General features: G+C 37.7%; 44 protein-coding genes. 23 read left to right on the forward strand and 21 right to left on the reverse strand.

Going from position 1 to position 57,671, the window contains the following annotated elements; genetic code table 11:
- Window positions 1–123: 123 nt before the first annotated feature.
- From metE to H9N25_RS20140, 3 genes are all read left to right on the forward strand, one after another.
- Window positions 124–2,457, forward strand: coding sequence for a 5-methyltetrahydropteroyltriglutamate--homocysteine S-methyltransferase (gene metE / locus H9N25_RS20130; protein ID WP_190327022.1), 2,334 nt, complete (start codon window positions 124–126; stop codon window positions 2,455–2,457).
- A 284-nt stretch (window positions 2,458–2,741) separates the two neighbouring features.
- Window positions 2,742–3,128 carry an acyl-CoA thioesterase gene (locus tag H9N25_RS20135; RefSeq protein ID WP_167295895.1) on the forward strand — a complete coding sequence of 129 codons (387 nt, stop codon included), beginning with the start codon at window positions 2,742–2,744 and terminating at the stop codon, window positions 3,126–3,128.
- A 61-nt stretch (window positions 3,129–3,189) separates the two neighbouring features.
- Window positions 3,190–3,855: a class I SAM-dependent methyltransferase gene (locus tag H9N25_RS20140; RefSeq protein ID WP_190327023.1), complete on the forward strand. Its 666-nt coding sequence runs from the start codon at window positions 3,190–3,192 to the stop codon at window positions 3,853–3,855.
- Between the two features lie 124 nt (window positions 3,856–3,979).
- Here the strand turns inward: H9N25_RS20140 and H9N25_RS20145 are convergent, their stop codons facing one another.
- The 3 genes from H9N25_RS20145 to H9N25_RS20155 are packed head-to-tail and all read right to left on the reverse strand — an operon-like array spanning window position 3,980 to window position 5,946.
- The gene (locus H9N25_RS20145; protein WP_190327024.1) at window positions 3,980–4,789 is read right to left on the reverse strand and encodes a phosphatidate cytidylyltransferase; all 810 of its coding nucleotides are present in this window, start codon (window positions 4,787–4,789) and stop codon (window positions 3,980–3,982) included.
- A 43-nt stretch (window positions 4,790–4,832) separates the two neighbouring features.
- Window positions 4,833–5,039 (reverse strand): putative signal transducing protein, encoded by a 207-nt coding sequence (locus H9N25_RS20150; protein WP_029274925.1) that lies wholly within the window; start codon window positions 5,037–5,039, stop codon window positions 4,833–4,835.
- Window positions 5,020–5,946 (reverse strand): CPBP family intramembrane glutamic endopeptidase, encoded by a 927-nt coding sequence (locus H9N25_RS20155; RefSeq protein WP_190327025.1) that lies wholly within the window; start codon window positions 5,944–5,946, stop codon window positions 5,020–5,022. The genes H9N25_RS20150 and H9N25_RS20155 overlap by 20 nt, the downstream gene beginning before the upstream one ends.
- A gap of 43 nt (window positions 5,947–5,989) precedes the next feature.
- Between H9N25_RS20155 and dusB the strand changes: the two genes are divergently transcribed.
- Complete coding sequence (gene dusB, locus H9N25_RS20160; RefSeq protein WP_167295899.1) at window positions 5,990–6,997, forward strand: tRNA dihydrouridine synthase DusB; 1,008 nt, start codon at window positions 5,990–5,992, stop codon at window positions 6,995–6,997.
- 36 nt (window positions 6,998–7,033) lie between these two features.
- The gene (gene apaG / locus H9N25_RS20165) at window positions 7,034–7,420 is read left to right on the forward strand and encodes a Co2+/Mg2+ efflux protein ApaG (protein WP_167295900.1); all 387 of its coding nucleotides are present in this window, start codon (window positions 7,034–7,036) and stop codon (window positions 7,418–7,420) included.
- A gap of 693 nt (window positions 7,421–8,113) precedes the next feature.
- On the opposite strand, the gene H9N25_RS20170 is transcribed toward apaG, so the two are convergent.
- Window positions 8,114–8,809, reverse strand: a complete 696-nt coding sequence (locus H9N25_RS20170; protein ID WP_057930995.1) for a zinc metallopeptidase — start codon at window positions 8,807–8,809, stop codon at window positions 8,114–8,116.
- 84 nt (window positions 8,810–8,893) lie between these two features.
- Here H9N25_RS20170 and H9N25_RS20175 point away from each other — a divergent pair, with 84 nt between their 5' ends.
- Window positions 8,894–10,027: an NAD(P)/FAD-dependent oxidoreductase gene (locus H9N25_RS20175; RefSeq protein ID WP_190327026.1), complete on the forward strand. Its 1,134-nt coding sequence runs from the start codon at window positions 8,894–8,896 to the stop codon at window positions 10,025–10,027.
- Window positions 10,028–10,253: 226 nt separating this feature from the next.
- Here the strand turns inward: H9N25_RS20175 and purU are convergent, their stop codons facing one another.
- Entirely contained in the window at window positions 10,254–11,093 is an 840-nt protein-coding gene (gene purU, locus H9N25_RS20180; protein ID WP_167295902.1) for a formyltetrahydrofolate deformylase, read from the reverse strand.
- Window positions 11,094–11,211: 118 nt separating this feature from the next.
- Between purU and H9N25_RS20185 the strand changes: the two genes are divergently transcribed.
- Window positions 11,212–12,597: a DNA recombination protein RmuC gene (locus H9N25_RS20185; protein WP_167295903.1), complete on the forward strand. Its 1,386-nt coding sequence runs from the start codon at window positions 11,212–11,214 to the stop codon at window positions 12,595–12,597.
- Between the two features lie 227 nt (window positions 12,598–12,824).
- On the opposite strand, the gene H9N25_RS20190 is transcribed toward H9N25_RS20185, so the two are convergent.
- The 5 genes from H9N25_RS20190 to nadA form a co-directional block, all read right to left on the reverse strand.
- The gene (locus H9N25_RS20190) at window positions 12,825–13,064 is read right to left on the reverse strand and encodes a hypothetical protein (protein ID WP_167295904.1); all 240 of its coding nucleotides are present in this window, start codon (window positions 13,062–13,064) and stop codon (window positions 12,825–12,827) included.
- Window positions 13,065–13,156: 92 nt separating this feature from the next.
- Entirely contained in the window at window positions 13,157–13,531 is a 375-nt protein-coding gene (locus H9N25_RS20195) for a hypothetical protein (RefSeq protein WP_190327027.1), read from the reverse strand.
- The gene (thiL, locus tag H9N25_RS20200) at window positions 13,532–14,572 is read right to left on the reverse strand and encodes a thiamine-phosphate kinase (protein ID WP_167295906.1); all 1,041 of its coding nucleotides are present in this window, start codon (window positions 14,570–14,572) and stop codon (window positions 13,532–13,534) included. It abuts the gene before it with no gap.
- A gap of 53 nt (window positions 14,573–14,625) precedes the next feature.
- Window positions 14,626–15,855, reverse strand: coding sequence for a dicarboxylate/amino acid:cation symporter (locus H9N25_RS20205; RefSeq protein WP_190327028.1), 1,230 nt, complete (start codon window positions 15,853–15,855; stop codon window positions 14,626–14,628).
- 53 nt (window positions 15,856–15,908) lie between these two features.
- Window positions 15,909–16,949, reverse strand: a complete 1,041-nt coding sequence (nadA, locus tag H9N25_RS20210) for a quinolinate synthase NadA (RefSeq protein WP_407947460.1) — start codon at window positions 16,947–16,949, stop codon at window positions 15,909–15,911.
- A 408-nt stretch (window positions 16,950–17,357) separates the two neighbouring features.
- On the opposite strand from nadA, the gene nadB reads away from it, so the two are divergent.
- Together nadB and H9N25_RS20220 are read left to right on the forward strand one after the other, a co-directional pair.
- On the forward strand, window positions 17,358–18,944 hold the full coding sequence (nadB, locus tag H9N25_RS20215) for an L-aspartate oxidase (RefSeq protein ID WP_167295908.1): 1,587 nt from the start codon (window positions 17,358–17,360) through the stop codon (window positions 18,942–18,944).
- A gap of 98 nt (window positions 18,945–19,042) precedes the next feature.
- Complete coding sequence (locus H9N25_RS20220) at window positions 19,043–19,555, forward strand: gamma carbonic anhydrase family protein (protein ID WP_190327029.1); 513 nt, start codon at window positions 19,043–19,045, stop codon at window positions 19,553–19,555.
- 171 nt (window positions 19,556–19,726) lie between these two features.
- On the opposite strand, the gene H9N25_RS20225 is transcribed toward H9N25_RS20220, so the two are convergent.
- The 5 genes from H9N25_RS20225 to H9N25_RS20245 form a co-directional block, all read right to left on the reverse strand.
- Window positions 19,727–21,373: an Ig-like domain-containing protein gene (locus H9N25_RS20225; RefSeq protein ID WP_190327030.1), complete on the reverse strand. Its 1,647-nt coding sequence runs from the start codon at window positions 21,371–21,373 to the stop codon at window positions 19,727–19,729.
- A 121-nt stretch (window positions 21,374–21,494) separates the two neighbouring features.
- Window positions 21,495–23,357, reverse strand: coding sequence for a tRNA uridine-5-carboxymethylaminomethyl(34) synthesis enzyme MnmG (gene mnmG / locus H9N25_RS20230; protein WP_190327031.1), 1,863 nt, complete (start codon window positions 23,355–23,357; stop codon window positions 21,495–21,497).
- A 168-nt stretch (window positions 23,358–23,525) separates the two neighbouring features.
- Window positions 23,526–25,385 (reverse strand): ABC-F family ATP-binding cassette domain-containing protein, encoded by a 1,860-nt coding sequence (locus tag H9N25_RS20235; RefSeq protein WP_190327032.1) that lies wholly within the window; start codon window positions 25,383–25,385, stop codon window positions 23,526–23,528.
- 663 nt (window positions 25,386–26,048) lie between these two features.
- Window positions 26,049–26,486, reverse strand: coding sequence for an rRNA maturation RNase YbeY (ybeY, locus tag H9N25_RS20240; protein ID WP_190327033.1), 438 nt, complete (start codon window positions 26,484–26,486; stop codon window positions 26,049–26,051).
- A 178-nt stretch (window positions 26,487–26,664) separates the two neighbouring features.
- Window positions 26,665–29,982, reverse strand: coding sequence for a DUF4175 family protein (locus H9N25_RS20245; protein WP_190327034.1), 3,318 nt, complete (start codon window positions 29,980–29,982; stop codon window positions 26,665–26,667).
- A 345-nt stretch (window positions 29,983–30,327) separates the two neighbouring features.
- On the opposite strand from H9N25_RS20245, the gene H9N25_RS20250 reads away from it, so the two are divergent.
- From H9N25_RS20250 to H9N25_RS20290, 9 genes are all read left to right on the forward strand, one after another.
- The gene (locus tag H9N25_RS20250; RefSeq protein WP_190327035.1) at window positions 30,328–31,833 is read left to right on the forward strand and encodes a glycerophosphodiester phosphodiesterase family protein; all 1,506 of its coding nucleotides are present in this window, start codon (window positions 30,328–30,330) and stop codon (window positions 31,831–31,833) included.
- Between the two features lie 174 nt (window positions 31,834–32,007).
- Entirely contained in the window at window positions 32,008–34,380 is a 2,373-nt protein-coding gene (locus H9N25_RS20255) for a phosphocholine-specific phospholipase C (RefSeq protein ID WP_190327036.1), read from the forward strand.
- Between the two features lie 119 nt (window positions 34,381–34,499).
- Window positions 34,500–37,352: a ligand-binding sensor domain-containing protein gene (locus H9N25_RS20260; protein ID WP_190327037.1), complete on the forward strand. Its 2,853-nt coding sequence runs from the start codon at window positions 34,500–34,502 to the stop codon at window positions 37,350–37,352.
- Between the two features lie 35 nt (window positions 37,353–37,387).
- On the forward strand, window positions 37,388–38,014 hold the full coding sequence (locus H9N25_RS20265; RefSeq protein ID WP_167295918.1) for a response regulator transcription factor: 627 nt from the start codon (window positions 37,388–37,390) through the stop codon (window positions 38,012–38,014).
- A 104-nt stretch (window positions 38,015–38,118) separates the two neighbouring features.
- On the forward strand, window positions 38,119–38,484 hold the full coding sequence (locus H9N25_RS20270; protein WP_167295919.1) for a VOC family protein: 366 nt from the start codon (window positions 38,119–38,121) through the stop codon (window positions 38,482–38,484).
- Window positions 38,485–38,488: 4 nt separating this feature from the next.
- Window positions 38,489–39,355: a helix-turn-helix domain-containing protein gene (locus H9N25_RS20275; RefSeq protein WP_190327038.1), complete on the forward strand. Its 867-nt coding sequence runs from the start codon at window positions 38,489–38,491 to the stop codon at window positions 39,353–39,355.
- Between the two features lie 289 nt (window positions 39,356–39,644).
- Complete coding sequence (locus H9N25_RS20280; protein WP_167295921.1) at window positions 39,645–42,758, forward strand: SusC/RagA family TonB-linked outer membrane protein; 3,114 nt, start codon at window positions 39,645–39,647, stop codon at window positions 42,756–42,758.
- 11 nt (window positions 42,759–42,769) lie between these two features.
- Window positions 42,770–44,227, forward strand: a complete 1,458-nt coding sequence (locus H9N25_RS20285) for a RagB/SusD family nutrient uptake outer membrane protein (RefSeq protein ID WP_190327039.1) — start codon at window positions 42,770–42,772, stop codon at window positions 44,225–44,227.
- A 165-nt stretch (window positions 44,228–44,392) separates the two neighbouring features.
- A complete protein-coding gene (locus H9N25_RS20290) occupies window positions 44,393–44,857 on the forward strand; it encodes a nuclear transport factor 2 family protein (RefSeq protein WP_167295923.1) in 465 nt (154 codons plus the stop codon).
- A 93-nt stretch (window positions 44,858–44,950) separates the two neighbouring features.
- Here H9N25_RS20290 and H9N25_RS20295 read toward each other — a convergent pair whose 3' ends face one another.
- From H9N25_RS20295 to H9N25_RS20305, 3 genes are all read right to left on the reverse strand, one after another.
- A complete protein-coding gene (locus H9N25_RS20295) occupies window positions 44,951–45,520 on the reverse strand; it encodes a DUF2911 domain-containing protein (protein ID WP_167295924.1) in 570 nt (189 codons plus the stop codon).
- Window positions 45,521–45,653: 133 nt separating this feature from the next.
- Entirely contained in the window at window positions 45,654–45,839 is a 186-nt protein-coding gene (locus tag H9N25_RS20300) for a hypothetical protein (RefSeq protein WP_025141696.1), read from the reverse strand.
- A gap of 70 nt (window positions 45,840–45,909) precedes the next feature.
- A complete protein-coding gene (locus H9N25_RS20305) occupies window positions 45,910–48,414 on the reverse strand; it encodes a glycoside hydrolase family 9 protein (RefSeq protein ID WP_190327040.1) in 2,505 nt (834 codons plus the stop codon).
- A 116-nt stretch (window positions 48,415–48,530) separates the two neighbouring features.
- Between H9N25_RS20305 and H9N25_RS20310 the strand changes: the two genes are divergently transcribed.
- The 5 genes from H9N25_RS20310 (at window position 48,531) to H9N25_RS20330 (ending at window position 55,965) form a co-directional block, all read left to right on the forward strand.
- Window positions 48,531–49,157 carry a TetR/AcrR family transcriptional regulator gene (locus H9N25_RS20310; protein ID WP_190327041.1) on the forward strand — a complete coding sequence of 209 codons (627 nt, stop codon included), beginning with the start codon at window positions 48,531–48,533 and terminating at the stop codon, window positions 49,155–49,157.
- Entirely contained in the window at window positions 49,154–50,473 is a 1,320-nt protein-coding gene (locus H9N25_RS20315; RefSeq protein ID WP_167295927.1) for a TolC family protein, read from the forward strand. Before H9N25_RS20310 ends, H9N25_RS20315 begins: the two co-directional genes overlap by 4 nt.
- 8 nt (window positions 50,474–50,481) lie before the next feature.
- The gene (locus H9N25_RS20320) at window positions 50,482–51,561 is read left to right on the forward strand and encodes an HlyD family secretion protein (protein ID WP_190327042.1); all 1,080 of its coding nucleotides are present in this window, start codon (window positions 50,482–50,484) and stop codon (window positions 51,559–51,561) included.
- 8 nt (window positions 51,562–51,569) lie between these two features.
- On the forward strand, window positions 51,570–53,117 hold the full coding sequence (locus tag H9N25_RS20325; protein WP_190327043.1) for a DHA2 family efflux MFS transporter permease subunit: 1,548 nt from the start codon (window positions 51,570–51,572) through the stop codon (window positions 53,115–53,117).
- A 262-nt stretch (window positions 53,118–53,379) separates the two neighbouring features.
- Entirely contained in the window at window positions 53,380–55,965 is a 2,586-nt protein-coding gene (locus H9N25_RS20330; protein ID WP_190327044.1) for a phosphoenolpyruvate carboxylase, read from the forward strand.
- 326 nt (window positions 55,966–56,291) lie between these two features.
- Here H9N25_RS20330 and H9N25_RS20335 read toward each other — a convergent pair whose 3' ends face one another.
- The 3 genes from H9N25_RS20335 to H9N25_RS20345 are packed head-to-tail and all read right to left on the reverse strand — an operon-like array spanning window position 56,292 to window position 57,495.
- Window positions 56,292–56,540 carry a DUF6952 family protein gene (locus H9N25_RS20335; RefSeq protein ID WP_190327045.1) on the reverse strand — a complete coding sequence of 83 codons (249 nt, stop codon included), beginning with the start codon at window positions 56,538–56,540 and terminating at the stop codon, window positions 56,292–56,294.
- Complete coding sequence (locus H9N25_RS20340; protein ID WP_167295932.1) at window positions 56,540–56,848, reverse strand: thioredoxin family protein; 309 nt, start codon at window positions 56,846–56,848, stop codon at window positions 56,540–56,542. Before H9N25_RS20340 ends, H9N25_RS20335 begins: the two co-directional genes overlap by 1 nt.
- Before the next feature lie 14 nt (window positions 56,849–56,862).
- Entirely contained in the window at window positions 56,863–57,495 is a 633-nt protein-coding gene (locus H9N25_RS20345; RefSeq protein WP_167295933.1) for a peroxiredoxin, read from the reverse strand.
- Window positions 57,496–57,671: the final 176 nt, after the last annotated feature.

Here is a 57,671-nt window from a genome sequence, read left to right on the forward strand (position 1 = left end):
AGCTTTTGGCTGATGAGCAGGTTGTTTGTGCCCAAACCTTTCCCTTTAATTTTTAACATAGAGTATTACAAAATAGTGCTTTAAGAGCTTTTAAACGATTTATTTACTTAATCTTTAAAAGAGATGCTAACGCAAAATCTGGGCTATCCGCGAATAGGTAGCCAAAGGGAATTAAAGAAAATCTGCGAAAATTACTGGGCAGATAAAACTGGGTACAAAAATGTACTTCAGGTGGGAAAAAACATTCGCCACGAAAACTGGAACCTTCAAAAAGAAGCTGGAATTGATATCATTCCCTCGAACGACTTTTCTTTTTATGATCATGTGCTCGATCATTCGTTAACTTTTGGTGCAATACCGAAAAGGTATAACGAAGTGATCCTGAAAAAAGGAAATTCGGAGCTTGATCTCTATTTTGCCATGGCCAGGGGTTATCAAAAAGAAGGATTAGATGTGGTAGCGATGGAAATGACCAAATGGTTCGATACCAATTACCATTACATCGTTCCTGAGTTTTACAAAAACCAGCCTTTTAAACTCTTCTCTACCAAAATTATCGATGAGTTTTACGAAGCAAAACAATTAGGCATTACTACAAAACCTGTTTTAATCGGACCGGTATCTTACCTTTTATTGGGAAAAGAAAAAGAAGCTGGCTTCGAAAAAATCGATCTGATCAAAAACTTGCTTCCAGTATATATCGAGATTTTATCTCGCTTAGATGCCTTGGGTGTAGAATATGTTCAGTTTGATGAGCCGTTTTTAACTTTAGACCTTACCGAAAAAGACAAAAAAGCTTATGAATATGTTTATAAAGAAATTAGAAAAGCTTTTCCAAGGTTAAAGATCGTTTTAGCAACTTATTTCGAAGGTTTAGGCAACAATCTTGCCTTAACTACTTCATTGCCAGTAAATGTTTTACATATCGATCTGGTACGCGCTGAAGGTCAATTGATAGATGTTTTAGCTTCGTTAAAAGAAGATACCATCCTTTCTTTAGGTTTGGTAGATGGAAGAAACATCTGGAAAAATGATTTCGAGAAATCTGTTTCAATCATTAACCAGGTTGTAGAAAAAAGAGGTCTGGATAAAGTGTGGATTGCCCCATCTTGTTCCCTAATACACTCGCCGGTTGATTTAGACAATGAAACCAATGAGCAAAACCTTTCGGCCGAAATTAAACAGTGGCTGGCTTATGCGAAACAAAAAATTGCTGAGGTCGTTACCTTAAAAAAACTCATCACCAACGAAAGCCCTGCATCTACCCTGCAAAAGCTTGAAGAAAATAAGACTGCGATTGCTAACCGTAAAGTTTCTAAAATCATCCACAATCCTGAAGTTAAACAACGTGTTTTAGCATTAAAAGAGCAGGATGCAGAACGTTTAAGCCCATTTTCTAGCCGAAAAATTAAACAACAGGAACTCAATCTACCAAGTTATGCCACTACAACCATCGGCTCATTTCCGCAAACGGCAGAGGTAAGGAGCTGGAGAGCAAAACTTAAAAACGGAACTTTTACCGTTGAAGAATATGATGACCTCATAGCAAAAGAAACCGCAAAAGCGGTAAACTGGCAGGAAGAAATCGATCTGGATGTTTTGGTTCATGGCGAATTTGAGCGCAACGATATGGTTGAATACTTTGGTGAACAGCTAGATGGTTTCGCCTTCTCTAAAAACGGTTGGGTACAGAGTTATGGTTCACGCTGTGTAAAACCTCCTATTATTTTTGGTGATGTTTCGCGCCCAAAACCTATGACAGTAAAGTGGACCGCCTATGCGCAGTCACTTACCACAAAATACATGAAAGGTATGTTAACCGGTCCTGTAACCATCTTACAATGGTCGTTTGTACGTAATGATCAACCTAGATCAGAAACCTGTACTCAGATTGCCCTGGCCATCCGCGATGAGGTTTGCGATCTGGAAAATGCAGGTATTAAAATCATCCAGATTGATGAACCAGCCATTAGAGAAGGTTTACCATTACGCAAAGCTGATTGGCAAACTTACCTGAACTGGGCGGTTAAAGCCTTTAAAATTTCGGCAAGCGGCGTGAAAGACGATACGCAGATCCATACGCACATGTGTTACTCTGAGTTTAACGATATCATCCAAAACATCGCCGATATGGATGCAGATGTAATCACGATCGAAACCTCACGTTCGCAGATGGAGTTATTAGACGCATTTGCCGATTTTAAATATCCAAACGAAATCGGCCCCGGGGTATACGACATTCACTCTCCAAGGGTTCCGAAGAGGGAAGAAATGGTTCAATTGCTTAAAAAAGCAAAAGCTGTTATTCCCTCCGGGCAACTCTGGGTAAACCCCGATTGCGGTTTAAAAACCCGTGGATGGGATGAAACCAAAAAAGCTTTGATAGAAATGGTTGAAGCCGCAAAAGAAATGCGTAAAACCGAAGAGGTGCTCGCTGCAGATCTTCAGGTGAATTAATTCTAATTTTGTCACACAGAAACCAATACTATTAAGTTAAGAATTCGATTGTTGTCAGTCTGAGCTTGTCGAAGACCCTTATCGTGAAATAACTAAAAAGACTGTCCTTCGACAAGCTCAGGATGACATCTTTTTAGTTATTTCGCTACTTAATTACATTACTGAAAGCACATTTTTTTACATTTCAGTATCCATTTCTCAAGGCAAACCTTTTACTTTGGCAATTTTCTACTAAAAATAACTAGAAAGTTGCCAAAGCTTTTTACAGCACCTATATTTAACCCATGACCCTAGAAGAAAGAATAGAAAATTCTAAAACCAGCATTTTTAAAGCCGTTTTCCCTAATACAACAAACCATTACGACACTCTTTTCGGTGGAACAGCCATGCATTTAATGGACGAAGTTGCTTTCATTACCGCAACCCGTTTTAGCCGTCAGATTATGGTTACTGTAAGCAGCGACAGGATAGACTTTAAAAAACCAATCCCCGCAGGCACTATCGTAGAGCTTATCGGCAAGGTAAAGCATGTGGGTAATACCAGTTTAAAAGTGAACGTAGAAATTTATATTGAGCAGATGTATGCCGAAGGAAGAGAATTGGCCGTTCATGGCGATTTTACTTTTGTGGCGATCGATGAAAATAAAAAGCCGGTTCAAGTGATCAAATAATCTCATAACCTCGGCAGAAAAGATGTAAAAAATCATAACGCCCAAATTTTTAAATTTGACTATGGAACATCAACTTTCTGAGGAAGACTTAAAAAATATTGCCAAACAATTGGCTTGTCCTGAAGGCGAACACGGCATTAAAACAGGCGAAATGATGCATGCCAATAATATCGGCATGACCACTTCTGCAATTGAGGCATTAAACCTTCAAAACAATGAAACCGTTTTAGAAATCGGTCATGGTAACGGCGGGCATATTGCTCAACTATTGTTAAAAGCAGAGAACCTCGCTTATTTTGGTGCTGATATTTCTGCAACCATTATTGCAGAAGCCGAAAAGATCAATCAGGATTTCATCACAAAAGGAAAAGTCCACTTTCAGTTAACAGATGGCCTTACATTACCATTTGATGATGATCGGTTCGATAAAGTTTTTACGGTTAATACGATATATTTTTGGACAAATCCAAGCGAATACCTCAGCGAAATTAAGCGGATATTAAGACCTGACGGCACTTTGGTTATATGTTTTGCTGATAAAACTTTCATGCAAAACCTGCCTTTTACTCCTTATGGCTTTACACTTTACGAAGTAGAAACCGTAAAAGAACTATTAGAAAAAGCGGGATTTACCATTAAAAATACGCTTAAAAAATTAGAGCAGGTACAAAGTAAAACAGGCGAACGAGTAGAAAGAGAATATTATGTTGTAACAGCTAATGTATAAAATAGCCCTCGTTTTTAACGAGGATTAGGGAGAATAGCGATTGTATAGCATGAGTATTGAACTGCTTTAATATTCCCACATGCGCGAGAATGATGCCAATACTGAGGTCTTTCTCGATGCTCGCTTAATACAAAATCAGATATAAATAGGCGTAAACCACGGGAGCAGCCAATAATAACCCATCAAAACGATCTAACAACCCGCCATGGCCCGGTAATAAACCACCACTATCTTTCGTATCCAAACTGCGTTTAAGCATCGATTCTACTAAATCGCCCAATGTACCAAAACTAGCAATCAATACCGCCATACCAATCCAAACCCATGCTGGACTTTCGGTAAACAGAAATGACAAGCCAAAAGCGACCAAAACACTGGTGAACATGCCTCCGAAAAAACCTTCCCAGCTTTTCTTTGGCGAGTGGCGCTCAAATAATTTACGTTTACCGTATTTTACACCAAAAAGATAAGCACCTGTATCATTTGCCCAAAGCATCAGTAAAAATGCCAGCGGAAGATGAAAGTTATATTCGTTCCAGTTTTTCAAAAAGCCCAGGGCATGAAAAAAACAGAAAGGAATGGTTACATAAACAAAGCCAACAAAAGTGTACGAGATGTTGGCGAATGGAATTTTGTTCTTTTTATATAGCTCAGTAATAAAAACCGAGAAAATTAGCGGGATACAAAGTAGCAAATACTTCACATCATATTTAAGGTAGTGTAGGCCTGCCGCCATCAAAAATATTAATGAACCCGCTGCCAAACCGATATTACGGTGTGGCCTGATGCCAGAGTTTTTAATCAGCTTGTAAAATTCAAACAAAGCCAAAACACTTAAAACAAGATAAAAGATGGTAAAAGTGTAGCTCCCCAGAAGGATAGAGCCAAGCATTACAATGGTAAAAAAGAAAGCGGTTATTGCCCTGGTTTTCATTTAAGGTAGGAGGTAAAGGGTGTAAAGTTTAAGATCATCATCACTATTCAATTTCGTTTTCAACAATGTATTCTATGGCTTTATCGAAATCTACCTTATTCACCAAAACATTTATTTCGCCAATATTATATGCCGAGAGCTGTTTATTTATCGTTACTGCCGGAATTCCGGCTTCTGTTAATCCCTGTTTTAATACCTCTGCCGCAAAGGCATCGCTGGTGGTATATACTTTAACCCAATTTTCGCTCACGTGTTGCGTTATCTTTAAAAATTTTGAACAAAGCTATGGTAATTATTGCACTAATTAAATAGCCATACCATGGAAAACCGATCGGTTCATCAGCTTTATCAAGTGGCATGTGATGCTTTTGCATGTAAAAAGCCGCGCAAACCGCATAAGCATTGTTTAAGAAGTGCGCCAGCATGGCATACCAAATACTTCCGCTGTAATAATACAGGTAGCCAAAACCTGCACCCAATAACATACGTGGCACAAAACCATAAAACTGCACATGGATGGCACTGAAAATAATGGCTGATAACCAAATTGCAACGTGTGGATTATCAAAAGCCCTGGTTAACGATCGTTGCACGCCGCCACGGAACATTAATTCTTCACCAATTGCAGGTATAACAGCAATCATGACAAGGTTTACAATAAAATCGAAATTACTGCGCACAGTGATCAATTGAATTGTCATTTTCATTGCAATAGCCTCCTTTTCTTTCATCCATTGTTCTATCTTATGCAAAAAATCAGGCAAAATCATTTTCTGGTTCCATATCACAGTCCATTCCATAAACGGCATGCTTAATATCATTATAGCCAGCACAAGCACAACCAACAAGAATTTTGGCTGCTTGAAAAGATAAAACTCCGTTACCTTTTTCCTTTCTGTTAAGGCCAAGGCGATAGGAGGTAAAATAAATGTTCCAATCGAACTTAATATTTGTATCACTTTAAAACCAGCAATATACCTCGTATCGCCAGCTAAAAGCATGTCCAAATTACTTACTATTCCTAAGCCATACATTAGTAAAACAATGACAATAGCTAGAATTCCAAACACAAGTCCGCCGATAACTGCGTAAAATAAAAGTAAAAGTAATTGTAAGAAAGGATTGATTTCCTCCTTGTTAGGTGTTACAAAATTCATTATTTGTACCTTTGTATGTTTTATTAATCGTTGAAGATAGAAAATGTCTGTTAAGATAGGAAATATAGATTTAGGTGAGTTCCCGTTATTACTGGCTCCAATGGAGGATGTAAGCGATCCGCCGTTCCGTTATGTATGCAAAAAAAACGGGGCCGATATGATGTACACTGAATTTATTTCTTCGGAAGGCTTGATCCGTGATGCTGCAAAAAGCAGACAAAAGCTTGATATTTTTGAATACGAAAGACCAATTGGCATCCAGATTTTTGGTGGTGATATCGATCACATGCGCGAAGCCTCAGAAATTGCTTCTGCAGCAGGACCTGACCTGGTTGACATTAATTATGGCTGCCCGGTTAAGAACGTAGTATGCAAAGGCGCAGGCTCCAGTCTGTTACAGGATATTGATAAAATGGTAAAGATGACTGAGGCTGTTGTTAAAGCTTCACATTTACCTGTTACCGTAAAAACCCGTCTAGGCTGGGATGATAATACAAAAAACGTTTACGAGGTTGCCGAGCGACTTCAGGACGTGGGTATCCAGGCCCTTACCATCCATGGCCGCACCAGGGCACAATTATACAAAGGCGAAGCAGATTGGTCACTTATCCGGGAGATTAAGCGTAATCCGCGCATCAAAATCCCAATTTTTGGTAATGGCGACGTAGATAGCCCTGAAAAAGCAGCCAACTGGCGTATGGAATATGAGGTAGATGGCATCATGATCGGCCGTGCGGCAATCGGTTACCCATGGATTTTCCGCGAGGTAAAACACTTTTTTAAAACAGGCGAACACCTTGCCGGGCCAACCATTGAAGAACGTATTGAAGTTTGTCGTACACATTTAGATAAATCGCTTGAATGGAAAGGGCCTAAAACCGGAATTTTCGAAATGCGCCGCCACTATGCAAACTATTTTAAAGGCTTACCAGATTTTAAACCATACCGCATGCGTTTGGTGGCCGAGCCTGATATCAACAACATTTACAGTATTTTAGAAGAAGTGGCAGAAAAATTTGCCGACTATGATGCCACTAGAGTACTGGCTTGATTTTTGAAAGCTTTTTTTATACATTCGTAAATCACCATGGTTACAGCTATTACAGACGGAGTTAAAGTTTCAGTAGAAACAGTATACCAGCCAGAATATTCAAATCCGGCCAACGAGCATTATATGTTCGCTTATCGCGTGGAAATTTCTAATCTTTCTGATTATGCTGTGCAATTAATGCGCCGCCAATGGTTTATTTTCGATTCGAACAGTAGCCGAAGAGAGGTAGAAGGAGAGGGCGTTGTGGGTTTACAGCCAATTATTCGGCCTGGCGAAACACACGTATATGTTTCTGGATGTAACCTCAAAACCGATATGGGCAGTATGAAAGGTGCGTACTTAATGAAACGCGACATTGATGGATCAGAATTCGAGGTTGATATTCCAGAATTTCAATTGATTGCTCCTTATAAATTAAATTAATTCTTAATTCCATTTTGCCACAAATCGTCATTTCGTCCGTAGTGTTCCAAAGGAACTCCTTTGGAGGAGAAATCTATAAAGTTTAATTTGATCCAGAGCTCTCTCTCCCGAAAGTTCGGGATTGCACTCCAGTTGAGATGACAAGACCTTTTAGTATAGATGAGGGGTAGAAAAGCAATTTCAGTGTTCCATTTTTAGGCTATTCCTGCTTTCCGCTATAGTCCCTCTTTTCAATCGGGAGCTGCCGCTGCAATCAGGTTTAGACCGCAGTTTTGCTGCAACTATTAAAGGTTTAACAGCATGATGCCTGCAATTTTTTGTGCACCCTGCAACCCTAAATAGTATTACTAACCTAGCCACATAAACCCGATCAAAGCGGGATGCCGATTTTTTCTATCGGCAGAAGCGGGAGCGGGACCGAAGCCTACCTAAGCACCACAAAACCTGCTTTCCAAATAGATATTTTAAATATAGCCATCACCCTGAACCGAGCCTCAGCGAGCTCACCGAAGGTAATTTATTTCAGGGTCTATCTGATCGAACAGATGCTGACCACAAAGTAGCCATTAGACCTTTAAAACAATAAAAACTGCTAATAAAATAAATTCAGCATGACGATCGAGTTAAAATTAATAACCAAAAACGGCCAGGATTAACCCGGCCGCTCTGTGCTTTTCATAATTAGATATCTCCTTAATCTCTGCTTCTTCCAAAAAGCATCGATGCGTAATACAATAAATTGGCTAATGCACCAACAGCTGCTACTACATAAGTCATGGCTGCCCACCAAAGTGCATCTTTAGCCTGCGCATTTTCTTCTTGTGTTTGCATTACACCGTTATTATTTTTTAGCCAGGCCAATGCACGGTTACTGGCATCAAATTCGACTGGTAGGGTAATGATACTGAATATGGTTACCAGTGCTAAACCTACTACACCAATCGCCAAAACAATTGGATTTCCGGTAAAGCCTATTAACAATACACCAATTAATAATACCCATTGTAAAAGATTAGATGATATACTTACTACCGGAACCATACTGCTTCTTAACTGAAGCCAGTTATAAGATTTTGCCTGTTGTACGGCATGTCCACATTCGTGCGCCGCTACAGCCGCGGCTGCTACGCTTCGGCTATAGTATACATCTGTACTTAAATTAACGGTTTTATCTGATGGATTGTAATGATCTGTTAGTTGTCCTTCGGTACTCATCACCTTCACGTCGTATATCCCATTATCATGTAGCATTCTTTCTGCTACCTCTTTGCCCGATAAACCTGAGCTAAGTTGCATTTCAGCATACTTAGAAAACTTATTTCTAAATCGCCATTGTACAAACATGCTCAGCAATAGTACCGGGATGATTAATATTAAATAAACTCCCATTTTCTTTCTGTATGTTTTTCGTTTAACACATATCAAAAAGCGTTCCCATATTATTTGACTGTTAAAAAATGGTACATTTATACTATGCCAACAGTATTTTCATATTGGGAGAAGGAGTCATTTTTTACTTACGATATCATTATTATCGGTAGTGGAATTGTGGGTTTAAATGCTGCCATACAACTTAGAAAAACTGCTCCGGCTTTAAAAATTGCTATACTCGAAAGGGGCTTTTTACCAACAGGCGCCAGCACCAAAAATGCGGGTTTTGCATGCTTTGGTAGCATTTCTGAACTGATTGAGCAAGAAGCATGTACTGGTTTAGATGGCCTGGCACTCCTTATAGAAAAACGCTGGAAAGGCCTGCTTAAACTGCGCAATTTATTAGGAGATAAAACCATTGATTACCAATGTTTAGGAGGGTACGAATTATTTAAAAATGATGACATTTTTCTGGCTGACAAATGTGTATCCAAAATTGAACATTATAACCGTCTCATTAACGATATTATTGGAGCTAATGCTTTTGCCCATGCCAATAAGAAAATTGGTTCCTTTGGTTTTAAAGGTATCATAACTTTAATCGAAAATAGGTACGAAGCACAGATTGATAGCGGTAAAATGATGTCTGCCTTAATTCAATATGCACAAAAACTCGGCGTTAGTATATTTAATAATTGTCTGGTAGATCAGATTCAGGAAAAAAACAAGGCTATACAGTTGGTAACCAAAAACGGAAACTTTTTCTGTAAACGGCTAATTGTAACTACCAATGCCTTTGTAAAAGATTTATTTCCCGATGTTGATGTTAATCCCGGCCGTGGCCAGGTTTTAATTACCAAACCCATTAAAGATTTAAAAATAGCAGGTACCTTCCACTACGATAAAGGTTATTACTATTTTAGAAATATAAATAATAGAATTCTATTAGGTGGTGGCAGAAATATCAATTTTAAAGCGGAAGAAACCACTGAATTTGGCCAAACAGAGGCCGTTCAGCTAGCATTAGAAGATTTATTAAAAAACGTCATCCTCCCTAAAGTCAATTATGAAATCGATTACCGCTGGAGTGGCATTATGGCTTTTGGAAAGATTCTGGAACCACTTATAGAAGAGATTAAACCCAATATATTTTGCGCTACAAGATGTAATGGTATGGGCATTGCCATTGGTGCGCAAACAGGAGAAGATGTGGCGAATCTGCTGCTGAAAAGCTAATAGCTTTTTTTACCACAAAGAAAACGGAGAAAAACCACAGTGCACGCTGAGTTCATTTTTCAATTTACTGTTATATTTCTGTTTTTAAAGACCCTTCATTGCATTTAGGATAACATTTTCTGATAAATTTAACTTCGCTGAGCACCTCCTGGTTCTTGGTTAGGTTGCGCTTTACTTAAAAAAAATGACAGCCATATCGATCATTCGCCAAAGGCTAATCACTTATCTACTTAAACACAATGGTCTTATTTCCACTCACAAAAACCCGGTCTTCAAAAATAAGCTCCAGAGCTTCTAAAAGCACTTTTTTCTCTATTTCTTTTCCTGCCCGAACCATTTCTTTTACCCCAAAATTATGATCGATGTGGTTAGTATGTTGTGTAATGATCGGACCTTCATCCAAATTATCGGTAACAAAATGGGCAGTAGCTCCAATAATTTTCACGCCACGCTCAAAAGCTTGCCGGTAAGGATTGGCGCCAATAAAAGCAGGTAAAAAGGAATGGTGAATGTTGATGATTTTACCTGCATAATCTTTTACAAAATCAGCAGAGAGGATTCGCATAAATTTAGCCAGCACCAAATAATCTACCTCAAATCGATTAATAATAACTTTAACTTCAGCCTCAAATTCACTTTTATCCTTATTGGTATGATCGACATAAAAATAAGGAATACCCAATTTTTCCGTAAAATCTCTCAGGCTTTCATAATTGCCTATCACACATTGTACGTTGGCCCCCAAAGTTTTGAATTGGTTTTTAATCAGTATCTCCGCTAAACAATGATACTCCTTGGTTACCAAAACAGCAATCTGTTTTTCCTGTTGAGTAATTAAATTTACCTCAGCAGCATTTGGCAGGTTTTCTAAGAGCTTTTCCTTTAATTTTTCTGCATCCCCCAGGTTTCCGGTACAGGCAATACGGGTAAAAAACGATTTATTGGCTTCGTCTACAAACTCTCGCATGGCGATAATATTCAATTGGTGTGCAGCCAGCACGCGGGTAATATTTGTAACTAAACCAACTTGATCGGGGCAGGATATAAGGACTGTTAATGCGTTCATTTATAAAATACTAATGTCCAATTATAGAAATTTTTTTCCGTTATTTTCCGTTCACAATAACTAAAATTTTTTGGTATATCTATTTTAAATCTTCATTTTTACTAAAATTTTTATCATTATGGAGATTGCGGGTATTGCTTTACTAATCGTTATTTTAATAGTTCTGGTTATTTTATTATTGAAAAAACCACAAGCTGCTCTTTCTATTATCTCTGCAGAAGATTTCGAAAGAACAAAAAGTGAAAATGAATCGTTAAAAATCAGCTTGGCCAAGGCAGATGAACGTGTTTCTAATTTATCTGCCGAAAAAGAACACATTACTGCGTTACTTAAACAAGAACAGCAACGCCTGATTGATGAATTACAGGCTGAGCGCGACCGGCTGGCCGATGCCAACCGTGAACTGGAAAGTACCAGATCTTTTTACCTGTCCGAAAAAGAAAAACTTGCCGAACAGAGGCTAAGTTTTGAGCAGTCGCAAGAAAAATTAAACAAAGATTTTGAATTAATTGCCAATAAAATACTAGATGAAAAATCGAGCAAATTTGTTGAGCAGAACCGGACCAACTTAGATATTATCTTAAATCCTTTGAAAGAAAATATTAAAGCTTTTGAAGACAAGGTAGAAAAGGTTTACAAAGCCGAATCGGATGAAAGAAATACGTTGAAAGGTGTAATTTCTTTATTAATGGATCAAAGCAAACAGATTCAGGAGGATGCCAATAATTTAACCAAAGCCTTAAAGGGCGATAGTAAAAAACAGGGTAACTGGGGAGAGGTAATTCTGGAAAAAGTTCTGGAACGTTCTGGTTTAGTACGCGATCAGGAATACCGCATTCAAGCCTCGCATATATCCGCCGAAGGCGGTCGCTACCAGCCCGATGTAGTGATTGACCTGCCAGACAACAAACATCTTGTGGTTGACGCTAAGGTATCATTGGTAGCTTATGAACGCTCGGTATCTGCAGAGACGGATGAAGAGCGTGAAGGCTACATAAAACAACATTTAGCCTCAATTAAGAATCATATCCAGGAATTATCTGCTAAAAACTACCAGGATTTATATAAAATCAATTCTCCCGACTTTGTATTGTTATTTGTACCGATCGAATCTTCTTTCAGTATTGCAGTGCAAAAAGATGCCGAACTATTCAATTTTGCCTGGGATAGAAGAGTAGTAATTGTGAGTCCGTCAACGTTATTAGCCACTTTACGCACTATTGCCAGCATGTGGAAACAGGAGCGCCAAAACCGGAATGTGATGGAAATTGCCCGTTTAAGTGGCAGTATGTATGATAAGTTTGTGGGTTTTATTTCAGACATGGAAAATATTGGCAAACATCTCAAAAACGGACAGGATGCCTACGATAAAGCCATTAACAAATTGTCGGTAGGTGCCGGCAATTTAACCAATACTTCAGAAAAGATTAAAAAATTAGGTGCGAAAACGACCAAACAGATAGATACAAAGTACTTGGATTTGAATGAAACGCAAGATTTATAGGTATGTCAAAAAAAGAGGCGAAGCCTCCCGATTTTTAGAAAAATTAGCATTTAAAAAGTGCTTGCCAAAACCTGTAAAATTAGTAATTTTTTACGAGACGCTTTGAACGATTTTTTTTTAAATTTTCTATCTTTCAGTGAATACTTTAGTCTTTTTTGAATTTTAAAAATAGTCGTTACGAGAAAAATGTTTTGCTGACGATACCCATCTGCAACAGGTAGGCAATCTTAATGCAAATCAAATAATTTCTCTTCATTAATGCTTTTATATCTCAAGATGATATCCTTTTCGTCTTTAATCCAACATTCTAACGCTGGATTATTATTTACAATTGAATCAGAATAATTTATAGCTTCTTCATAATGATCAAAGTAGCTAAGAGTCTCACCAATTCCTAAGAACAATTCCAATTTTGTATTATATACATGCCCTGTATTTAACTCAGCTATTAGTACCTTATATGCCATATTAAAAGCTTGTGATTTGGTTAATCTATCTTTGATCTATGCTTACCAAAATAATATATAATTCCAAAACAGAGAACAAGTATACTTGTAACTCATAAATAATAACCAGAAGAAAATGATACTATTTTTCCGTTGGATCCACTTTCAGAAATCAATATTTCCTCCCAACTCGAAAAAGAAATGGCCAATAAACTGGAAATCAGAATAAACAATATGGATACCTTTTTATTTTTTGCAAATAAAAATAATGCTATGAAATAAAATGGGTTAGCTAGCCAAATTAAAAATTCTGCAGTACCACCACCAAATAATCCGATTCCACCAATTAGCAAATAGATAAATGATTGATCAGATTCCAGACCTCTACCGCCATCAAAAACAAAGGCTGGTCTAATCAACGAAAAAATAAAAAGACCAACACTTAAATAAATTGCTGGTCTTTTCGAATCATAAGTGAATATTTTCATTTACTTATTAAAAGCGTTCCAGCCCTGAGCCTTCAGCTCGTGTACTTTTTCTGATTTAGAAACCATTTTACAACCAGAATTTTTATCGGTAACATGCCCAATCACGGTAATATCTACATCATGTTTCAGTTTTTTATAATCATCCTGGCTAATGGTAAATAATAACTCATAATCTTCACCACCGCTTAATGCACAAACTGTTGGATCTAAACCTAATTCACGGGCAGTTTCATAAGTCATTGGATCTAAAGGAATTTTCTCTTCATAAATGGTTATTCCTTTACCTGATTGTTCTGCCAAATGCAAAATTTCGGAAGCCAAACCATCCGAAACATCGATCATCGATGTTGGCTTAATATTCATTTCATCTAAAAGTGCAACAATATCCATCCTTGCTTCTGGTTTTAATTGTCTTTCGATGATATAATCTTTACCTTCTAAATCGGGTTGTATCTGTGGATTTTCCAGATAGATTAATTTCTCTCTTTCTAAAATTTGCAGGCCTAAATAAGCACCGCCCAAATCGCCAGAAACACATAATAAATCATGTTCTTGAGCACCATTTCTGTACACCACTTTATCTGCATCGGCATAACCAATACTGGTAATACTGATTACCAGGCCTTGCTTGCTTGATGAAGTATCTCCACCAATTAAATCGATGTTATATTTGTTGCAAGCCAGCTCAATTCCTTTATAAATTTCTTCAACAGCCTCTAAGGGAAATTTGCTCGACAAACCCAATGAAACTGTAATTTGACTTGCTTTTCCATTCATGGCATAAATATCACTCAAATTTACCTGAACAGCTTTGTAACCTAAATGCATTAAAGGCACATAAGCTAGGTCGAAATGGATTCCTTCCAACAATAAATCGGTCGAAATTAAGATCTGTTTTCCCTTAGCATCTAAAACAGCTGCATCATCACCAACACCTTTTACCGAATAATCGTTTTTAATTTTAAAATTAGCTGTAAGGTGTTTAATCAACCCAAATTCGCCTAATTCATTAATATCTGTACGCTCTTTATTTTCAAACATAAATTATATTACAATTATCGTCATGCTGAAACAAGTTCAGGGTGACGGATTATCTATTTAATATTCCCCATCCAATTTTTACCCTCCGTAAACCGGGCAATTAACATAGCCGCAACATTATCGCCAGTAGCATTTAACAAAGTAGCCATCGGATCAACCAGAGTTCCAATAATCATGGCTGGTGGTAGCGCTTCTGGTGGTAATTGATAAGCCGAGATCATTAATAACTCACCAATATAACCTCCATTTGGTATTCCACCTTCCACAATACTTACTAAAACAGTAATACCCAGTGCCAAAATAATGGTATCAACATGTACTAAATCTTTACCAAAAATGGCAAAAACAACAGCAATTTTAACAATGGAACTGATACTCGACCCATCCTTATGCAAGGTTGAACCTAATGGAATCGTCACATTTGTGATGTAGGCTGGTACCCCCATTTTTGTAGTCCCTTCTAAATTCGCCGGAATAGTGGCAATACTGCTGCAGGTTCCGATTGAAGTTAAAGAAGGCACTATATTATTTTTCCAAAATACTTTTATGGCTTTAAATCCACCTGCTACAAAAGCATATAAGGTGAAAAAGACGATAAAATAAAATGCGCCTACACCGTAATACAAACCTAAAGCTTTGGCATAAGTTCCAAAAAGCTGTGGGCCAAAAACCCCTACCTGGTAAGCAAAATAAGCACCCAAACCAATCGGTCCTAATTTCATAATCAAAATGATGAGTTTTTTCATCACTTCATTACCCGAAACCAAAAAATTCTTAAAGCCATCGCCCTCTTTCCCGGAATATAACGTAGAAAAACCAACCAGTACTGAAAAAATAATCAATGCAAGCATGTTTTTCCTACTTCCGATCTCGAAAAATTCACCAACTGTTAAAAGTTGTGTCATTTGTTCACCAAACGACTGTATTTTCTCAGGTTCAGTTGGTAAAGGCGAATTTCCTAACTGTTGATGAATAGGAAATATCCATGTAGCAAGCAAGGTTAAAACTGCAGAAATAAGAATGGTAGAAAGAAATACCAAAACCATGATGGTTAACAATCTTCCTAATTTCTTGGTTCTATCGATATTTGCAATTGCTGAGGAAACCGCAAAAAATACCAATGGAATAACTGCGGTAAACAACAGGTTTAAAAATATATCTCCTAATGGTTTTATACTTTCAACGCTTTTCCCAAAAATTAAACCCACAATACTTCCAACAGTTATACCTGCCAAAAGCCATAGTAAGCCCGAGTAATTTTTAAGAATGTTGCTTTTTTCCATAAATATTTCAATAAACCTTACAGGTTTCAGAAACCTGTAAGGTTTGTAAATTTTTACAAGCCCAGTTCCGCCGAAATATCCAGCATTCTTTGGATCGGTTTACGTGCCTGTTCAATAATATGCTCTGGAACAGTTACTTCTGGTAAACCATTTTTAATACATAAATATAGTTTTTCTAAAGTATTTCTTTTCATGTATGGGCAATCGTTACAGGCACAGCTGTTGTTTGGTGGCGCCGGAATAAATGTTTTCGTTGGATTTGCCTTTTCCATCTGGTGGATAATTCCACTTTCGGTAGCCACAATAAATTCAGTAGCTGGATTGGTGATGGTGTATTTTAAAAGTCCCGTAGTTGAACCGATATAATCGGCCATTTTTAAAACCACTTCTTCACATTCCGGATGCGCAATAAATTTAGCGTTCGGATGGCGTTCTTTTAGCTTTGTAATTTTCTCCTGCGAAAAAATCTCATGTACCATACAGGCACCATTCCACAATACCAAATCGCGTCCGGTTTTCTTTGCTACATAAGCACCTAAGTTACGGTCAGGGCCAAATATTATTTTTTGGTCTTTAGGTAAACTTTCTACAATCTGTACCGCATTTGTACTTGTACAAACAATATCACTTAAAGCTTTTAATTCAGCCGTGCAGTTTACATAAGTGATTACCAGGTGATCTGGATATTTTTCTTTAAACTTTCTAAACAAATGTGGCGGACAACTGTCTGCTAATGAGCAACCTGCTTTTACATCTGGCAATAAAACAGTTTTATTAGGCGATAAAATCTTTGCCGTTTCGGCCATAAAGTGCACACCGGCAAACACAATTACATCAGCATCTGTTTTAGCAGCTTCTTGCGATAAGCCTAAACTATCGCCAATATAATCCGCAATATCCTGTATATCAGGTTCCTGATAATAATGTGCAAGGATTATGGCATTTTTTTTCTTTTTTAATTTCTCAATCTCTGCGAAAAGATCGAGCGTAGGATCAATTTCCTCTTCTGCGAAACCTTTTTTATTGATTTCTTCTAAGACATCTATGTTCATTTTAAAATTTTCCTTTTTTGAATTTTGACGTTGGTCAAAGATAAAGCTTTCCACGTCTCAATAATTAATAAGTATTTTTAAATAAATAAATCTTGTTTGTTTATTAGTGTGTTAGTATTGTTGACAAGTTTCAAAAAAAAGTTCTTTTATATAAGTTGTTAATCGTTTACTAACATTTAGATTACATTTCTCTAATATCATGAGTTTGATTTTCAGCACTATCGAAAAGTCACTCAATTTTTATCAATACTGGAATGTTAATTGTTTATAAGTGGGTAAAAAGTTAATTACTTGTACAAAGGTGCTCAAAAATTACTTAAAAGATTGTGGCAAATTGTCTTTTTAGAGTAGCTTTAAACATTCAAATTTATTTGTTAGGATAATTTAGACACAGAGTTAACATTTATCAACTAGTTGTTAACATCGTGGATAAAGTAAATGTTTTTATTAATGAGAAAAGTAGATTTTCTGGTAATTGGTTCAGGTATAGCGGGTTTGAGTTTTGCGCTTAAGGCAGCAAAGTTTGGTAAGGTTTTAATTGTTACTAAGTCGAACGAAGATGAATCGAATACAAAATACGCTCAGGGCGGTGTAGCAGTTGTGGTAGATAAGGGTGATTCTTTTGAGAAACATATTGAAGATACCTTGATTGCGGGCGATGGGTTATGTGACAAAAAAATTGTGGAAATTGTTGTAAAAGAGGGGCCTCAGCGTATTCAGGAGATCATTGATTATGGGATAAATTTCGATAAGGACAATTCAGGTTTCTACGATTTGGCCAAAGAAGGGGGGCACTCTGAACACCGCGTTTTGCACTATAAAGATATCACCGGATACGAAATTGAAAGGGTGTTATTGAAAGAAATTCATGAGAATAGCAACATAGAGATATTAACACATTACTTTGCACTAGAGTTAATTACCCAGCATCACCTGGGTGAGTTTGTGGATAAACGTACCGAAGATATTAACTGTTATGGTATATATGCCTTTAACACAGAGCTTAACGATGTGGAAAAGATTGTGGCAAATGTGACTGTGATGGCTTCTGGTGGTGCAGGACATGTGTATTCGGCCACAACAAATCCGGTTATTGCAACAGGCGATGGTATGGCAATGGTTTACCGTGCAAAAGGAAAAGTGAGGAATATGGAGTTTATTCAGTTCCATCCAACTGCTCTGTATCATCCTGGAGAGTATCCTTCGTTTTTAATATCGGAAGCTGTAAGGGGTTTTGGTGGTGTTTTAAGGAGAAAGAATGGCGAGGAATTTATGCATGAATATGATGAGCGTAAATCGTTGGCACCACGTGATATTGTAGCCCGTGCGGTGGATAATGAAATGAAAAAATCGGGTGATGATTTTGTTTATCTTGATATCACCATGCGTAAGAAAGCAGACATTCTGAAACATTTTCCTAATATATATGCGAAGTGTTTATCAATAGGGATAGATATGACGAAAGATTATATTCCGGTTACACCTGCATCTCATTATATGTGTGGTGGTATTCTGGTTGATGAATACGGTCGCTCTTCAATTAAGAACTTATATGCATGTGGAGAGTGTTCTTCAACAGGTTTGCATGGTGCTAACCGTTTGGCTTCCAATTCATTATTAGAGGCTACTGTTTTTGCTCATCGTATTTATCAGGATGCTATAGAGAACTTCAAAAATAATGTTATTCCGGATCATATTCCTGAGTGGGATTCGAAAGGTGTTACCCAAAGCAATGAAGATGTATTGGTAACGCATAATCTTCGGGAGCTACAAAAAGTTATGGGCGATTATGTAGGTATTGTTCGTTCCGATTTTCGTTTAGAGCGGGCACATCGCCGCTTGTTTTTAATTTATCAGGAAACAGAAGAGTTTTATAAGAAGAATAAGGTTTCGGTTAAACTTTGCGAATTAAGAAATGTAATTCAAACTGCTTATCTCGTCATAAAATCTGCCATGCAAAGAAAAGAGAGTAGGGGTTTACATTATACTACAGATTATCCTGAACATGCCAAAGAATTGGTAGATACTGTTTTTTAAATAGTATCGTCATGCTGAATTTAGTTCAGCATCTACATATCATATATACAATACTTAAAAGACCCTGAAATCAATTCAGGGTGACGTAAAATAGAGTTATGCCTTTAATACTACCTGTAAAAGATAAATACCCTGAAATTGGAAAAGACAATTTTATTGCTGAGAATGCCACAATAGTGGGTGATGTAATAATAGGCGATAAATGTTCAGTATGGTTTAATGCTGTAATTAGAGGCGATGTAAATGCTATTACGATAGGAAATGAATCAAACATACAAGATGGTGCAGTAATTCATGCAACTTACTTAAAAGCCTCAGCACATATTGGTAACAGGGTATCTGTTGGGCATAATGCCATAGTACATGGCTGCACTGTAAAGGATAATGTTTTAATCGGCATGGGTGCCATTGTAATGGATCATGCTGTTATAGAAGAGTACTGTATTATTGCCGCTGGATCTGTTGTGTTAGAAAACAGCATTTGCGAAACGGGTTATTTATATGCTGGTACACCTGCAAAAAAAATAAAGCCCATTACTGATGAGCAAAGGGCTTTATTGAATAAACTGCCTGATAATTATATCATGTATTCGGGGTGGTTTACCACGTGATAGACCTCATTTATATTTTATTACTAAGAGTCGTCACCCTGACCTGTAGCGCAGCGGAAAGCTACGCAGTAAACCGAGCCTTAAGCGAGCTCACCGAAGGTAATTCATTTCAGGGTCTATCATAATAGAAAGATGCTGAAATAAATTCAGCATGACGTAATGTAGTAGTATTTAATCACTTTTAGGGGGTGCAGGTATTACCAATGGATCTTCTCGTTCCCAGTTGGGTTTTAAATCCATCAAAGCCTTTAAATACCAAACTTTTTCAGGTTGATACCCTTCTTTAACATTTCCAGTATCCCATATTCCATTTTTATTATCATCGTAAATTACCCTGAGCATATATTTGCCTGCTGGATATTTAGAAAAAGTGACTTTAGTGTTTTTGCTGACCGGAAAAGATTTTATGATATCTTTTTTTTCATTTAGAAACTGCACAACATAGCTTTTTGAAGTATCTGGAACAGTTACATTTAATACCAGCGTAGTATAAGCATCTTGACTTTCGAGCGAGAAACGTTTGGTTATATCTTTATTTTTAGCGTTAAATATAGCAGTAAAAGCACCTGCAGCTAATTTTAAATCGTAGGTCCTTTTATTTTTCCAGGGGTATTTAATGTAATATTTTAGAAAATCTACACTGTCTTTTACTACTTCAAAAGTTGTCCGTTTTACAGAGTCTTCCAAAAGGATGATTTTAGATGGATCTGCAGCAACCATTGGAAAAGGGAAGGTCAAGGTTAACTGTTGAAAAGGGTTTAACTTGCCGCCCAATAAGTTATCAGAAATAACAACATCGCGTGTATAAGTATCTTTTTTACCCCTTGTAAAATTTAAAGTCTGTAAAACTTTACCTTGATCTTGTATGGCAACTTTAACCGAATCAAAACTTAAGTCTTTCAGCCATATTTTGGCAGTATCATTATTTTTAGTGAAATGAACAAACTTTCCTAGGTCTACAGCTGGTGGATCCGTAATGGTTATTTTAGGGCTTTTAAGCTGCTGATTGAATGTAATTGATATACTACCATCATTATTTAGTTTTCGATCTAATACGCGAAATTCTGGAGCAAGTTCTTTAAATATTTGCAGATCTATGTTTTCTATATTTTTATCAATGACGATGGGCTCCTTTATAAATCCAATTTCATCGGAAATCTGTTGGTATATTTTATCGCCACCACCGCTGCTCTCTTTAAGTGCATAAACTTTATAGGTACCTTTTCTTAGGTTATTTAATTTATAGGTTCCAGCGCTATCAGTAGTGGTGTAAATTGAAGGACGTTTTTTTCCAAAAATAGTATCTCTTTCCAAAGGTAAAATAAACACGGTAGCTTCTTTTTCAGGTTCGTCACTTAGTGCATTGATTACTTTGCCACTTAATGATAAAGAATCTATTTCCGGGCCGGTAGAAAAAACATAAGATAAATTTTTAACTACATTTCCTTCGTTAACATCGGCTATGGATTTTCCAAAATTTAAGGTATAGGTTGTATTTTTTTCCAGAGAATCCTTAAGATTAATTTCTAATCTTTTTTGTCTCTTTTTTAACTCAGGAAGTTTTTCCTGATCGGGAGAAATGGAAAATTCTTTAAACTCATCTTTAAGATTAAAATATTCATCAAACTCGATCACAATTTTTTTAGCATTAAAATTCCTGGTTTGATTTTTTGGAGTCATGCTTAAAACTTTTGGTGGCTTCGTATCTTTTGGTCCACCTTGTGGTGTTTGGATACTTGCACAACCAAAAAATAGGAGCAGGGCTAGTACAACCACTAAATTTTTAAGGTTAAAATACTGAGTTTTTAAATTTGGCATATTTTAAACGTTCTGACGGATTTTTATACTTTTTGGAACTACAACATTAAAAAATATTTTTTTTAGCTTATATCGCTTTATTTTAAGTCTGTTTTAAAATAGTTAAAATATTGATTATCAGCTACTTATTGATATAAACCATTAAAACCGATATATCTGAAGGTGAAACACCCGAAATCCGTGAAGCCTGACCTAAAGTACGTGGTTTGATCTTAAATAATTTTTCCCTGGCCTCTTTTGAAATGGAAACAATTTTATTGTAATCAAAATCTGGTTTAATTTCTTTGTCTTCCATCTTCAGCATTTTGGCTACAATTTCATTTTCTTTTTCAAAATAACTTTCATATTTAATTTTGATTTCGGCCTGTTCAATGGTTTCGTTATCCAAATCTTTTGTTGCTTCTGCAAGAGGTTTACTCACTTTAATCAAATCAGGCAAACCAACATGGGGCCTTCCAACCAAACTATGTATTTTTACATTTTGGTTTAAAGGGCTCGATCCTAAACTTTCGAGCATTGGATTTGCATCACTCATTTCAATCCCTTGATTTCTGGTGAACTTAACTAAAGCATCAGCATTTGCTATTTTCTGATTTACTTTTTCTAAACGCTCATCAGAAATTAAACCCAATTCGTGCCCGATAGGAGATAAGCGAATATCAGCGTTATCTTGCCTTAATAATAAACGGTGTTCTGCTCTTGATGTAAACATACGATAAGGTTCTTCGGTTCCTTTCGTTACCAGGTCATCAATTAAAACACCAATATAACTGTCTGATCTTTTCATGATCAGTTCATGTTTATCTGTAATTTTTTGATGTGCATTTATACCTGCCATGAAACCTTGACAGGCTGCTTCTTCATATCCTGTAGTTCCATTAATTTGTCCAGCTAAAAATAAATTATTGATCAATTTAGTTTCTAGTGTTAAAGACAATTGAGTAGGCGGGAAGAAATCGTACTCAATGGCGTAACCTGGTCTAAACATTTTTGCTTGCTCAAAACCGGGTATTAATCTTAAGGCTTTAAATTGTACGTCCTCCGGAAGTGAGGTTGAAAATCCATTTACATAAATTTCGCAAGTGTTCCATCCTTCGGGTTCAACAAAGATCTGGTGTCTGTCGCGTTCGGCAAAACGGTTGATTTTATCTTCAATTGAAGGACAATATCTAGGTCCCAAACCTTTAATCCTTCCTGTAAACATCGGCGATTTTTCAAAGCCTTCTTTTAAGGTTTCATGAACATCTCCGTTGGTATAGGTGATCCAGCAGCAACGTTGGTCTGTCGAAACTTCCGTATCAGTATATGAGAATTTACCTGGGTTTTCATCTCCCCATTGTTCTTCCATTTTAGTATAATCCAAACTTCTTCCGTCTACACGTGGGGGAGTACCAGTTTTCATTCGGCCAGCTTCCATGCCCAATTCTACCAGTTGTTCAGTAATCCCTGTTGATGCTCTTTCAGCTGTTCTACCTCCTCCAAATTTCTTTTCTCCAATGTGCATTACACCATTCAAGAATGTTCCATTGGTTAATACTACAGCTGTACTTTCTATCTCTATACCTAAAGAAGTTTTAACACCGTATACGGTATTGTCTTTTACCAATAAGCCTACTACACTATCTTGCCATATATCAAGATTAGGTGTTCTTTCCAAAGCTAAACGCCATTCTTCTGCAAAGCGCATTCTATCAATCTGTGCTCTTGGACTCCACATGGCAGGGCCTTTTGATTTGTTGAGCATTCTAAATTGAATTGTTGATTTATCAGATATAATACCTGAATAACCGCCCATAGCATCAACCTCCCGAACGATCTGTCCTTTAGCTACTCCACCCATGGCGGGGTTACAACTCATTTGGGCAATGGTGCCCATATTCATCGTTATTAATAAAACAGATGATCCTAAGTTAGCAGCAGCAGCGGCAGCTTCACAGCCTGCGTGTCCGGCACCAACAACAATCAAATCGTATTTTGAAAACATTTTATTTTGTATTTATTAAATGTTTCACGTGAAACATTTAGTATGGTATGTTAATATTATTGAAAAAACTTGGCGATCCTTCGGCTATGCTCAGGATGATACCTCGTTTATATTACTAATGTTCCACGTGAAACATAACGTGGAAAATAGCTTTGAATTGTAATTTGGTTATTCTGAAAGTTCGAGCCAACGCATGGTGAAATCGTCAAGTTTTGCCTGAAGCAATTCTATTTCATTGGAAACTTCTTGAATTTTTATATAATCTGTTGCGTCAATTTTAACCAGGCTTTCGTTTAGTGAAGCTATTTTGTGTTCCATTTCTGCGATACCTTTTTCACTATCTTCTAATTCTTTTTGCTCTTTGAAGCTTAGTTTTTTTACTGTTTTAACTGGTGCTTGTTCTACTGGGGCAGGGGCTTTTTTTATTTCTGTTTTTACTTTGGGTTGTTCTAAACTTAAACGATATTCTGAATAATTGCCATTATAAATTTTAACCACACCTTCGCCCTCCATGATAAAAAGTTGATCGCTCATTTTATCGAGCAGGTACCTGTCGTGAGAAACCAGCATTAATATGCCCGGAAAGTTTTCTAAAAATTCTTCAAGAACATTGAGGGTATCAATATCAAGATCATTCGTTGGCTCATCCAAAATTAAAAAATTTGGATTTTGCATCAGCACTTTCATCAGGTTCAACCGCTTCTTTTCGCCACCACTTAATTTCTCAACCATGCCATGTTGTTTCTTCGGCGGAAAGAGAAATAGGGTTAATAGGGCAGAAGCTGTAATAACAGAACCGTCAGCCATCTTGATATATTCGGCATCTGATTTTACAATATCGATTACTCTCTCCTTTGGGTCGAAAGTTAAACCACCCTGTTTGTAGTAGCCGAAAACAGTAGTTTCACCCGTGTCTACTTTACCTGCATCTGGTTTCAAATGGCTGGTAATAATATTTAATAGCGTGGATTTTCCTGTTCCGTTTTTTCCAGCTAGGCCAATACGATCACCTTTTTTAAAGGTATAACTAAAATCGTTGATGATCGGACGTCCGTCGAATGCTTTTTGAATGTGCTCTAGTTCAATAATCTTCCCACCTTGACGTGACATCTTCATTTTTAACGTAATACTCTGATTGTCAGACTTTTTCTTCGATTTTTCCTCCAAATCGTAAAAAGCATCGATCCTGGCCTGAGATTTTGTCGCTCGGGCCTGTGGCATACGCCTCATCCACTCTAATTCTTTCTTTAATAGCTGTTGGTTCTTATGTAAAACCGTTGCGTCTAAAGCCTCTCTTTCGCTTTTCTTTTCTAAGAAGTAAGCATAGTTTCCGTTATAGTTAAATATTTTTCCTCTATCAAGCTCTACAATGGTATTGCAAACATTATCCAAAAAGTACCTGTCGTGGGTAACGAGTAAAATTGTTTTTTGTCCGGTAGTTAATAATTTCTCCAACCATTCAATGGTATCTATATCCAAATGGTTGGTCGGCTCATCAAGCACCAAAATTTCCGGATCTTCAATTAAAAGTTTTGCAAGGGCTAAACGTTTCTTTTGTCCTCCAGATAGGGTAGATATTTTCTGTTGAAGATGAGTAATGCCCATTCTGTTTAAAATGGTTTTAATCTCATGTTCATATTCCCAGGCATTGTGTTCGCTTAATTCTTCGTACAAACGGTTAAGCGTTTTTTCGTCTGGATTAGGGTCTTCAATTAATTCTTCATATTCCTTAATCAACTGTTGTTGTTTATTTTCCAGCGAGAATATGTGGTCGCTAATAGAGAAACCTTCAGTAAATTGTGGCTCTTGATCAAGAAAACCGATTTTAACAGCTTTATTTTTTACAATTTTACCTTCGAGCGGAGGGAACCTTTCTGCCAATAATTTCAAAAGGGTACTCTTACCCGCGCCATTAATTCCAACCAACGCTACACGCTGACCAGAGTTAATACCCAAGGTTAAATTTTTAAATAGCCATTCGTCATGATAACCATGCCCTAAGCCTTCTGCCGCAATTAGTGTGCTCAATTTTTTTGTATTTCGGATTTTATAAAGGAAAATTAGTGCAAAAGTAAGTATAAAATATTTGGAACGGCATAATCAAATTGTAAAGCATTCTGGATCAGATTAAAAATGGCGTATTATTGATTATTGTATCGCTGTGGAAGTACGATTTTAATATACCGGAATCAGTGTGCTATTGAGTATCTTGGTGATGGGTATAAAAGAAAACAGCGGTCGGACTCGCTCCACCGCTGCTTCAATCATTAACTAAAACTAAACTTTATCTTTGTATAATCGCCAGAATATAAAATTTTAGCGCATTATGTAATTGTTGTTTTTTGAATATAAGACTACAGGAGACAGTAAAAGTTGCAGGGAAATTTGCTGTATTATACCAGTAGAGCGTAATTATCGACGAACGCCAGTAACATTTAGACGAACGCCAATAAAAATAACTGAGAATAAAGGAAGTATTTGGTTCTTTAGTTTGTATTGGTCATAGCCTTCTGATCAGGTAGCTGTGGATCTTTATAACATGAACGATGCTGACCATAGTAGCTAAGAGACAATTGGAAATACTATTTCTACTTGTAAAACAAGTTCGGCATGACGGTCGTATTGGAAGAATAGGGAAAAGAGCAATTAAATTAGCCATCAGAATGACACCGCTAGAAAGAAAATAGTGGACTAAACTAAGCCAACCTCCGCTCTGTAACCCAGATACTCATCTTCTTTTTGGGTCATAAGGGTTTTAGCTGCTTTTCCTTTGTCTTTGTAGCCCAGTAAATGCAGGGTGCCGTGGATCATAATGCGACAAACCTCATCAAATTCCTGTGTTTTGAAGGTTTTGGCATTTTCTTTTACGCGCTCAATGCTGATGAAAATATCACTTACAATCTGTTTTTCTTCTTCAGAATTATCGAAAGTAATGATATCGGTGTAGGTATCGTGGTTTAAATATTGTTGGTTGATGCCCAAGAGGTATTCGTCGCTACAGAAAATGAAATTGAGTTCCTGCAAATTAAAGCCTTCTTTTTCAATCGTAGCTTTAATCCACTTCTTTATCTTAAGTTTCTGAGGAAGATTATAACTAACTGATTCTGTGAAAAACGATATTGCAGGCATGTTGTAGTGTTTATGGCTGCAAATTTAAGAAATATTCCAATAGCCGTCATGCTGAACTTGTTTCAGCATCTTTTTAACGAAGACCCTGAAATAAATTACCTTCGGTGAGCTCGCTTAAGGCTCGGTTTACTGCGTAGCTTTCCGCTGCGCTACAGGTCAGGATGACGCCCTCCTAGTGCTATCGTTCCATATTCAACGATTTCAAATATTCAGCGATCTTGTTTTTATAGTAATAATTTAAACTTGGAGGTAGTTTCTGCAGTATATCATTACCGTTTTGTTGCTGTTTTTTAAACTGATCCACCATTTTTTGATAAGATGGCGGGAACTCCTTCGCCGCTTTACTTTCGCGTTTTGAATCCTCTTCCTGATCGCGTTCAGCTTTTTCTGCTTCAAGTAACTTTGTTAAGAGGTCTTTTTGTCTGTTTAAGGTTTCTTGCTGCAAACGTTTATTAACCAGGTCGCTCTCGGTCTGTTTCATTTCTTTAATGGCTTCGTTTAGATTGCCCATTTTACCAGTGCCATCTTTATTCTCTTCACGGTTGATTTTTTCCAGCGCCTGGCGGATCATTTGTTGCTGCTGGGCCATCTTACCAAACTCCTGGCTCATTTGCCCTTTACCCACTTTACCTTGATTATCTCCCGATTTTTGCATTTGCTCCCTGGCTTTTTGCATACTTTTGTTCAACTGTTCCTGCATCTGTGAAAGCTGCTTCATCCCTTGCTTTTGTTTTTTTCCACTACCGCCCTTACCGTTTTTCTGCATATTTTGCAGCTGACTTAGCGCTTCGCTTAACATCAAGGTTAGGTTATTGATAGAGGTCATGGTAAATTGCTGAAAACGGTTAGCCTCTGGGGTTCTTCTGTCTCCCAAACTTTCCAAACTTTTATCGAGGTTAAAATTAATCTTGTTCATTTCCTCGTTAACAGTCGATTCTATCTGCGGAACACGCTTGCTTAAGCTATATAGGCTATCGGCAATTGTTTTAAGGTTATCTTTAATGCTGCGCTGTTTCTGAACATTGCTGGTATAAGATGGATCTGCCGCAGTCATTTTCTTTAAAGCAAGCATTACCTTTTCCTGATCGAAAGAGGTGGTCAATAAGTTTTCCAGTAACCGACGTAATTCCTTGGCATTCAGGTTGTTTTCCATTTCTTCGCCCTGCTGCTGCATATCGCTCATTTTTTTGGATAGTTTTTCCATCTGTTCGCCAGCTTTTTGTTGTTTCTGGCTTGCATTCTTCGAATCCTTCTTGTCTAAAGCTTCTTTACTATCCTGCTGTTCTTTTTGTATATCCTGTACATCTTTTTCAGGATTTTCGAAAGGATTTGGCCTTTCAAGTGATTGATTTTTTTCTTCCAGTTTTTTTAAATCATCTTTCAGATCTTTCATCTCCTTGTTAAGCGCATCCTGTTTTTGCTTTAACGATTCATTATCCTGTTTTTTATCTTTAGTTTGCTGAGCAAGTTCCTTCTGTTCTTTAGCCAATTCATTTAAACGATCGATATCGGTTTGAAGGTTTTGTTCAAATTCTAATTGTTTGTAGAGTTCTAAGATCCTGTCGAGTTCATTTTTGAGGGTTTTATTGTCCAGTTGCATTTTCGAGAGCTCGTTCTGCGTTTGGTCTTTATTTTTCTCATTCATGAGGTTTTGCAGCTTCTGCAAAAGTTCTTTTGTTTTCTCATCCAGTACATTATCAAACAGGTCTTTAATCTGTTTCTGTTTTTCCAGAAGCTCTTCAGTTTGTTTTTGGTCTTCCTGTTGCTGAATATTTTTATCGTTTTGCTCTTTTATTTCCTTAACGGCCTCATCAAGCTGTTTTTGTTTGTCTAAAAGGGCTTCAATCTGTTTCTTATCTTCAAAAGAAATCTGTTTTTTATCGATGAGGCTTTCGGCCACCTTTTTACTTTCTTTTTCGATGGTATTGGCCAGGCGTATGGCTGACTGCATTTTCTGTTTTAAAGCCTGGTTGCTTGCATTTACCTGTTCGGCGGTTTCCTTTTTGGTAGGTTGTTTAAAGGTTTTGATTTCAGATCGGGTAACTTTTGCCCCATTTACACCGTCATTATCGGCTACTTCGAAATAATATTCAATCTCCTGACCAGGTTTGGCAGCAGCAGCTTTTAAATCCCAGAAATAGAAAAAGGTATTTTCTGTTGCATTGCTTTTAATGGCAATATTTTTGGTAACTGTACCCACAATGCGGTTATTTTCTTTGATGTTGTATTTAAAACTTAAGCGGCTAAAACCATAATCATCAGTAACCTGACCACTGAAATACAAGGCTTTAGTACTAGCCGAATCTGATTTTTCTTCTACAGAAATCGCCGGAGCCTGATCTTTAACTACTGTAATTTGGTGCGAAAGCGAATCTCTAATTGTAACGTATTGGTTTTTAGGTGTAACGCTATATTTTGAATTATTTTTAATTGTAGCCCTAAAATTTGCTGCATCATCATTGATTTTAAGTAGGTTTTCGGTTCCGTTTATTATGAATAGGAGTGCACTGCTTTTTTCAGTCTTAAAATTCCAGTTTACCTGGGTACCTTCTGGTAAAAGTATATCGCCTACATTCGAAATAGTTTCAGGTTTTTTACCCAGGTAGGCAGGGAAGGTAAGTGTTGCCGTTGCGTTTAACAATTCGGGGCGGGGCTTAACTGTAACCGTAAAAACTGAAGAACTAAAACCACCTCCTTTAAAAACCAATTTTTTATCGGTTTGGATATTTTTAATGTGATAATTAAACCTAGTGGTACCTTCTTTTTCGGCTTTGTAGGTGTTTTTACCGTCTTCTACATAAATTTCGGCCGGTAATTGATCACCGGATAATTTTAGATTGATGGTTACATCTTCACCTTGTGTAACCGTTAGGTTTTTATTTAAAACTGTAAATGCAAAAGGTGCTTTTGGCGCAATATATTCATCGTACTTAAAAAAACTGTTGGTGCCTTCGCGTAAAATAGTGGGTGCGATAATGGCAATTAACAGAATAATAGAAAGGGGAATGAAAAGATACTTTAAATACTTGCGGTTATCGTTAATGCTAATGGCCGTATAAAAAGGAACAGGTTTAAGCTCCAATATTTTTTGATCGATGCTGGCTAGAATGAGGTGGTTATTTTCAGGATGATTTTCGGATAAATGATGAAGTTGTAAGGTATTCAACAGTTTATCCTTAATATCGGAAAAGTGATTTCCGATGATAACCGATGCTTCGTCGAAAGTAAGGTGTTTGCCCAATTTTAGCATCGAAAGCAAGGGTTTGATAATCAGAAAGCCAACAAGTAAGGCCCCAACAAGTAAATAGGCAAAAAATACAAAGGTTTTAAAAGCAGCACTTGGATTGAGGTAATAAAGACTTAAAAAAACAACGAGATATAGCCCTAAAAGTATGGCAGCGGCATAAATGCTCCCGCGCAGAATTTTATTCAGGTAAAATTTGCGGATAAACTCATCTATCTTCCGTAATAAATCACTGTAGTTATTGCTCACCATATCACCGTAAATGTAAAAATAGTTCTAGTCAATTGAAAGAAACCATAGAAAGGTAACGCGTTTATTTCAAATAGTTTATCAAGCGAGCCTTGTTTTTTGATTGATTTGGAAAACAATGGCCTGTGTTTCATGGAGGCCATCATCCCGCTTTTGCTACAACAAAAGCGGAAAAAGCTTTTGATTTCCGCGACTATCAGGTTTATTGAACAAAGACTGACTTACCTAAAAACAGCACATTAATTTAAAAATCTTTATCTTGTTTTTATTAATACAAAGGTTACATAGATTTTAAACTAGTATTCTGATAAAAATCTACTTTTGATTTTTTGTATAATCATACCAAATATGAAACGAGTATTTATTTCTGCACTAATGTTGTTCATTTTTACTGCCTCTTTTGCTCAAAAATTTAACTGGAATAAAAACCAGGTAATTGCCCACCGCGGAGCATGGAAGAAAAATAATTTCCCTCAAAATTCTATCGCTTCTTTAAACGAAGCCGTAAAGCTGGGTTGTTATGGATCGGAATTCGATGTGTGGATGACGGCAGATAATGTTTTGGTTATTAATCACGATCCTGAATTTCAGGGTTTGGTTATCGAAAAAGTAAACTATGCCGATTTATTGACCAAAACGATGAGCAATGGCGAAAAAATCCCAACACTCGAAGCCTATTTATTGGAAGGTAAAAAACAGAAAACCACCAAACTGATTTTAGAGATCAAACCTTCGTTAATTAGTAAAGAGCGTGGAATTGAGGTGACCAATAAATGTGTTGAAATGGTTCAGAAACTCAAGGTAGTAGAGTGGACGGAGTATATCAGTTTTGACTACGATTACTGTAAACGCATTTTAGCACTCTTGCCAAAAGCAAAAGTAGCCTACTTAAAAGGCGAAATCAGTGCCGAACAAATGAAAGCAGATAAATTAACCGGTGTTGATTATCATTTTAGTGTTTACCAAAAAGATGGATGGATTGAAAATGCCCACAAATTGGGATTAACTGTAAATGCCTGGACGGTAAATACTGTTCCTGAAATTCAATGGCTTTTAGCACACCAGGTTGATTACATTACTACTAACGAGCCAGAATTAACTTTCGAAGAGCTTAAAAAAACACCTGTTGCAGCAGGTTGGAAGCTGAAATGGGCTGATGAATTTAATGATGCCGGATTACCTTTGGCAAAAAATTGGAGTTACGATGTTGGTGGAAAGGGCTGGGGCAATAACGAACTTCAATATTATACCGATGCAGATAGCACAAACGCAATTGTAAAAAAAGGGAATCTAAATATTACTGCTGTAAAAGCAGACAAGGAAAACAACCATTATACTTCGGCCAGATTAGTAACGAAAAATAAATTCGATTTTAAATACGGAAGGGTAGAAGTTCGGGCGATATTGCCTAAAGGTAGGGGCTTATGGCCAGCTATATGGGCCTTACCAACCGATTCGAAATACGGCGGCTGGCCAAAAAGTGGCGAAATTGATATTATGGAACATGTAGGTTATGATCCGGATAGCGTTCATGGAACAGTGCATACCGAAAAATTTAACCATGTAATCAAAACACAGGTGGGCAAGGCTTTAAAGGTTGAAAATCCTTATAGCGAATATCATATTTATGCTGTAGAATGGTTTGCCGACCGCATTGATTTCTTTATCGATAACCAAAAATACCTCACCTTTAAGAATACCAAAAAAGGATCGGGCGACTGGCCTTTCGACCAAAATTTCCATATTATTTTAAATCTAGCTGTTGGTGGTGGCTGGGGTGGAAAAAAAGGAGTGGACGACACTATTTTCCCGGCGACCATGAAAGTTGATTATGTAAGGGTATTTCAGAAATAAGGTGGTTAGATCAATAACCGCCACTTATGGTTTAATTGTTGAGATAGCTCACCTCAGGCCAAACCCATTGTTTTATTCGGGTTATCAACGTTTTATTCCTATCTGAAAACTGTCAGCTGAAAAATGCTAATTGAAAATTATAACTTGCGGTATCTAAGCTATATTGTATAATTTATGGACTCACGTAGAGAATTTCTAAAAAAAGCGGCCTTGTTTGCCGGAGCCACCGGCATGGCCAACGCTTTGCCCAGTTCGGTGCTTAAAGCTATGGCCATTAACCCCGAGCCTGGCACTACATTTTACGATGCCGAGCATATTGTTTTCCTGATGCAGGAAAACAGGTCTTTCGACCACATGTTTGGTAAAATGAAGGGCGTGCGTGGATTTAACGATCCGCACCCGCACATTCAGCCCGATGGAAACAAAGTCTGGCTGCAAAAAGATGGTCAGGGATACACTTATGCCCCCTTTCATGTCGACATTAACAAAACAAAGATTACCTGGCAGGGTGGCTTGCCACACTCGTGGAACGACCAGGTAGCAGCGAGAAATGGTGGCCGTTACGATAAATGGTTGCCCGTTAAAACACCCATGACTTTGGCCTATTACGATCGGAATGATATTCCTTTCTATTATGCCATGGCCGATGCTTTTACCATTTGCGATCAGCATTTTTGCTCGTCGTTAACCGGAACAACACCAAATAGACTGTTCTTTTTTACAGGAACCGTTCGCGGAGAAAAAAGTGCAAACCGGGTTGCGGTAGTCAATAACGATCAGGCTGAATCGCAAAATAATGTGTTTGTAGATTGGCCAACCTTTCAGGAAACATTAGAAGACAATGGTATCGATTGGCGCATTTACCAAAATGAATTATGGACCTCCAAACTCCCCGAAGGTGAAATAGATGACTGGTTGGGTAATTATGGCGATAATCCTGTAGAATACATCAGCAGGCACAACGTTAAATTATCGGCTTATTTTAGAAAAAATGGCGACAATACCGTTAAACCAGCCTTAACCGCAAAAGAGGTTCAGGAGAAATACGATAAATTATCACAAAAGGAAAAAAACTTAATAGATAAAGCATTTACCACGAATATTTCTCAGAAAGATTATCTCGATCTAGAACCATTTACTTTTACAAATGACCAGGGGAAATCTGAAACGATTAATGTGCCTAAAGGCGATATTTTTCATCAGTTTAGAAAAGACGTAGACAGCGGAAAATTACCAACGGTTTCTTGGTTGGTTGCGCCCCAACGTTTTTCCGATCACACCAGCTCGCCATTGTATGGAACCTGGTATGTGAGCGAAGCCCTGGATATTTTAACCAAAAACCCAGAGGTTTGGAAAAAAACAATTTTTGTTTTAACCTACGATGAAAATGATGGGTATTTTGATCATCAGCCACCTTTCGTGGTGCCAAACCCTGATGATTCAACCAGCGGAAAGGCGTCTGAAGGAATAAATTATGCCACCGATTTTGAATCAAGAAAAGGAAGTCCGATCGGTTTGGGCTATCGGGTTCCACTGGTTATTGCCTCACCTTGGAGCAAGGGTGGTTTTGTAAACTCGCAGGTTTTCGATCATACCTCATCGATTATGTTCATGGAGAAATGGCTCGCCAAGAAAACCGGTAAGGCTATAAAAAGCAATAACATCAGCGATTGGCGCAGAAATATATGTGGCGATTTAACTTCGGTTTTTAGGCCTTACAACGGCGAAGCCATCCAATCACCCGATCCACTAAAAAGAGATGCGGTAGTAACCAGCATTGGCAATGCCAAAAATAAACCGGCCCAGGTAGGTCCAACAGCTTTGAATAAAACCGAAGTGGCCAAAATTAATAAGTTTGGGGCCTTTTCACGTGAAACATCAATCCATGCACCAAAGCAGGAGAATGGCACCAAACACGCATGTGCGCTTCCTTATCATTTAACGGTTGATGCAAATCTGGTTAACAATGAGATCGCACTAACTTTTCAATCGGCAAAAACTTTGTTTGGTAGCGAAATAGAAACCGTCGGTGCGCCTTTCAACATGAATACCATTGCCAAATTTAAGGGAGTTGCAGGCAAAACATGGGCCTATGCGGTAAAAGCGGGCGATGTGTTAAAAGACAGCATCAAACTGGATGATTTTGATAACGAAGTTTATGATCTAATAGTAAGTGGTCCGAATGGTTTTTACAGGCATTTCGTGGGCAGCAAAGAAAATCCTTCTGTTGTTGTAAAAGTATACCCAGAGCAGGGCGGTTTGGTAAGCAAAAAACTTACAGGTGCCCTGGTTTTTGCTATTGAAAACAAAGGCGCCAGCTTGGTTACGCTTCAAATTGTAGATAATAAATACAAATCGGGAAGTAGAACCGTAACAATCAAGCCAAAATCGAGTGCAAATATTTCGTTTAATCTGGCTAAAAATGCGAATTGGTACGATTTCAGTATTGTACAGGCAGGAAATACCACATTTAAACACCGTTATGCAGGTAAAATAGAAACTGGGGAAATTACCCAAACAGATCCATACATGGGTAACGCATCATAAATATCCCCCAAAAAGGGGGATGGCTTTTGAAAGAAATTATGCTTATTTTGTATTATATGTGCAGTAAACTGTCTATAATCAGGATAAACTTCATAGTTTCTTTCATTTTGCTTTTTAGCTTGAAGCTATCGGCTCAAAGCTATAATTTTACCAATTATAGCTTGAAAGACGGCTTGCCACAATCGCAGGTAATGGTAATTTATCAAGCAAAAGACAGAACACTTTGGCTTGGCACTTTGGGTGGGGTAAGTAATTTCGATGGTAGGGAATTTATCTCATACAGCAAAGCTGATGGATTGGGATCTAACTCCGTAAACTGCATTGCAGAAGATAACCAGGGCCAAATGCTTTTTGGTACCGAAACAGGTATCAGCATCCTTAAACGTGGAAAAATAAGCACCCTGTTTTCGGGCAAAGGAGTCAGCCATCTGCTTAAAGACAAGCAGGGAATTGTTTGGGGAATTAGTGGTCATAAGCTTTTCAAAATTGAAAAGGATAAAGTTGTATTTTATTCCATTTCCGATAAAAATATTCATACCATAAACAGTGATAGCGCTGGAAACCTATACGCGGTTGTGTCAGAAAAGGGGATTTATCAATTAAAAAACAACAATTGGATAATTTACCAGGAGTTACCTCCAGCCATCAATACTTTATCTATCGGGAAAATTTTATTTGACAAAACCGTAAAGAATAAGGCTTATCTCTTAACCTCTCGTAGCGGAATTTATGTACTGGAGAATGGCATAGTTAAACCATTTTTTAAAAAAGAAGGCATTGATACCTATTATTCCATCGCACAGGATAATCGTGGAAATATGTGGGTAGGCTTTGAAAAAGGGGCTTACTTTATTAACAAAAACGGTTCGATCCTTAATTTTAACGGAGATAACGGATTGAGCGATAATCAGGTTAACGAAATATTTAGCGATGCTGAAAACAATATCTGGATATCTTGCTTTAGTGACGGTATTTATAAATATGAAGGTGATGCTTTTATTCGCTATAATAGGTTTAAGGGTAAGAACCTGGCTTATCCAATAAGCGGAATCGCAGCAGATAAAAATGATAACCTCTGGTTTGGTACTTTTAACAAAGGTGTTTTTAAGTATGATGGTAAAGATGTACTAAATGTTGATATCCCTGCTTTTAAGGATAAAAAAATCTACTTTGTTTATGCCGATAAAGCAAAAAATATTTGGTTTTCTACCTATGGTAAAGGCATTTGGAAATACGATGGGCAGAAATTTAGCCAGGTATTAAAGCCAGATCGGTTTGATAACAGCTCGATAGCCGAAGATGAGGAAGGAGGGATCTGGATAAACGGGCTCATGTCATCAACTTATCTAAAAGATGGGAAAACTGAACGAATAAGCGGATTTGATGGTTACTTATCTTGTGTTTACCCTTTGAGCAAGGATAGCGTGTTGCTTGGCACCTCAAATGGTATTACACTGATTAAAAATAGAAAGATAGATAAAACATTTCATATTAAATCCCTAGGCAATGTTTTCGTACTGAGCATTATAAGGCATGAAGATAACTTAATTTTTGCTACGCTTGGCGACGGGATTATCACCTGGAATTTAAAAACGAAAGCTATTAAACGTTATGTTGTTGCCGACGGGTTGAACTCAAATGATATTTATAGCCTTGCAACCGACAAGAATAATAATTTATGGGCCGGAACAGGGCGAGGGATTAACAAACTTACTTTTAATCGGCAGCAACAATTTTATGAAGTTTTTAGGGATCACCCGCTAATTGTAGAGTGTAACCAAAACGCTATTATCAATTATAAAAACAGCATATTGGTGGGCACTATAAATGGCCTCATTCAATGTAAAACCAATGCGCTTGCAGAGGACAAAAAAAATCCTTTTATCCATATTCAACAGGTAAGTGTTTTTCATAAAAATAATCGGGCAAAAGATCTTTCAATCGATCTGAACGGAAAAGGAGATAAATTTTATAAACTTGACTACAGTCAAAACCACATTTCGATAAGTTTTAAAGGGGTTTACCTCACCAATCCCGAAAGCGTGCTTTACCGTTACAAACTGGTTGGGATAGATAACGATTTCAGCAAACCTGTACCCAACACGGAGATCGAATATTCGACCATAAGGCCAGGTAGTTATACTTTCCAGGTTTATGCTATTGCGAATGGCCAGCAATCAAATATCGAGCAGTTTAGCTTTACCATTGTGTCGCCGTATTACGATACCGTCATATTTAAGGTTATCGCATTTCTGGTACTTATATTTCTGATCTGGCTTATCTTTTACCTCATTTTTAAAACCAGGGAAAGGAAAAAACATCAGTTTGAAAAGTTAAAGTTAAAAGAACAGGAAAAAATCCGTAAGCAAACGGCGGAAGATTTTCACGATGATATTGGTAATAAACTAACCAGGATTAATGTTTTGTCTGAAATTTTGGATAAAAAAGTTGCCGGGACAGAAAAAGAGCAAAAAGAACTGATTAGGTTAATCAGAGAGAATGCCGGTTTGCTATATACCGGAACAAAAGATATTCTTTGGGCGCTTGATCCACATAGCGATAACCTTTTTGAGATTTTGGTGCACATTAAAAATTTTGGTATAGATCTTTTCCAAAATACAGGCGTTACGTTCAAAATGGAAGGGGTATTAAGTAAATACCAAAAACTACAGCTGTCGATGGAGTTTAACCGAAACCTCACGTTAATTTTTAAGGAAATGCTCAACAATGTATTAAAGCATGCCAAGGCAAGCCAGGTGTTGATTATGGTTATAGAAACCGATCATGATACAGTAAACATTTTAACAACAGACGATGGCGAAGGTTTTGATATTGAAACGGTACAAAAAGGAAGAGGACTAAACAATATTCAAACGCGCTGCAAACGTATAAAATCGACTTTTCAAATTTCTTCAATTCGGGGAAAAGGCACCACTACAACAATTTCCACCAGAATTCCTGTTACAAAATAGCACTAAAACCGTCTTAATTAAAAACCAAACACAAAATGAGCCAGAATTTACGAATTGTTCTAATCGAAGATGACGATGTTTTACGAATGGGGTATGAATCGTTATTAAGCGATGTTGAAGATTTTGTGGTGGTAAATGCTTATGCATCATACGATTTGGCCAAGAAACACTTAGAGACCGATTACCCTGACGTGATTTTGCTTGATATCCAGATGCCAGGCACCAATGGATTGCAGGCCTTGCCTTTTATCAAAAAAACCTTACCCAACACAAATATTATTATTCTCACTGTTTTCGATTCGCCCGAATTGGTTTTCGAAGCCCTAACCATGGGGGCAGGTGGTTATCTTACCAAAAATTCGAGTGCCTCAAAAATTATAGACGCCGTAAGAGAAGTGAGTACTGGTGGAGGGGCCATGAGCACAAATGTTGCGCGCATTGTAATGCATTCTTTTCAAAAAAACCTGAACTCTCCCTTAACTAAACGCGAAACCGAAATATTAGATCGGATTGCAAACGGACAAACAAAATCTCAAATCGCAAACGATCTCTTTATTGATCCGGAAACGGTGAGAAGCCATGTGAAAAATATTTACATCAAACTTGATGTAAACTCCAAGGCAGAAGCGATTAAAACAGCCAAAGAAAAGCGCTTTATTTAATCTATAGCGGTATTCTGCTAAAAAAAATGCGAAAATCACCCTTTTTGGGTGATCCTTTGGATTCAATTTCAGTTTAATTTTACATCATACAATTAAACAGGACAATGAACCAATCTGTAAAATTCTTTTATGTGCAAGTAACGCAACTAAATGATGCAGATGCATTTTATGCCAACTGTTTAGGGATGCCTACAGAATCAACAATGATTTCTGAAAAGGAAAAAGGAATAATGGTTAAGGCAGATCATGAGACCAGTATTTTCCTGTCGGAACAAAAGCATCAAAACCAGACCAATAAAATTGTATTAACCAGCGATGATTGTTTAGAAGATTATTGCAGGCTAAAATCGAGAGGGGTTATTTTTAAAAATAGGCCAGTTTACCTAAGTGAGGGTTTAAGTATCGAATTTTCTGATCCTTATGGTAATCATTTTATCATATTGGAACAGCGTAACTACAATGAGGATTAATGTAATGAGGTACGTAAAAGAATTAAGCAATAGGAATAAAATTATAAGCGAAAGCACCTGTGAAGCCATATACGAGCAACAGAACGATGCTTATACTATTAAGTTTGTTTTTAACGGAACCGAAGATTGTGAAATTAACAAGCGTAAGTTTAGCATTTACCCCGATACTTTTGCGGTAGTAAACGCGGGAACAAATTTTAGCAGCAAAATAGACTCAATAAGTCCTGTAAATACATTTTCTGTTTCTTTTGGCGAAAATTTTATTAAAGATTTTTATCATACTTTTTCGAGTAGCAACGAAAGTTTACTGGCCGGAAAAGAAGTAGAGAAAATACCTTCGTTTATCGAATCACTTTATCCGTTTTCTGGCGATATGCGTTTTAACGTATTGCATTTAAAAAGCCAGATCGATAAAGGTTTGAAAGATGAAATGCTGATTAATGAATACCTGTACCACTGCCTTTTAAATTATTATAAAATTTACGATAAAGAGGTGATCCAGAAATTAGATAAACTCAGCTTTATCAAAGCAAAAACCCGCGAAGAGGTTTTAAAAAGATTAACACTTGCTAAAGAATACATTAGCAGCAATTACAATCAAAATATAACATTAGAAAATATTGCCGAACAGGCATGTTTATCGGTTAACCATTTGCTAAGAACATTTAAAGAAGCATATGAAATTAGCCCATACCAATTTTTGGTGCACTTAAGATTAAACAGAGCTAAAAAACTATTGCAAACCACCACTTATTCCTTAAATGAGATAGTAGGTTTAGTAGGGTTTGAATGCCCAAGCTCATTTATCAGGTTATTTAAACACACGTTCAATATTACCCCTCTAAAATATAGAAAGAGTAGGTTGAACTAATTATAAATAGTGATTTCTGCATATTTTGAATGTTAGGATGAAACTATTTTTGAAGCTCTTGCAGGACAATTTGTAGAAGTTTTTTCCTGTTTAGGTTAATAATGATTAAAAAAGCAAACTGCCAGGATTGGGGTTTGCTTTTTTGCGTTTAAAGCCCCTTCTGTACAGAATGGTGATTTTCGCACATTTTCAGATTTTCACAGCACCTAAATTGCTTATTGATTTGGTTTCGTGCTCATCTGCTAAAAACCTGTTGAACTAATTAATTACTAACTATTTATTCCCAAACATGAAACAAAAATTACTATTGATTTTAATGGTGGCGGTTTTGTCTTATTTTGATGCCCTGGCGCAAAATAGAACAATTACCGGAAAAGTGGTTGATGCGGATGATGGCTTGCCATTGCCAGGCGTATCCATAAAGATAAAAGGAACCACACAACTAACTCAAACCACTGGGCAAGGAACCTTTTCAATTTCGGTACCAGCAAATGCACAGAGTTTAGTGTTGAGCTATGTTGGTTACACTGAGCAGGAAGTAAAAATAACAGGCGAAACGCTAAATATTCGCATGGTTTCATCTTCTAAAAACCTGCAGGATGTAATGATTATCGGTTATGGAACCATTAAGAAGGAAAACTTTACAGGTTCTGCAGCTGTGATTGATGACGATGTTTTTAAAGATCGTCCAGTTACTTCTTTTGAGAAAGCCCTACAAGGAGCTGCTGCTGGTGTGCAGGTTACCAGTGTATCTGGTCAGCCAGGTGCAACTTCTACTGTTAGGATTCGTGGAGTAGGTTCCTTTACCGCTTCAAGTACCCCGCTTTATGTGGTTGATGGAATTGCCATTACCAATGGCGATTTAAGTTCGGTTGCACAAACTTCTGATGTACTTTCTTCAATAAATCCCAACGATATTGCTTCGGTAACAGTATTAAAAGATGCGACCGCTGCAGCTATTTATGGTTCTAGGGCAGCAAATGGTGTGGTATTGATCACAACAAAGCAAGGAAAAGCCGGCAAAACTAAATTGAATTTAAGCTCTAGCACCGGATATTCTTACCAGGCAGTAGATAAGCATAAGGTAATGGATGCCACACAATATTACAAAACATTTTGGGATGTTTATTATGCACAGCGTTTGGCAGCGGGTTTAGCTCCTGATGCTGCGGCTACTGCAGCAAATGGATTAACCAATGCTAAATTAGTTGTAAATCCATACAACACGGCTAATCCTTACGCAGCAAATGGAGTATTGGCTAATGGAGCATCATTGCTTTACGATACCGATTGGCGTGATGAAGTATTGCGCAGAGGCGTAACTAAAAATATTGATTTATCAGCTAGTGGTGGTAATGATAGAAGTAAATTCTTTGTTTCGGGTGGTTACTTTGAGCAAAATGGCATTGTAATTCGCTCAGATTTTAAACGCTATTCAGGCAAGTTTAACTTTAATACCGATGTTACCGATTTCTTAAAAGTGGGCATTAACAACAGTTTAACCCGCACCGAGCAAAATACCCCGGCCGGAAGTACTGGTTCTGATAACCCGGTAAACTTTGCAGATCAAACAGCCAATATTTATCCCTTATATGTACGTGATGCCAACGGAAACGTAGTATATGATGCAACCGGAAACCCTGTCTACAACTACATTAACCCTGTTACACCAGATTTTAACCCGGTTGGTTTATCTAAACTGAATGAATACAATACCATAACCAACAGGGTTATCACCAGTCCTTATGCCGAGGTTCGGTTTTTAAAAGATTTTGTTGCTAAAAGTATGGTGGGAATTGATTATATCAACAACCGCGAACGCCAGTTCTACAACATGGAGCATGGCGATGGTGTGAGTGTAAAAGGACGCGCATACCGTTATTCGAAAGAGGATGTTACTGTAACGTTTCAAAATACTTTAACCTACAACAAAACTTTCAATCAGCATAATTTCGATGTTTTATTAGGCCAAGAAGCATACCGTTCAAAACGTGATTTTAACTATTCCCAGGTTACAGGATTCCCTTTCCCAGGGACTAATGAGCAAATTGCTGCATCAACACCATCAACAGTACAATCTTATTATACCCAACAAAGGTTTGCCTCGTATTTTTCGCGTTTGCAATATAACTACGCAGGTAAGTATTATCTATCTGGAAGTTTAAGAAGAGACGGTTCATCTGTTTTTGGAAATGACAATAAATACGGAACATTTTATTCTGTTGGTGGCGGATGGCGCATCGGCAGAGAGAATTTCTTAAAAGATGTAAACTGGATTGATGAATTAAAATTAAGAGCCAGTTATGGTACTTCAGGTAACGACAGAATTGATCGTTATGCGGCCCAGGGTTTATATGGCTTGGGTAAAAACTACGAAGGACAATCGGGCATTAACTATGTTCAGCTCGAAAATGTAAACCTGAAATGGGAGCAGAATTCAACTTTAGATATTGGTGTGGAGTTCGCTTTCCTGAAAGGGAAAATTAGCGGTGAAGCCTCATATTATAAAAGAGGGTCTAAAGGCTTATTGTTTGATCAGCCTCTTACAAGGTTAACCGGCTTTGATAATTTGACTACAAACCTTGCCTCGATGGATAATTATGGTGTAGAGATTTTATTAAACGGAAACCCGGTTAAAACCAAAGATTTCGATTGGAACATCTCTTTTAATATTACTTCGAATAGAAACAAAATCAATGCAATGACCCAAAATGAAGTAATTGATGGTACCAAAAGATGGAAAGTAGGAGCTGACAGATACCAATGGTATTTACGTGATTATGCAGGAGTTGATCCGGCAGATGGCCGACCAATGTGGTATACCGACGAAATTGTAAATGGTCAGGCTACAGGGAACAGAATTACCACAAAAAACTGGTCAACTGCAACACGTTATGATGGTTTAGGGTCTTCGCTACCAAAATTCACAGGAGGTTTTAACAACACCTTTAGATATAGGGAATTTGATTTAAGCGTATTCACTTATTTTTCTACCGGAGCTAAAATTTACGATACCTTATATGGTAACCTGATGCATAGTGGGGGGGCTGTTGGTAAGCAATTATCAATAGATAATTATAACAGCTGGCAAAAACCAGGTGACATAACCGATGTACCCCGCTTTGTAATCAATAATACTGATTTAGGAAATAACCAATCAACCCGTTTCTTATACGATGGATCATTTATGCGTGTTAAAAATATCGCATTGGGCTATTCATTAAAGAAAAATTGGTTAGAAACTGTTCATTTGTCGAATGTTAGGGTGTATTTAATGGCTGAAAATCCATTTACATGGGCTAAACATAAAGGTATGGATCCTGAATCGGCCCTTACCGGTTTAACTGATAACGATATTCCAAATGTTAAAACATTTACGTTAGGTCTTAATGTTGGATTTTAATTGATAAAGTAATGAAAAAGATAAAAACATATAAAACCGCCATATATACCGGAGTAATGTTTCTTCTTGTTGGGGCAACATCCTGCAAGAAAGAGTTTTTACAGGTAACCCCAACACAACAAATAAATGCTAAAGATGCTTTTTCGTCAGGAGCAAAAATACAGGCAGCCATGACTGGTATTTACGATCTTACTACCTTTTCGGGTTATACTAATAATATGATATTAAGTGCCGATGTTAAGGGTAACGATGTAATGGTTGTAAGCGGTGCCGGAAACTATAACCGTTTTGTAGCACAATATCAGTTTGTAGAAACAGTAAACAACGGCGATGCCTATGCCTGGTGGCAATACAGTTATAAAGTGATTTCAAATGCAAACCAGTTTGTGGTGAACATTCCGGAGGCGCCTATCAGCGATGCCTTAAAAACAGAATATCTGGCCGAAGCGCGAGCGTTAAGAGCTTACACGTATTTCTGGTTAGTACGTTGGTTTGCACAGCCTTATGCTGTAAATCCTGAAGCGCTTGGTGTACCTATTTTAAGAAAACCTTTAGGGCCAGATGAAACATCACCTGCCAGGGATAAAGTAAAAGATGTGTATGCTTTTATTATTGATGATTTGAAATATGCGGAAACAAACTTACCAACAACAGGCAGAACCAGTATTTATAGAATGAGTGTTCCTACTATACAAGGTATGTTAGCTCGTGTTTATTTAAACATGGGCAATTGGGCCGAAGCTAGCCGCTACGCTAAGTTAGCACGTGCAGCAAAGCCATTAAGTACAGCCGCCGCATTGTTAACAGGCTTTAATAACCCAACCTCTGAGTGGATTTACGCCATTAATGTAAGAACAGATGATAACCAGGGTTTCCTTGCAGTATCATCATTTTACGACCCTTACGATTCAGGTTACTCAAGCTTTAGGGTTACTGATGATTTCTTTAATTCTTTTGCCGCAAACGATGAGCGTAAAAAACAGTTCCTGGTTAAAAACAGTCCAACTGCTGCTGCCAGTACCGGCGCTTACAGAAGAAGAGGAGAGGGATATCTGATCAATAAGTTCGACTTTACAACTACGCCTGCTAATAATCAGGTGCTAATTCGCTCTTCAGAGATGTATTTAATTGAGGCAGAAGCAGAAGCAAGATTGGGTAATGAACCAGCAGCTAAACAAGCTTTATTGGCTATACAGCAACGCGCTGGTGTAGCTACTGTTGTTTCAGCAAACACAGGTAATGCTTTAATTGAAGAAATACTGTTGGAGCGTAATAAAGAGTTGTATGGCGAAGGACATAAGTTTTTCGATTTGTTACGTACTAAAAAAGGTGTGGACAGAACCGGTTCTACAGTACACTGGAAAATCTTAAACTTCCCATCTGGTGATAATAGGTTGGTTTCTCCGATTCCTCAGTTAGAACTGGATGCCAATCCGGTATTAAAACCTCAGCAAAACCCGGGTTATTAATCCATTTTTTCGCTGAATTGAATTCAGTTCACAGCCCTTTCCAAAACCAATTGGAAAGGGCTTTTTAATGCAATATCACATTTTAGTTACCTCATCATTATGGTGTTATCGGCATATTATTTTTATCAGTTCCGGCCGACCTTTAATAAAAAAACACAGATAGTTATGAGACTAAAAGCTTTGGTGATTTTATTACTAGGTATTACAATCACAAATAATGTTTTTGCAGCTGAAAAACCAACTGCAAGCCATAAATCGGTTATCAATTATTATATGGATAGTTACATGAATTCTGATTATAAAAAGTTAAAAGCGGTTTTAAGCGAAGATGCTGTTTTTACTTCGAATAGAGATGTAAGGGTAATTAAACATAAAGCAAGTGATGTATTAAGCCAGATGAAGAAAAATGAAGGCGTAATTCAGCGCGATTGCAGCATCAGTTCTACAATTGTTTCTGAAACCGATGCCCTGGTAATTGCACGTGTAGATATTAATTACGAATTATTTGATGGTGCACAACAAAACTTTGTGATCATCGAGAAAGATAAAGAAGGCGAATGGAAAATTACGCAGGTATACAAAGTCTTTATCAGCAACGATAGTGAGGCTAAAAAACTCGTTTCAAATTAAGGGCATTATTCTTAGATGCGGAGAATTATATAGCAAATAAAACAACAAAGTCTCGGTTATTACCGAGACTTTGTTGTTTTATTTCTTTTCGACTTAAAAGTTAATTGGTAATTCTACCTGCGTTCTGTCCCACCCGATAACCAGATTAGCACCTCCAATAATCTCTGTAAAGGTTAAGGAGAAATACTCGATCGGTTTAGCCAGGGTTTTAACCGGAACATTTACACGAACAATATCTTTAGCCTGATTGTAGGTAAAAGCACCCCATTTATCGGTTTCGCTATTTACAATAATCGTCCAGGTGTCTTTATTTGGAATGGCAAATATGCTATAAGCACCTGCTTTGATTTTTTTACCGCCAATGCTTACTTTTTTGAAGAAACGAACCTCTGTACTTTCGTTAGCACCAAAACGCCAAACATTTCCATACTGTTCTAAAACGCCAAAAATATCACGCCCTTTTTTCTGTGGGCGCGAATAAACAATCTTTATAACCGGTTTTGTTGGGTCTCCAGCCTTTGCCTTTGGGGCATTAAGTGGAAAATAAACAATATCTGCAGGGCTTGGGTCTGCAACAGGAAATTTTACTTCGGCGGTAGGGGCTTGTTGGGCCTTTGCGCCAAAACAAAGAAGAGCGAAAACAACAATGAAGATATTTTTCATTTATAGGTTTTTGTTTTCAGTAGCGATGAGCAATTATGATTTTACAGTTATTCGTAAAATCATAATCGCCTCATTTGCTGTGGAATTATATTTTTAATCCTTAAAAGGATTTAATTGTATAAGGGACTAAAAACTAGTATTTTCTTCCTTTTACGATAGCGTTTAAAAATAAGCCTGCTGTTAACAAACCTAAAACGCCACCTAACAAAGCAAAAATATAGTTTTGCGTAATGATTGCTCCAGTTAAAACTCCGAAGAATAAACCTAAAGCATAATATAACCAGTTGAAATTATTGCTGCTGTTCTCTTGTACACTCATGTTTTTTGTTATTTGGAGGCAAAGTTAATATTTATTTTAAATTTAATTTGTCATTACACCCAAATTCTAATTAATTATCAATTCTAGCCAATTTATAATCAGCCTTTTTCAGATAGCTAATCAATTCTGCCAACCTGTTATAAAATTTATCAGTTCTTCTGGCATCTGTACCAATGTGCAGCAATAAGATAAAACCATTTAAACCACTGGGCTTTGTTTCATTAAAGGTAATAATCGATCGATATATTTCATCGCTCGATCGATAACTTTTTCCCATTTCGGGATAGGTATAATCAGCGTTTGATCGTGTGCCGGGAGTGAAGTTGATTAATTGTAAGCCCAGCGCATTGGTACAGTTGGCGATGGTTTGGTTATACCATTCGTAAGGAGGTAAAAAATAGCTCGCCGTTTCTTTGTTAATCCCAAAACCTGCCATGGCCTGATAGTTATTATTTAAATCTTTTTCGAAATCAGTTTTTGTAACCAGAAGACTGTCGCGTTTATTCCAATCGCAGTACAATAAATGTTTGTCAGAATGCGGGCCTAGGTAATGCCCGTCATTTTTTAGTTTTTTAATCAATGAATGGAAGTTAGGGTTCCGATAAAAATTTCCGGTAAGAAAAAAAGATGCTTTAACTTTCTCCTGTGCCAGCACCTTGCTTATTTTCTCGCCGCCATCAGCATATTCATCACCTGTAAAAACCAGATAGATTTTCTTTTGAGTAGAATCGCCCCGAATGTTCGCACCCAAGCTATAAGTTTTATGGTTGGGTAAGGCTTTAGCCTGTGCTTCTTTGGCCGCTAATAAATAAATAAGAGAGGCTGTTCCGTCCATTGTAGGTTCATTGGTACTATAATCGCCATAATCATCGTGGTAAACGGCCAGGTCGCTCTGAAAGTCGGCATATTCATCAGCTTCATTTAATTTGATCCCAATCAAGCCTTTATAAATATTGGTGTAAACTGGTCCGTCAACCAGTCCGCCATTTATTGGATAATTCTTTAAATGGGTAAAAGCCGAATGCGGATCGGTTGGGGTATCTCCCCATTGAGGCAGACCATAAACCATACTCGTTCCCCAAGGATTACCGCCAAAAAGCCAATCGAAATTAGCCTGTTCAAGCTCAGCGTAGGTTTTATCGCCACTTAAGGCGGCATACCAGTTGCATTGCATAGCAAAGGAAACAGTTAAATTGTTACTACACCAGATAAAAGGAATACCACGGTAAAAGGCGTTGTTTTGTGCACGGTTCCAAACTTGCTTAATTCCCTTTTGATAATAGCTGATGGCTGTTTTGTCCTTTAAATCTTGTCTGGCAATTTCGTAGTGACCAAGGTTGATGAAAGGATAATATTGATAGTGCGCTGCGGTGTCTTTTTGTAGCCAAGGCGTGACACTTTCTTGCTGAGCATAGTTTAAGGCCAGCGTTATTTTCTTTTGATCGACCTTTTCTCTTCCAAAATTGAATGATGTTTCTGCCAGTTCCATATCGTCAACCCAATTGTCTTCAGCATAAATGTATGGCGATTTTACAGAAGCCGTTTGTGTTACACCAGGTTTTCGTAACGCGAATTTATATGCCGTTTTGGCTTTTTTAGTAAGCATTTGTGCATAAGTCCGATCACGCTCTTTAAATAAAACAGAACCTAGATTAAAAGCACTGGTAAATTTAGCAGCGGTAGAGCTGGTTCCTGTGGTGTTGTTCATAAATTTACCACGCTGCTGCGGTTCTCCGGTAATAAAATAAAGCGGGCGCTCAAACCCTTTACCATATTGGCTGTCTTCTTTTGGTATTCGCATGCTAATGTGATCACGGTCATCAGCCAATTGGTTAAACATCATGTTCTTTTGCGGATGCATTTTCAGTAGCCAATCTAAACCCCACTTTGCTTCATCCAAAATATCGGCCCTGCCGTTTTTTCCGGTTAAACCATTTGCCTGTTGCTTATCGCCAAAAACCTGTGGGAAATCGCGGTAGGCCATTAATAAATGATAAGTAGCATTAGCAGATGTTGTTGAATATTGCAAATAATCACTTGCATCGTGCCACCCACCAGAAGCATCAAAATGCATACTGTCTTTAAGGCCTGCTTTTGCACCATATAATACAAAGCCATCGTGGGTATGGCAACTGTCTTTAAGGTAGGGGTTAAAGCCGCTTCGTTGCTGGCGCATATACTGCAAGCAGAAATCTGCCGCACCTTTATATACATCATCATTGATCAGTAGCAGGGGCGAAGTAGTGCCATTTGCCCGGATATAAAAACGCCCCTGTTTTTTAAAATCGCTAAAGTTTAACCTGGCTGTTTGCTTAAAAGGGCCATAATGCCCAAAACTTTTAATATTAGTTGAGGTATAAACAATTTTATTGGTCTCTTTCTCTACAATTTCAAATTGGGCAGGTATTTCATTTGTTTTACTCGCCCATACTGCAACTTTAATACTTTCGGTAGGGTAGCCGAGCAGATTAATCCTGATCCAGCTCTGATGGTCTCTTCTTGTTGTGCCGATAAATGAACATAGGAGCCATAGGGCAAGGGCAAAAGTTGCCACTGTAAAGAACTTATTTTTCATTATCAAGGGTGATTATTTCATTTAAAATTAGGGTTTTATCAAGATAATGTAAAAGAAGTACTAAAACATTTGGAAATTAATCAATCGTTTGATTAATTTTGTGTCGTCAAAAAGAAATGAAAACAGAAAAAGTAGATAAAAAACAAGCCATTCTCGCTGCAGCTGAAAAGTTGTTTTGCGAAACGGGTTATGAGGGTACTTCTACCCGGCAGATTGCTAAAGAATCTGGGGCGAACATGGCGATGATAAATTATTATTTCGGTTCGAAAGAAGGTGTTTTTGTAGAGATCATGAACGAGCGGATTGCAGGTTTTGCATCTCAGCTCAAAATCATCAATGAAGATAAGATTTCGGCGTTGGAAAAATTGCACAAAGTTATAGAAGGCTATGTAAATAGGATTATGAGTAACACTGCATTTCATAAAATGATGCACCGTGAACTGTCTTTAACCCAAAGGCCCGAAATGTACGATAAGATTAAGGACGCCATGAGCCAGAACATGCAGCTTATCGACCGGATTATTGCAGGCGGTATTGAAGACGGCAGTTTTAATAAGGTAGATGTGCGGATGGTAATTGCGACTATTATGGGTACCATAACCAATATTGTTATTGCACCACATAAGGTAATGTCGTGCGCTAATTTCGACCTGAACAATCCGAAGGATAAAAAAATTATTAAAGAGCGGGCAATAGCTCACTTACAAGATTTAACAACAGTTTATTTAACGACAAAAAGATGATACCCAAATCGATTAGATTAATGCTAGTGGCATCATTAATTCCTGCAGCTTTATTTGCGCAGAGCAGTAAGGAATTAAATATTAACCAGGCAATAGAACTTGGCATAGCCAATAGTAAAAACTTAAAACTTTCTCAAAACAAAATTGATCAGGCTGCTGCACAGCTCGCAGTTGTAAAAGACAATGCATTGCCAACCGCAAGTGCAAGTTTTATGTACAACCATGCTGAAATACCAACCACTACCTTTGCTTTGCCGGGTAGTGAGTCATCTTTTCACCTGCCTAAAAGAGCCGATGCTTTTGTAGGTACAGCAGCGGTACAAGAACTTGTTTACGGAGGCGGTAAATTAAAATATGCAAAAGAATCTACCAAATTATTGGCCGAGGTTGCACATTTAGATGCCGATAAAAACAAAGAAGAAATTACGTATGCAGTAATCAATACCTATTATGCTTTATACAAGGTTTTACAGAGCAGAAAAGTGGTTGATCAGAATTTAGAATCGATCGCTGCTCAGATTAAACAGGCACAACGTTTCTTCGAACAGGGTATTGTAACCAAAAACGATGTACTGCGTTTCCAGTTGCAGCAGGCAAATGTTACGCTAACGCAAATGGATATTGAAAGTAACCGCAAAGTGATCAACTATAATTTAGATATTCTTTTGGGTTTACCGGAAGATACCGAAGTTAAAATTGTTGATCCAACCATTGGCTTAAAAACACCAGGTTCGTTAAACGAATATATTGGGCTGGCAATGGCCAACCGCCAGGAATTAAAACAACTTGATGTGCAGAACAAAGTTGCCGATTTTAACATTAAAACCATCAAAGCAAATACGTTGCCTACCGTTGGTGTTGGTGCAAACTTATATTACATTAACCCAAGTGGCAATTTTATTCCGCCAACAAATCAATATTTAATGCCTATTACATTAGGGGCAACAGTTTCCTGGAATTTCGGCAACCTTTGGACAAACAAGAACAAGGTAAGCGAAGCGAAAATTCAGCAAAGTGCAATTATCATTCAGAAAGATATATTATCTGATCAGGTAAAAACAGATATAAACAAAAACTTTCAAGGTTATCAAGTGGCCATGAACAAGATTCAGGTTTTGGAAACTTCAATTGCACAAGCTACTGAAAATGATAAATTGTTGGCATCTAAATACAAAAACAATGTGGCTTCTGTTACCGATCGTATTGATGCAGAAACTTTATTGTACCAGGCAAAAATAAACTTAGAGATAGCTAAGGCAGACGCAGGTTTGGCTTACTATACACTATTAAAATCAACAGGAAAAATAACGCAATAAATACAGCAATGACAACTGAAAAGAAAAAAAAGAACTTAGTAGTACCCATCATTTTAGGTGTTTTACTAGTAATAGGTGTAATCTTCGGGATTACAGAATGGAATTATTATAGCAAACACGTAGATACGGATGATGCGCAGATTGATGGGGATATCAGTCCTGTTGTTGCCCGTGTTGGTGGTTATGTAAAGGATATCAATTTTGAAGAAAATACTCACGTAACTGAAGGACAGATTTTAGTGAAACTTGATGACAATGATTATAAAGTTAAATTAGAGCAGGCACAATCTGGTCAGAAAGGCGCAAGCGCAGGTGTTGGCGTGGCACAATCTCAAATTGTGGCTACCCAAGCCAATACCGGTACTGCAAAAGCGAACGTTGATGCAGCAAAATCAAATGTTGAAGCTGCAAATGTTAAATTAAATTTAGCGCAGAAAGATTACAATCGTTACGAAAACTTGGTGAAAGATGGTTCAATTACACAACAAGCTTTCGATCAGGCTAAGGCGAGTAAGGAATCTGCAGAAGCAGCCAGGCAATCTGCTCTGGCAGCATATCGTGCAGCACAAGATCAATATAATGCTGCGGTTAAACAAGTTGGTACTACACAATCACAGTTAGCGGTGAGCAGCAATGTAATCAGTCAACGCCAAAGTGATATCGATTTTGCAAAACTTCAGTTATCCTATACCGATATTAAAGCACCTGCAAGTGGTATCGTTTCTAAAAAGAATGTTCAAAAAGGACAGTTGGTTCAGGCAGGCCAATCTTTATTCTCTATCGTGAACGATGGAAGCATTTATGTAACGGCAAACTTTAAAGAAACCCAATTGGAGAAAATTAAAGAAGGTTCTAAAGTAGAAATCGAGGTTGATGCTTATCCAGACGAAAAAATTGAAGGTGAAGTGTATAATTTCTCTCCAATTACTGGTGCAAAAGGATCTTTATTGCCTCCTGATAACGCTACCGGTAACTTCGTTAAAGTTGTTCAGCGTGTACCAGTTAAAATCAAAATCCATCCATCAAAAGAACTGTTGGCTAAGTTACGCCCAGGAATGAGCGTTAAAGCTTCAGTATCTACTAAATAATATTTAAAATGGCCGAAGTAGGTTTAAAAAAGTGGATTATTACGTTTACGGTAATCACAGCTTCATTGTTGGAGCTGATTGATACAACTATCGTAAACGTGGCAATACCACAAATACAGGGGAACCTGGGCGCCACCTTGGAGGATGTGGCCTGGCTTTCTACCGGCTATGCGGTAGCAAACGTTATCGTGTTGCCAATGTCGGGCTGGTTGGGTAACCGGTTCGGCAGGAAAAATTATTTTCTTACCTCCATTATTGTTTTTACACTTGTTTCCTTCTTGTGCGGAAATGCCACCTCATTAGGCGAACTGGTTCTTTTCAGGATTATCCAGGGCTTGGCTGGTGGTGGTTTAATCTCAACTGCACAGGCAATTTTAATTGAAACCTGGCCACGTGAAGATGTGGGTATCGCTACAGCTCTTTTTGGTTTGGGTGCGGTAGTAGGGCCAACTGTTGGGCCAACTATTGGCGGGTACATCCTGGATGTGAGTTCATGGCCGTGGATTTTTTATGTGAACATTCCCGTCGGAATAGTCGCGGCCTACTGTACATACACCTTTGTGCGGGCCACTCCGAAAGAAGGGCAGGGTCAACCTGTCGATTGGTGGGGCATTGCATTATTAGCTGTTGCAGTAGGTAGTTTGCAAACGGTATTGGAAAAAGGAGAGAGCGAAGATTGGTTTGCTACCCCATACATTACAGCTTTGGCGGTTGCATCGGTATTCGGATTATTGCTTTTCATCTGGAGAGAAATGAGTACCGACCACCCGATCGTAAACTTTAAAATTATGCGTCACCGGAGTTTTGCGGTGGGGATGTTTACTTCCTTTGTGCTAGGATTTGGTTTGTACGGTTCGGTATTTGTATTCCCTGTATTCTGTCAGAACCTGTTGGGCTTTTCGGCCCTGCAAACAGGAGAACTACTTTTTCCAGGAGGATTGTGTACCATTGTAATGATGCCTTTTATTGGTATTATGCTTAAAAAAGGTATCCCTGCGCAGTTTATGGCTACTTTTGGTATGATCGCATTCTTTATTTTCTGTTGGATGCTGAGCAACTCCACCCTGCAATCGGGCACAGGCGATTTCTTCCTGCCTTTGGTAATCCGTGGTGTAGGTATGGCGCTTTTATTCGTGCCGCTAACTACTCTGGCTATACAGGATCTGAAAGGACCAGAAATTGGTCAGGGCTCAGGTTTGAACAATATGATGCGCCAATTGGGCGGCTCATTTGGTATTGCAGCTTTAACTACTTTAATTCATATCCGTTCGGGCTTCCACAGGAGTGTTTTATTGTCAAATGTGAACGATTATAATCAGCCATTTGTTGACCGTTTTAACGGTTTGATCAAAGGATTTATGGCAAAAGGACAAACTTTGTTTGATGCCAAAATTATGGCGGCGAAAGCGATGGAAGGAATTGTAACCAGACAAACGATGTTACTTACATATGATGATGCATATTGGGTAGCAGGGTTAATTATGTTGTTCTCAATTCCGTTACTTTATCTGCAAAAGTTTAAGAAAAACGCAAACATTCCTGCAGATGTGCACTAAAATTTGCAAAGAAATGCCTCAAAAAATGGCAAAAAACAAAAACAGCCGGTGTATTTTATTACATCGGCTGTTTTAACCCAAAAAATTAACAATCAATGCAATGCCCTTAAACATTGCAAATGTTCTTACTTAACCACATCGTGGCCAAATAAGATTTTAAAATTAAAATTTATTCTACAATTTTCCAAATTGTAAGCCTTAGAATTTTAATACCTTATGCATTTTTTGTAGTATTACGGTATACAAAACTATTGCATAAGCCATGCCCAAACTTCGTTTAACTACGCAACGAGAATCTATTTTTAATAATGAGGTAATCTCAAAATTCGAGCTATTTAACAGTTTATTTCTCACCTTGCCTTTTTACAAAATTAAAGATACCGGAACACTGCTTCCGTTGTTTTTTAAAAGCTGCGAAGAAGGCATCGCAAACGGAGAAAAACCTGCACAGATTATCGAAGAGTTTTTTGCCAAGTATACCAGTTATACCGAGCGAAAGGATATTGTTGACCTGCTTTTCCGTTTTATCCAGTATATCGAACGTCAGGTGGTACTTTTTGATGCCGTAGAAGATGCTTCTTTTACTAAGTTAAATACTACTGATGAGCAGAGTACATTAGCATTTATTTTAAAGAAGAATGCAGATAACAAACCGATGCTATCGAAAATTGAGAAACTGATTGATGAACTTTCGCTTCGTTTGGTTTTAACCGCACATCCAACCCAGTTTTATCCCGGAAGTGTATTGGCCATTATTACCGATTTAACCAAGGCCATTAGGGATAACGATCTTACCTCGATGAACTCTTTGCTACAGCAATTGGGTAAAACGCCATTTTTTAATAAAAAATCGCCAACACCGGTTGATGAGGCCCTAAACCTGGCTTGGTTTTTAGAAAATACTTTTTATTTCGCTGCAGCCAATATTCAGGAAGAAATAGATCAGAACCTGGATGAATACAATCTGGAAACCAAGAAAATTTTAGAACTGGGTTTCTGGCCCGGGGGAGATAGGGATGGAAATCCAAATATCCATGCCGATACGACCTTGGCAGTTTCTAAAATGTTGCGACAGATCCTTTTCCGTTGTTACTACCGCGATTTTAGGGTAATTAAACGTCGCATTACCTTTAGAGGTGTTGAAGAAAATATCGCAAAGCTGCATGACGTGTTGTATCTAAATGCTTTTGACCAGACCTGTGAGCTTCATGATATTTCTGATGAACTAAGGGATAACCTGAATAAAATTAAAGAAACATTATTAGCCGAACATGAAGGTTTGTTTGTTGACCTGGTTAACGACCTGATCCGTAAGATAGACTTATATGGTAACTATTTTGCTTCGTTAGATATCCGTCAGGATAGTCGTGTGCTGCGAAATGTGCATGCCTATTGCCGCGCCAATAAGCCCATTTCTTCGTTATATCCTGCTGATTATGATAAACTGTCCGAAGCAGAGAAATTAGCTTTGATTTCTTTTAAAGAGGCAACGGTTGTTTACGCCAGTGAGCCTGATGCTTTGACAAAAGATACGATTGAGGTAATTAAAGAAATTAAAGGTATCCAAAAACGCAATGGCGAAAAAGCCTGTCATCGTTTTATTATCAGCAATTGCCAGCAGGCGAGTGATATCCTTCAGTTGATTGAGCTTTTCTTATGGAACGGATGGAGCAAAGATTCGTTAACCATTGATTTTGTGCCGCTTTTCGAAACGGTAAACGACTTAAAAGGCGCTGCGGCCATTATGGAAACCTTGTATAGCAATCCGTTTTACAAAGCACACCTCGCTAAACGCGGCAATAAACAGCATATTATGTTGGGTTATTCTGATAGTACCAAAGATGGTGGTTACTTAATGGCCAACTGGTCTATCTTTAATGGTAAAACATCTTTGTCGGCTGTTGCAGCAAACCATAATATCCAGCTGGCCTTTTTTGATGGTCGTGGTGGCCCGCCTGCACGTGGTGGAGGTAAAACACACCGCTTTTATGCTTCAATGGGTAAGGAAATTGCGAACAAGAATATGCAGTTAACCGTGCAAGGGCAAACCATCAGTTCTCAATACGGATCGGTAGAAAGTGCAGAATTTAATATAGAGCAATTAATCAACGCCGGATTGACCTCTGGACTGAAAGAGAAACACAATATTCTGTTAGATTCTGAAAATAAAACCCTGCTTGATGAAATGGCCGAAGAAAGTTATAAGGCTTTTGTTGATTTGCGTGAACATCCATTATTTGTGAGTTATCTTGAAAAGTTATCTCCTTTAAAACTATTATCTCAGGCGAATATTAGCAGCCGTCCGGTAAAAAGAAATGGTGGTGGCGAGATGAAGCTTGAAGATTTAAGGGCCATTAGTTTTGTTACCGCATGGAGCATGCTGAAACAAAATGTTCCAGGTTTTTACGGTATGGGAACAGCTTTGAAAAACCAGGAAAAGGCCGGAAACTGGGATAAAGTGGCAAAAGTTTATCAGGACTCCGATTATCTGAAAACGATTGTAGATAACTGTATGATGAGTATGAGCAAATCAGACTTTACTATTACAGCGCATTTGGCCGCAGATAAGGAGTTTGGTGCTTTTTGGACACAACTACACAACGAATTCGAATTAGCGAAGGAGATGCTTTTAAAACTCTCCGGACAGCCAACATTAATGGCTAATTATCCAATAGATAAAAAATCGATCGCCACACGTGAGAAAATTATTTTACCATTAGTATTAATCCAGCATTTTGCTTTAGAGAAACTACAGCACGACCAAAACGAAAAAGACCAGCATGCTTTAGAAAAACTTGCGGTAAGAACGGTGTTTGGTATTGTAAATGCGGGTAGGAACTTAGCTTAACCCCGCCTACAAACCCGTAAGGTTTTTAAAACCTTACGGGTTAAATATATAACCCCAAGGTCTGTGTTCCTACAGACCTTTTTTTGGCTCTTATCATTCTGAGGTATAGGGAATCTGTCGAATAATAGCAGATAAAACCGAGCCTTGTTTTCCAAAAAACAGACTCAAAGCTATAAACAGATGCATATGTTTTAATAGCTGGAAAGATGCTGAAATAAATTCAGCATGACGAGAAGCAGAAAAAACACCAAACAAAAATCCCTCGCAAATTCACATCTGCGAGGGATTTTATATTTTGAAAAAGCCAGATTAAAGCTTAAAGACGATTATCGATCAATCGAACCCATTACTTTTTGACCAAAAGCATTTAATGCGTCTTTTTCGGCAGCGCCTTCGCTTACCATCTGGTGTACTTCTAATGCACCACAAATATTGGTAATCATTTCGCCCGCTACATCAATCTCATGCTCACTAACACCTCTAAATTCGCAAAATGCTTCTAATACTTCTAAAGTACTCTCCAGTTGAGCCGGAGTGGTATTTTGAAATAATTGTCTTATAACTGGAATCTTCATTACTTTATCTTGTTAAATAGTTCAATTAAACCTTCTGCTTTGTTGGTTTGCACCTGGTCTACCAAAGCGCCGCCTTCAAAAGCTGCAAAAGTTGGTAAATTATCAACGTTTGCAAATTTGCGTGAGTTTGGAAGTTTTTCGGCATCAACAATCAAGAAAGCGACATCTTCATTTTCCGAAGCCAGTTTTTTAAACTTAGGTTTCATGATTCTGCAGTTTCCGCACCAAGATGCAGCATACTGAACCATCACCTTTGAGTTGTCGGCCAGGTGTTGTTGAAGATTATCTTCTGTTAATTCTAAAAACATAACGTTTTGTTTAATTAATTAGCGGCTAAATATTCAGCTACGCCAGTTCTATTTGCATTCATTGCTTCTTTTCCTTCTTCCCAGTTTGCCGGACAAACTTCGCCGTGTTTCTGAACGTGAGTATAAGCATCAATTAAACGTAAATATTCTTTAACGTTTCTTCCCAATGGCATATCGTTTACACTTTCGTGGAAAACTTTACCAGTTTCGTCGATTAAGTATGTAGCTCTGAAAGTTACATTAGAACCTGAGAAAGATTCATTTCCTTCTTCGTCGTAGTTAACTTCCTGATCTAAAATATCAAGGATACCAGATAATTGTCTGTGTGTATCTGCCAAGATCGGGTAAGTAACACCTTCAATACCACCATTATCTTTTGGTGTATTTAACCATGCGAAGTGAACTTCGTTGGTATCGCAAGATGCACCGATTACAATTGTATTTCTTTTTTCAAACTCAGGTAAAGCAGCTTGGAAAGCGTGTAATTCTGTAGGACAAACGAAAGTAAAATCTTTTGGATACCAGAATAATAATACTTTACTATTTTTGTTTACAGCCTCTTCAAATACGTTGATTTTCAAGTCATCACCCATGTCTGACATTGCATCAATACTAACACTCGGGAATTTTTTACCTACTATTGCCATAATTTTTTGTCTTTAATTTTGTTGCCACAAAGGTAAGGCTAAAAGCGGAGTGAATCAACCCCGATCTGCTAATACTTAATTATATTTATTGATAACGATATAGATAAAAACTATATTGATATCTTAAATTATAGCCGTATGCTATTTGAACCTTTTGTCGTCATTTCGAGCGGAGT

Source organism: Pedobacter riviphilus (genome assembly GCF_014692875.1).
GTDB lineage: Bacteria > Bacteroidota > Bacteroidia > Sphingobacteriales > Sphingobacteriaceae > Pedobacter > Pedobacter riviphilus.

Excerpts from the sequence above, each read along its gene's own strand:
- thiL (WP_167295906.1), bottom strand. The coding sequence starts at position 14,572 with ATGTTTGAAAATAAAGAGCGTACAGATATTAATGAATTAGGCGAATTT.
- H9N25_RS20135 (WP_167295895.1), top strand. The coding sequence starts at position 2,742 with ATGACCCTAGAAGAAAGAATAGAAAATTCTAAAACCAGCATTTTTAAA.
- H9N25_RS20255 (WP_190327036.1), top strand. The coding sequence starts at position 32,008 with ATGGACTCACGTAGAGAATTTCTAAAAAAAGCGGCCTTGTTTGCCGGA.
- H9N25_RS20275 (WP_190327038.1), top strand. The coding sequence starts at position 38,489 with ATGAGGTACGTAAAAGAATTAAGCAATAGGAATAAAATTATAAGCGAA.
- H9N25_RS20325 (WP_190327043.1), top strand. The coding sequence starts at position 51,570 with ATGGCCGAAGTAGGTTTAAAAAAGTGGATTATTACGTTTACGGTAATC.
- H9N25_RS20300 (WP_025141696.1), bottom strand. The coding sequence starts at position 45,839 with ATGAGTGTACAAGAGAACAGCAGCAATAATTTCAACTGGTTATATTAT.
- H9N25_RS20295 (WP_167295924.1), bottom strand. The coding sequence starts at position 45,520 with ATGAAAAATATCTTCATTGTTGTTTTCGCTCTTCTTTGTTTTGGCGCA.
- H9N25_RS20245 (WP_190327034.1), bottom strand. The coding sequence starts at position 29,982 with ATGGTGAGCAATAACTACAGTGATTTATTACGGAAGATAGATGAGTTT.
- mnmG (WP_190327031.1), bottom strand. The coding sequence starts at position 23,357 with ATGTTTTCAAAATACGATTTGATTGTTGTTGGTGCCGGACACGCAGGC.
- H9N25_RS20195 (WP_190327027.1), bottom strand. The coding sequence starts at position 13,531 with ATGAAAATATTCACTTATGATTCGAAAAGACCAGCAATTTATTTAAGT.
- H9N25_RS20290 (WP_167295923.1), top strand. The coding sequence starts at position 44,393 with ATGAGACTAAAAGCTTTGGTGATTTTATTACTAGGTATTACAATCACA.
- H9N25_RS20175 (WP_190327026.1), top strand. The coding sequence starts at position 8,894 with ATGCCAACAGTATTTTCATATTGGGAGAAGGAGTCATTTTTTACTTAC.
- apaG (WP_167295900.1), top strand. The coding sequence starts at position 7,034 with ATGGTTACAGCTATTACAGACGGAGTTAAAGTTTCAGTAGAAACAGTA.
- H9N25_RS20220 (WP_190327029.1), top strand. The coding sequence starts at position 19,043 with ATGCCTTTAATACTACCTGTAAAAGATAAATACCCTGAAATTGGAAAA.
- H9N25_RS20250 (WP_190327035.1), top strand. The coding sequence starts at position 30,328 with ATGAAACGAGTATTTATTTCTGCACTAATGTTGTTCATTTTTACTGCC.
- H9N25_RS20335 (WP_190327045.1), bottom strand. The coding sequence starts at position 56,540 with ATGAAGATTCCAGTTATAAGACAATTATTTCAAAATACCACTCCGGCT.
- H9N25_RS20285 (WP_190327039.1), top strand. The coding sequence starts at position 42,770 with ATGAAAAAGATAAAAACATATAAAACCGCCATATATACCGGAGTAATG.
- H9N25_RS20330 (WP_190327044.1), top strand. The coding sequence starts at position 53,380 with ATGCCCAAACTTCGTTTAACTACGCAACGAGAATCTATTTTTAATAAT.
- H9N25_RS20170 (WP_057930995.1), bottom strand. The coding sequence starts at position 8,809 with ATGGGAGTTTATTTAATATTAATCATCCCGGTACTATTGCTGAGCATG.
- metE (WP_190327022.1), top strand. The coding sequence starts at position 124 with ATGCTAACGCAAAATCTGGGCTATCCGCGAATAGGTAGCCAAAGGGAA.
- H9N25_RS20155 (WP_190327025.1), bottom strand. The coding sequence starts at position 5,946 with ATGAATTTTGTAACACCTAACAAGGAGGAAATCAATCCTTTCTTACAA.
- H9N25_RS20185 (WP_167295903.1), top strand. The coding sequence starts at position 11,212 with ATGGAGATTGCGGGTATTGCTTTACTAATCGTTATTTTAATAGTTCTG.
- nadB (WP_167295908.1), top strand. The coding sequence starts at position 17,358 with ATGAGAAAAGTAGATTTTCTGGTAATTGGTTCAGGTATAGCGGGTTTG.
- dusB (WP_167295899.1), top strand. The coding sequence starts at position 5,990 with ATGTCTGTTAAGATAGGAAATATAGATTTAGGTGAGTTCCCGTTATTA.
- H9N25_RS20265 (WP_167295918.1), top strand. The coding sequence starts at position 37,388 with ATGAGCCAGAATTTACGAATTGTTCTAATCGAAGATGACGATGTTTTA.
- H9N25_RS20320 (WP_190327042.1), top strand. The coding sequence starts at position 50,482 with ATGACAACTGAAAAGAAAAAAAAGAACTTAGTAGTACCCATCATTTTA.
- ybeY (WP_190327033.1), bottom strand. The coding sequence starts at position 26,486 with ATGCCTGCAATATCGTTTTTCACAGAATCAGTTAGTTATAATCTTCCT.
- H9N25_RS20270 (WP_167295919.1), top strand. The coding sequence starts at position 38,119 with ATGAACCAATCTGTAAAATTCTTTTATGTGCAAGTAACGCAACTAAAT.
- H9N25_RS20305 (WP_190327040.1), bottom strand. The coding sequence starts at position 48,414 with ATGAAAAATAAGTTCTTTACAGTGGCAACTTTTGCCCTTGCCCTATGG.
- H9N25_RS20345 (WP_167295933.1), bottom strand. The coding sequence starts at position 57,495 with ATGGCAATAGTAGGTAAAAAATTCCCGAGTGTTAGTATTGATGCAATG.
- H9N25_RS20310 (WP_190327041.1), top strand. The coding sequence starts at position 48,531 with ATGAAAACAGAAAAAGTAGATAAAAAACAAGCCATTCTCGCTGCAGCT.
- H9N25_RS20280 (WP_167295921.1), top strand. The coding sequence starts at position 39,645 with ATGAAACAAAAATTACTATTGATTTTAATGGTGGCGGTTTTGTCTTAT.
- purU (WP_167295902.1), bottom strand. The coding sequence starts at position 11,093 with ATGAACGCATTAACAGTCCTTATATCCTGCCCCGATCAAGTTGGTTTA.
- H9N25_RS20190 (WP_167295904.1), bottom strand. The coding sequence starts at position 13,064 with ATGGCATATAAGGTACTAATAGCTGAGTTAAATACAGGGCATGTATAT.
- H9N25_RS20145 (WP_190327024.1), bottom strand. The coding sequence starts at position 4,789 with ATGAAAACCAGGGCAATAACCGCTTTCTTTTTTACCATTGTAATGCTT.
- H9N25_RS20205 (WP_190327028.1), bottom strand. The coding sequence starts at position 15,855 with ATGGAAAAAAGCAACATTCTTAAAAATTACTCGGGCTTACTATGGCTT.
- H9N25_RS20315 (WP_167295927.1), top strand. The coding sequence starts at position 49,154 with ATGATACCCAAATCGATTAGATTAATGCTAGTGGCATCATTAATTCCT.
- H9N25_RS20225 (WP_190327030.1), bottom strand. The coding sequence starts at position 21,373 with ATGCCAAATTTAAAAACTCAGTATTTTAACCTTAAAAATTTAGTGGTT.
- H9N25_RS20340 (WP_167295932.1), bottom strand. The coding sequence starts at position 56,848 with ATGTTTTTAGAATTAACAGAAGATAATCTTCAACAACACCTGGCCGAC.
- H9N25_RS20140 (WP_190327023.1), top strand. The coding sequence starts at position 3,190 with ATGGAACATCAACTTTCTGAGGAAGACTTAAAAAATATTGCCAAACAA.